55 protein-coding genes and 3 pseudogenes (1 of these 58 running past the window's edge) are annotated in these 57,671 nt (G+C 55.4%); 30 read left to right on the top strand and 28 right to left on the bottom strand.

What is annotated here, in order from left to right; genetic code table 11:
* Both BN1115_RS18845 and BN1115_RS18840 read left to right on the top strand, forming a co-directional pair.
* Positions 1-888: the 3' portion of a YqaJ viral recombinase family nuclease gene (locus BN1115_RS18845; protein ID WP_042658369.1), read on the top strand. 102 nt of this gene lie to the left of the window's left edge; 888 of the gene's 990 nt are visible here — the last part of the coding sequence; its start codon lies beyond the left edge, outside the window; its stop codon occupies positions 886-888.
* Complete coding sequence (locus tag BN1115_RS18840) at positions 885-1,877, top strand: recombination directionality factor (RefSeq protein ID WP_042658368.1); 993 nt, start codon at positions 885-887, stop codon at positions 1,875-1,877. Before BN1115_RS18845 ends, BN1115_RS18840 begins: the two co-directional genes overlap by 4 nt.
* On the opposite strand, the gene BN1115_RS18835 is transcribed toward BN1115_RS18840, so the two are convergent.
* Positions 1,878-2,228, bottom strand: coding sequence for a helix-turn-helix domain-containing protein (locus BN1115_RS18835; protein ID WP_042658367.1), 351 nt, complete (start codon positions 2,226-2,228; stop codon positions 1,878-1,880).
* Between the two features lie 207 nt (positions 2,229-2,435).
* Here BN1115_RS18835 and BN1115_RS18830 point away from each other — a divergent pair, with 207 nt between their 5' ends.
* From BN1115_RS18830 to BN1115_RS18770, 13 genes and pseudogenes are all read left to right on the top strand, one after another.
* Positions 2,436-2,771, top strand: a complete 336-nt coding sequence (locus BN1115_RS18830) for a hypothetical protein (RefSeq protein WP_042658366.1) — start codon at positions 2,436-2,438, stop codon at positions 2,769-2,771.
* 48 nt (positions 2,772-2,819) lie between these two features.
* Positions 2,820-3,269: a hypothetical protein gene (locus BN1115_RS18825; protein ID WP_042658365.1), complete on the top strand. Its 450-nt coding sequence runs from the start codon at positions 2,820-2,822 to the stop codon at positions 3,267-3,269.
* Between the two features lie 83 nt (positions 3,270-3,352).
* Entirely contained in the window at positions 3,353-3,700 is a 348-nt protein-coding gene (locus BN1115_RS18820; RefSeq protein ID WP_042658364.1) for a YkvA family protein, read from the top strand.
* A 19-nt stretch (positions 3,701-3,719) separates the two neighbouring features.
* The gene (locus BN1115_RS18815) at positions 3,720-4,145 is read left to right on the top strand and encodes a DUF2787 domain-containing protein (protein WP_042658363.1); all 426 of its coding nucleotides are present in this window, start codon (positions 3,720-3,722) and stop codon (positions 4,143-4,145) included.
* A gap of 10 nt (positions 4,146-4,155) precedes the next feature.
* Entirely contained in the window at positions 4,156-4,584 is a 429-nt protein-coding gene (locus BN1115_RS18810; RefSeq protein ID WP_042658362.1) for a hypothetical protein, read from the top strand.
* On the top strand, positions 4,559-4,867 hold the full coding sequence (locus tag BN1115_RS18805; protein WP_042658361.1) for a hypothetical protein: 309 nt from the start codon (positions 4,559-4,561) through the stop codon (positions 4,865-4,867). The genes BN1115_RS18810 and BN1115_RS18805 overlap by 26 nt, the downstream gene beginning before the upstream one ends.
* Positions 4,868-4,958: 91 nt before the next feature.
* A pseudogene (gene radC, locus BN1115_RS18800) lies at positions 4,959-5,455 on the top strand (RadC family protein).
* Complete coding sequence (locus BN1115_RS18795) at positions 5,452-5,643, top strand: hypothetical protein (protein WP_042658360.1); 192 nt, start codon at positions 5,452-5,454, stop codon at positions 5,641-5,643. The pseudogene radC and the gene BN1115_RS18795 overlap by 4 nt, the downstream one beginning before the upstream one ends.
* 24 nt (positions 5,644-5,667) lie before the next feature.
* On the top strand, positions 5,668-6,006 hold the full coding sequence (locus tag BN1115_RS21990; RefSeq protein WP_244152299.1) for a hypothetical protein: 339 nt from the start codon (positions 5,668-5,670) through the stop codon (positions 6,004-6,006).
* 116 nt (positions 6,007-6,122) lie between these two features.
* Positions 6,123-6,632 carry a hypothetical protein gene (locus BN1115_RS18785; RefSeq protein WP_042658358.1) on the top strand — a complete coding sequence of 170 codons (510 nt, stop codon included), beginning with the start codon at positions 6,123-6,125 and terminating at the stop codon, positions 6,630-6,632.
* A complete protein-coding gene (locus BN1115_RS18780) occupies positions 6,629-6,844 on the top strand; it encodes a hypothetical protein (protein WP_042658357.1) in 216 nt (71 codons plus the stop codon). The genes BN1115_RS18785 and BN1115_RS18780 overlap by 4 nt, the downstream gene beginning before the upstream one ends.
* Positions 6,841-7,203, top strand: a complete 363-nt coding sequence (locus BN1115_RS18775; RefSeq protein ID WP_042658356.1) for a hypothetical protein — start codon at positions 6,841-6,843, stop codon at positions 7,201-7,203. Before BN1115_RS18780 ends, BN1115_RS18775 begins: the two co-directional genes overlap by 4 nt.
* Before the next feature lie 113 nt (positions 7,204-7,316).
* On the top strand, positions 7,317-7,859 hold the full coding sequence (locus BN1115_RS18770) for a hypothetical protein (protein WP_042658355.1): 543 nt from the start codon (positions 7,317-7,319) through the stop codon (positions 7,857-7,859).
* A 280-nt stretch (positions 7,860-8,139) separates the two neighbouring features.
* Here the strand turns inward: BN1115_RS18770 and BN1115_RS18765 are convergent, their stop codons facing one another.
* Complete coding sequence (locus BN1115_RS18765; protein ID WP_042658354.1) at positions 8,140-9,198, bottom strand: ATP-binding protein; 1,059 nt, start codon at positions 9,196-9,198, stop codon at positions 8,140-8,142.
* Positions 9,195-9,923, bottom strand: a complete 729-nt coding sequence (locus tag BN1115_RS18760; protein WP_042658353.1) for a response regulator — start codon at positions 9,921-9,923, stop codon at positions 9,195-9,197. Before BN1115_RS18760 ends, BN1115_RS18765 begins: the two co-directional genes overlap by 4 nt.
* A 157-nt stretch (positions 9,924-10,080) precedes the next feature.
* On the opposite strand from BN1115_RS18760, the gene BN1115_RS18755 reads away from it, so the two are divergent.
* Positions 10,081-11,238 carry an efflux RND transporter periplasmic adaptor subunit gene (locus BN1115_RS18755; protein ID WP_042658352.1) on the top strand — a complete coding sequence of 386 codons (1,158 nt, stop codon included), beginning with the start codon at positions 10,081-10,083 and terminating at the stop codon, positions 11,236-11,238.
* 15 nt (positions 11,239-11,253) lie between these two features.
* Entirely contained in the window at positions 11,254-14,370 is a 3,117-nt protein-coding gene (locus BN1115_RS18750; RefSeq protein WP_042658351.1) for a multidrug efflux RND transporter permease subunit, read from the top strand.
* A gap of 664 nt (positions 14,371-15,034) precedes the next feature.
* Here BN1115_RS18750 and BN1115_RS22460 read toward each other — a convergent pair.
* Positions 15,035-15,376 (bottom strand): hypothetical protein, encoded by a 342-nt coding sequence (locus BN1115_RS22460; RefSeq protein WP_128821658.1) that lies wholly within the window; start codon positions 15,374-15,376, stop codon positions 15,035-15,037.
* Between BN1115_RS22460 and BN1115_RS18745 the strand changes: the two genes are divergently transcribed.
* The 4 genes from BN1115_RS18745 to BN1115_RS18730 all read left to right on the top strand — a co-directional run bounded on the left by BN1115_RS18745 (position 15,339) and on the right by BN1115_RS18730 (position 19,968).
* Positions 15,339-16,508: a putative glycoside hydrolase gene (locus tag BN1115_RS18745; protein WP_279615290.1), complete on the top strand. Its 1,170-nt coding sequence runs from the start codon at positions 15,339-15,341 to the stop codon at positions 16,506-16,508. The genes BN1115_RS22460 and BN1115_RS18745 overlap by 38 nt on opposite strands.
* Positions 16,509-16,569: 61 nt before the next feature.
* Positions 16,570-17,859, top strand: coding sequence for a carbohydrate porin (locus BN1115_RS18740; protein WP_042658349.1), 1,290 nt, complete (start codon positions 16,570-16,572; stop codon positions 17,857-17,859).
* 75 nt (positions 17,860-17,934) lie between these two features.
* Positions 17,935-18,804 carry a MalM family protein gene (locus BN1115_RS18735; protein WP_042658348.1) on the top strand — a complete coding sequence of 290 codons (870 nt, stop codon included), beginning with the start codon at positions 17,935-17,937 and terminating at the stop codon, positions 18,802-18,804.
* A gap of 141 nt (positions 18,805-18,945) precedes the next feature.
* Entirely contained in the window at positions 18,946-19,968 is a 1,023-nt protein-coding gene (locus BN1115_RS18730; RefSeq protein WP_042084009.1) for a LacI family DNA-binding transcriptional regulator, read from the top strand.
* A 318-nt stretch (positions 19,969-20,286) separates the two neighbouring features.
* On the opposite strand, the gene BN1115_RS18725 is transcribed toward BN1115_RS18730, so the two are convergent.
* The 3 genes from BN1115_RS18725 to BN1115_RS18715 all read right to left on the bottom strand — a co-directional run bounded on the left by BN1115_RS18725 (position 20,287) and on the right by BN1115_RS18715 (position 26,413).
* Positions 20,287-21,615 (bottom strand): ABC transporter substrate-binding protein, encoded by a 1,329-nt coding sequence (locus tag BN1115_RS18725; protein WP_042658347.1) that lies wholly within the window; start codon positions 21,613-21,615, stop codon positions 20,287-20,289.
* A 10-nt stretch (positions 21,616-21,625) separates the two neighbouring features.
* Complete coding sequence (locus tag BN1115_RS18720) at positions 21,626-23,599, bottom strand: methyl-accepting chemotaxis protein (protein WP_167335570.1); 1,974 nt, start codon at positions 23,597-23,599, stop codon at positions 21,626-21,628.
* A gap of 93 nt (positions 23,600-23,692) precedes the next feature.
* Entirely contained in the window at positions 23,693-26,413 is a 2,721-nt protein-coding gene (locus BN1115_RS18715) for a glycoside hydrolase family 3 protein (protein WP_042658345.1), read from the bottom strand.
* A gap of 667 nt (positions 26,414-27,080) precedes the next feature.
* Between BN1115_RS18715 and BN1115_RS18705 the strand changes: the two genes are divergently transcribed.
* The 6 genes from BN1115_RS18705 to BN1115_RS21290 all read left to right on the top strand — a co-directional run bounded on the left by BN1115_RS18705 (position 27,081) and on the right by BN1115_RS21290 (position 34,719).
* On the top strand, positions 27,081-29,432 hold the full coding sequence (locus BN1115_RS18705; protein ID WP_244152298.1) for a glycoside hydrolase family 9 protein: 2,352 nt from the start codon (positions 27,081-27,083) through the stop codon (positions 29,430-29,432).
* Positions 29,433-30,340: 908 nt separating this feature from the next.
* A complete protein-coding gene (locus BN1115_RS18700) occupies positions 30,341-30,646 on the top strand; it encodes a PTS sugar transporter subunit IIB (RefSeq protein ID WP_042658343.1) in 306 nt (101 codons plus the stop codon).
* A gap of 27 nt (positions 30,647-30,673) precedes the next feature.
* Entirely contained in the window at positions 30,674-32,026 is a 1,353-nt protein-coding gene (locus BN1115_RS18695) for a PTS sugar transporter subunit IIC (RefSeq protein WP_042658342.1), read from the top strand.
* A gap of 57 nt (positions 32,027-32,083) precedes the next feature.
* Entirely contained in the window at positions 32,084-33,463 is a 1,380-nt protein-coding gene (locus BN1115_RS18690; RefSeq protein WP_042658341.1) for a glycoside hydrolase family 1 protein, read from the top strand.
* 10 nt (positions 33,464-33,473) lie between these two features.
* Positions 33,474-33,785 (top strand): PTS lactose/cellobiose transporter subunit IIA, encoded by a 312-nt coding sequence (locus BN1115_RS18685; protein WP_010673336.1) that lies wholly within the window; start codon positions 33,474-33,476, stop codon positions 33,783-33,785.
* A gap of 238 nt (positions 33,786-34,023) precedes the next feature.
* Positions 34,024-34,719 carry a family 16 glycosylhydrolase gene (locus tag BN1115_RS21290; protein WP_082034897.1) on the top strand — a complete coding sequence of 232 codons (696 nt, stop codon included), beginning with the start codon at positions 34,024-34,026 and terminating at the stop codon, positions 34,717-34,719.
* Between the two features lie 342 nt (positions 34,720-35,061).
* Here the strand turns inward: BN1115_RS21290 and BN1115_RS18675 are convergent, their stop codons facing one another.
* The 3 genes from BN1115_RS18675 to BN1115_RS18665 form a co-directional block, all read right to left on the bottom strand.
* Positions 35,062-36,006 (bottom strand): IS1595 family transposase, encoded by a 945-nt coding sequence (locus BN1115_RS18675; RefSeq protein ID WP_042658340.1) that lies wholly within the window; start codon positions 36,004-36,006, stop codon positions 35,062-35,064.
* Between the two features lie 672 nt (positions 36,007-36,678).
* Positions 36,679-37,362 carry an inovirus Gp2 family protein gene (locus BN1115_RS18670; RefSeq protein ID WP_042658339.1) on the bottom strand — a complete coding sequence of 228 codons (684 nt, stop codon included), beginning with the start codon at positions 37,360-37,362 and terminating at the stop codon, positions 36,679-36,681.
* A gap of 476 nt (positions 37,363-37,838) precedes the next feature.
* A complete protein-coding gene (locus BN1115_RS18665; RefSeq protein ID WP_025202136.1) occupies positions 37,839-38,015 on the bottom strand; it encodes a helix-turn-helix transcriptional regulator in 177 nt (58 codons plus the stop codon).
* Positions 38,016-38,313: 298 nt separating this feature from the next.
* On the opposite strand from BN1115_RS18665, the gene BN1115_RS22455 reads away from it, so the two are divergent.
* Positions 38,314-39,282: a ribbon-helix-helix domain-containing protein gene (locus BN1115_RS22455; RefSeq protein WP_128821656.1), complete on the top strand. Its 969-nt coding sequence runs from the start codon at positions 38,314-38,316 to the stop codon at positions 39,280-39,282.
* Positions 39,283-39,340: 58 nt separating this feature from the next.
* Here BN1115_RS22455 and BN1115_RS18655 read toward each other — a convergent pair whose 3' ends face one another.
* Positions 39,341-40,666, bottom strand: coding sequence for a tyrosine-type recombinase/integrase (locus BN1115_RS18655; RefSeq protein ID WP_050070534.1), 1,326 nt, complete (start codon positions 40,664-40,666; stop codon positions 39,341-39,343).
* Between the two features lie 391 nt (positions 40,667-41,057).
* On the opposite strand from BN1115_RS18655, the pseudogene BN1115_RS21980 reads away from it, so the two are divergent.
* A pseudogene (locus BN1115_RS21980) lies at positions 41,058-42,219 on the top strand (IS3 family transposase).
* An 8-nt stretch (positions 42,220-42,227) separates the two neighbouring features.
* Here BN1115_RS21980 and BN1115_RS21975 read toward each other — a convergent pair.
* The 17 genes and pseudogenes from BN1115_RS21975 to BN1115_RS18565 all read right to left on the bottom strand — a co-directional run.
* Positions 42,228-42,437 (bottom strand): annotated as a pseudogene (locus BN1115_RS21975) (IS4 family transposase); the annotation flags it as partial.
* Positions 42,438-42,787: 350 nt separating this feature from the next.
* Positions 42,788-43,117: a DMT family transporter gene (locus BN1115_RS18640; protein WP_042658334.1), complete on the bottom strand. Its 330-nt coding sequence runs from the start codon at positions 43,115-43,117 to the stop codon at positions 42,788-42,790.
* 17 nt (positions 43,118-43,134) lie between these two features.
* On the bottom strand, positions 43,135-43,545 hold the full coding sequence (locus tag BN1115_RS18635) for a DMT family transporter (RefSeq protein ID WP_042658333.1): 411 nt from the start codon (positions 43,543-43,545) through the stop codon (positions 43,135-43,137).
* 36 nt (positions 43,546-43,581) lie between these two features.
* Positions 43,582-44,271, bottom strand: a complete 690-nt coding sequence (locus tag BN1115_RS18630; protein WP_042658332.1) for a hypothetical protein — start codon at positions 44,269-44,271, stop codon at positions 43,582-43,584.
* A gap of 12 nt (positions 44,272-44,283) precedes the next feature.
* Positions 44,284-44,904, bottom strand: a complete 621-nt coding sequence (locus BN1115_RS18625; RefSeq protein ID WP_042658331.1) for a phosphate propanoyltransferase — start codon at positions 44,902-44,904, stop codon at positions 44,284-44,286.
* Complete coding sequence (locus BN1115_RS18620) at positions 44,901-45,359, bottom strand: BMC domain-containing protein (protein ID WP_042658330.1); 459 nt, start codon at positions 45,357-45,359, stop codon at positions 44,901-44,903. The genes BN1115_RS18625 and BN1115_RS18620 overlap by 4 nt, the downstream gene beginning before the upstream one ends.
* 12 nt (positions 45,360-45,371) lie before the next feature.
* Entirely contained in the window at positions 45,372-46,319 is a 948-nt protein-coding gene (gene cutD, locus BN1115_RS18615; RefSeq protein WP_042658416.1) for a choline TMA-lyase-activating enzyme, read from the bottom strand.
* Positions 46,320-46,431: 112 nt separating this feature from the next.
* Positions 46,432-49,821, bottom strand: a complete 3,390-nt coding sequence (gene cutC / locus BN1115_RS18610; RefSeq protein WP_042658329.1) for a choline trimethylamine-lyase — start codon at positions 49,819-49,821, stop codon at positions 46,432-46,434.
* Positions 49,822-49,842: 21 nt separating this feature from the next.
* Positions 49,843-50,997 carry a 1-propanol dehydrogenase PduQ gene (locus tag BN1115_RS18605; RefSeq protein WP_042658328.1) on the bottom strand — a complete coding sequence of 385 codons (1,155 nt, stop codon included), beginning with the start codon at positions 50,995-50,997 and terminating at the stop codon, positions 49,843-49,845.
* A gap of 15 nt (positions 50,998-51,012) precedes the next feature.
* Positions 51,013-51,270 (bottom strand): EutN/CcmL family microcompartment protein, encoded by a 258-nt coding sequence (locus BN1115_RS18600; RefSeq protein ID WP_042658327.1) that lies wholly within the window; start codon positions 51,268-51,270, stop codon positions 51,013-51,015.
* Positions 51,271-51,296: 26 nt separating this feature from the next.
* A complete protein-coding gene (locus tag BN1115_RS18595; RefSeq protein WP_050070533.1) occupies positions 51,297-52,880 on the bottom strand; it encodes an acetaldehyde dehydrogenase (acetylating) in 1,584 nt (527 codons plus the stop codon).
* Positions 52,881-52,933: 53 nt separating this feature from the next.
* Positions 52,934-53,215, bottom strand: coding sequence for a BMC domain-containing protein (locus BN1115_RS18590; RefSeq protein ID WP_429086761.1), 282 nt, complete (start codon positions 53,213-53,215; stop codon positions 52,934-52,936).
* 11 nt (positions 53,216-53,226) lie between these two features.
* Complete coding sequence (locus BN1115_RS18585; protein WP_011705244.1) at positions 53,227-53,511, bottom strand: BMC domain-containing protein; 285 nt, start codon at positions 53,509-53,511, stop codon at positions 53,227-53,229.
* Positions 53,512-53,527: 16 nt separating this feature from the next.
* Entirely contained in the window at positions 53,528-53,806 is a 279-nt protein-coding gene (locus tag BN1115_RS18580) for a BMC domain-containing protein (protein ID WP_010634659.1), read from the bottom strand.
* Positions 53,807-54,509: 703 nt separating this feature from the next.
* Complete coding sequence (locus BN1115_RS18575; protein ID WP_042658326.1) at positions 54,510-55,025, bottom strand: FidL-like protein; 516 nt, start codon at positions 55,023-55,025, stop codon at positions 54,510-54,512.
* Positions 55,025-55,834: a transcriptional regulator gene (locus BN1115_RS18570; RefSeq protein WP_042658325.1), complete on the bottom strand. Its 810-nt coding sequence runs from the start codon at positions 55,832-55,834 to the stop codon at positions 55,025-55,027. The genes BN1115_RS18575 and BN1115_RS18570 overlap by 1 nt, the downstream gene beginning before the upstream one ends.
* Positions 55,835-55,855: 21 nt before the next feature.
* Positions 55,856-56,428 (bottom strand): TetR/AcrR family transcriptional regulator, encoded by a 573-nt coding sequence (locus BN1115_RS18565; protein ID WP_042658324.1) that lies wholly within the window; start codon positions 56,426-56,428, stop codon positions 55,856-55,858.
* A gap of 314 nt (positions 56,429-56,742) precedes the next feature.
* On the opposite strand from BN1115_RS18565, the gene BN1115_RS18560 reads away from it, so the two are divergent.
* On the top strand, positions 56,743-57,627 hold the full coding sequence (locus BN1115_RS18560; RefSeq protein WP_042658323.1) for a DMT family transporter: 885 nt from the start codon (positions 56,743-56,745) through the stop codon (positions 57,625-57,627).
* The last annotated feature ends 44 nt before the right edge of the window (positions 57,628-57,671 follow it).

The following is a 57,671-nucleotide window of genomic DNA, read 5'->3' as shown; positions in this document are numbered from 1 at the left end:
TCCGATGCCGCCGTGGCAGTGGGGCTCTCCCCCTACAAATGTCCGCTCAGCCTGTGGCTGGAAAAGACCGGTCGCAAGGAGCCGGAAGATATCTCCCACAAGGAAGCGGTGCTGTGGGGCATCGAGCTGGAACCGGTCTTGGCGCAGGTCTATGCCAAACGCACTGGCTTTCGTGTTCGCCGGGTCAATGCAGTGCTGCAACACCCCGAGCAACCCTTCATGCTCGCCAACCTCGACCGGGAGGTAGTAGGCCATCCTGATGGACCGGGCATTCTGGAGATCAAGACCGCCAGCTATCACAGCGCCCCCCTGTGGGAGGAAGGAGTGCCGGTGGCTTACCAGTGTCAGGTGCTGCATCAGCTGGCCGTCACTGGCCATGCCTGGGCTGAGGTGGCAGTGCTCATCGGCGGCCAGGATTTTCGGATTTACCGCATCGAGCGCGATGAGGAGAAGATCCAAGATCTCACCGAGCGGGAAGCGCAGTTCTGGCAGATGGTGCAACAAGACCAGCAGCCAGAGCCTGATGGCTCCAGTGATGCCGCCAATGCCCTGAGCTGGCTGTTTCCGCATGACGATGGCCAGACGGTGGATCTCTCCGATTCCCCCGAGTTCAACCAGCTGTTTGGCGAGCTGCTGCGATTGCGCGAGCAAAAGGACGCCGTCGAGCTGCAGGAGTCGCAGCTCAAGCAGCGGTTGCAAGCCACTTTGGGTGACGCGACAGCCGGGTTGTTTGCCGATGGCAAGATCACCTGGAAGCGCAGTAAAGACCGGCTGGCACCGGATCTGGATAAGCTCGGTCAGGATCATCCCGACCTGCTCACCCGCTACGTCAAACCGGTGCCCGGCGTGCGCCGTTTCACCATTCAACCCTTGAGGCAAACACCATGATCAAAGGACTGGCGATTACGCCGCCCGTGATCGGGCGGATCTGCATCGGCAAGCTGGTGCAAAAACAGGATAAGTGGGTACCGGAGAAGGACGACAGCTTCACCCTCACCACCCAGGTACAACAAAAGGGGGGATGGTTGATCCATCCCTTGCACCAACACTACTCATCGCAGAAAAGTGGCCAAGGGCAGGAGCAGACCAAGATCCGCGCTATTCCGGTGCGAGTGCTGTTCAACGACAGCGACTTGAATCTGCGGGCGGAATATAGCGCGTTTGACCGGCAAACCGGCAGGCAGCTGTGTGTCGGCAATGGGGAGGTGGCAAGACGTGTGGGGGCGCAAGGCATGGAGGAGGTCAGCTGCTCTGGACCAGAGCGCTGTGCCTTTGCCGGGCAACAGGACTGCAAGCTGTACGGGCGACTGAACCTTTTTGTGGAGGGGCAAGGGGATGAGCTGGGCAGCTTTATCTTCCGCACCACCGGCTACAACTCGGTGCGCACCCTGGCAGCGCGGCTCAAGTACCTGGAGGCAGTGAGTGGGGGCCATACCCGCTATCTGCCGCTCACCCTGCGGCTGCGGGCCAAGAGCACTACCCAGTCCTACCGCACACCGGTCTACTACGTAGATTTGACCTTGCGGGAAGAGACCAATCTGACAGAGGCGGTCAGGCTGGCGCAGGAGGCCGCCCAGCGTGACCAAGAGGCAGGCTTGGCCATCGACCGGATGGAGCAGGCCGCTCGTGAGTTGCTGCGTAACGGCCAGTTTGAGGATATCGATGAAGAGGTGCCGATGCTGTTGGAGGAGTTCTATCCCGAAGCCAACTGCGACGAGACGGCGAATGGTAACGCTGGTGTAGAGGCGACAACCTCGCATGCCGCACCGCAGAGCCAAGCAACCAGAACACCACAGAGGCCACAACCAAGAAGGAGTCCGCTCACCAACAAATTGGGGAAAGGGAGCCCATCCCCTTCCCCAGTGAATGGCGGATGATCAGCGGGGACGCGCCAACCGCTCCACCAACCGTTCTACCGTTTCCAGCAACAGGGTTCGGTCTGCATCATCGAGCCGAGCCAGTTGCTGGCTCAGCACAATGCCCTGCTCGGTCGGGCGGTTACTGGTCTCACGCAGAAAGTCGGCCAGCTCACAACCAAACAGTTGAGCGAGCTCCGCCAGCCGCACCACGGTCGGCACCACAATTCCTCGCTCCATTCGAGAGATGGCTTCCATCCCGATATTGAGGTGTTCAGCCACATGCTCTTGCGTGAATCCGGCTTGAGTACGCTTGTGGCTAATCGCCTTGCCAACGCTCTTGGCTAACAGCTCAAGGTTGATATCTGTCATGGGTCCTCCAGTCAACCTCTATGGTTGACCATGGACCCATTGACGATAAGGACTCAAAAGGTAGACTAAAGACTTAATGAGTCCACAAACGGCAATTGATGCTGATTTGACACAGATGCGAGGCCCTCAACCAATACACCATCGTGACCAACTCGCAACAGGTGGGCTCCATAAGACACTTTTACTACACGACCAAGGAAACAAAACATGGAAAGACTGACTTATGAAGATCTAGGTACTGACAAGCTGGCCTCACTGATCCGTGCACGAAAATCTTTCGAAGTCGTGGGGCTATCGGGGCGAATGAGCGCCGCTGTGACAAAACTTGAAAACAGCATCGAACCAGCCGGACTGAAATGCCGGGTCTATACCAAGGGCCGGATCGCCGCAGCAGGGGCCAGCGTCTTTGGCGGTATTACCGGTCTAGCCGGGATCGCATCTGCCGTCACCATCGCGGCACATAATCTCGCCACTTACAATCCAGACTATGAAATCGTCAAGCACTTGGTGGATAACTCACTCAGCGTGCTTTACAAAAAATAACCACGTTAATGGCTCATCTAAATCCTTTAGCCTTTAGGAGTCACAGGGATGAACAAACTCATCATTACCTCAACAGCACTGCTACTGTGCAACAACGCCCTGGCCTATGGCGAGGCCGGACGCTGGAGCAGCGGCTGGGGTCAGGGTACCAGTGAATATACGGCGGTGGTCAACGAACAGAACCATCTCTATATCGCCTGTAATGACACCCGCAAGGTCAGCATGACGGCTACCGTGCAAGGCAAGGAGTACGGCTCTTATGCTGGGCAAGCTTTCACCATCATCGTCGATGGCAGCCAATACGATGCGCCCTATGAGACCGAGTCTCGTGTCGGTGAGAACAATTTCTTCGACATGTGGGGCAAGCTGCGCAAGGCCAAGTCGATCAGCATTTTAACGGCTGACGGCAAGCAACTCGCACTGCCAACCAAAGAGGTCGCATCTGTACTGCCCGCCACTAATACCCCTGAGTTTGACTGCTTGATGTGGGACGAATAGCTCACATCCATTCCCATCCAAGAGGAGGCATTTGCCTCCTCTTTTTATTTCTGCAATTCACCCACCCGTAAAGGAGACGCACTATGCCCCCCTGTATTCCCCCTGAATGCGAGCCGTTTGATCACCCAGGTTTTTGGCACAAACTTTGGGCCTTCGCCAAACGGGCCGGTCGGCCCTTTATCGAGACCTGCCTGTTGCTCTACTACACCAGCCAGAAGGATGACCTGCCGCTTTGGGCTAAACTGCTGATCTACAGTGCGCTGGCTTACTTTATCTCACCGATCGATGCGATCCCGGACATGTTACCGATGGGGCTCACCGATGACATCGCGGTACTCAGTGCGGCGCTCGCCAGCATTACCGTCTTTATTGACGCCCAGATCCGTGCCCGTGCAGCCAGAAAAATGCGCGAGCTGTTCGGCCAAGATTAAACCCCACAAGGAGTACACCATGACCATTCCCTTTTTTCGGGATGGCTTTGCCCTGCCCGTTGCCCAAGCGTTGCTGGTTCTGCTCAACCAGGAAGTCGCTAAAACCGAGCTCAATCTAGAGCGCTTAACCCAACTGACTTTCAACTTCCGCAACCCCGGCTACAGTGTCGAACAAGGAGGTGTGCATCCGGTCGAGATCCGCTTGATCCGTGGGCTCGATGGCTGGCTATTCGATTACGTCACCGACTTCAGCTACCAGGGGCTTGGCCAGGATGCTGAGCTCTGCAAAGAGCTCGACTTCAACCTCTCCTGCGACGAACACTATCTGCTGGGCTGGGGACCACTGCCCGGCGTGGAAGCTCGCGAACTGTTCACCCTGTGGCAGAGCAATTTCATTATCTACGCCCAGTTGGGGTATTTCACCGTCACGGTCAGTGGGGAGTAGGAGGTGTGTGATGACTAACGAACTGCCGCTCTCCCATTACTCACATCAGTGGCTGGGATTGGTCGCGGCCAAGGCTAAGCTAACCCCCACCCTCAGTGGTCAGTGCTGGTTGCTGCACCTGACTCCTGGTAGCCCAAACGCCCGCATCGTCACGCTGCATCTGCGCTGGTCTGGGGTGCAGTGGCAGCTGCTCTCCCTCACCAATGCCGAGGACTGGCACGCCATGAGCCAGCCCGTGGATGAAATCTGTGTGGACCCAAAACGTCGCTGTTTCTGGCGCTGTCAGGCTGGACCGGTGCCACTCACTGAGCAGCCCCGTGTGCTGGGGAGCTTTCTGAGTGACCTGCAGCGTACCTGCATCCACCACGGCTACCGTGTGAAGAGTGACCCCTTACCTCAAGAGGAGGCGAAAGATGCCAAAACAACCGATAGCCGTTGAGCTTGAAGCGATTAATCGAGATGGCGAGACGCAGGTGGTGAGTGACAGTGGCCTGACCGTACACGGCTACAGTGTCTACCTGCGAGCGATGGAGGCAAGCGAGCTGGCCCTGGCTACCTGGGTAGCTGACTACGACACCATAGGATCGGCCTACCAACTGGCAGAACGGCTGAGTGTGGCACTCGCTATCCCGCTCAACGTACTGGTCCCCGGACCGCTGATGCCGGTGAAGCGTGCCCCTTCAGCCGGAGCAGGAGCAGAAGCCGCCACCAAAGCCAACTGAACTACCCTCAAAGTGAACCAACAACCGCTCCACCTTTAACCCCGACATGCTTCATGCGTGCCGGGGTTTTGTTTATTTGGAGAATTCCACTATGCGTTACCACAAGCTGAAAGCCGGGGAATGCCGCGGCACTTATGTCGTCACCGAACCAGTGACCGAACAAGACCTGCTGCGTATTGCCAACCAAATTGCCCGCAAACGCTTGGCTAAAGGCACCGCCATCACCAGCACCGCGGAGGCCGCTGAGCGGCTGCAAACCCTGCTGCAGGACCGGGAGCATGAAGTGTTTGGCGCACTGTTCTCGACTCACAGCATCGCGTGTTAGCCTTTGAGGAGCTGTTTCGTGGCACCTTGGACAGCGCCAGTATCTACCCACGGGAAGTGGTCAAACAGGCCTTGTTACTCAACTGTGGGGCCATCATCGCGGTGCATAATCACCCCAGCGGTGACCCTGAACCCAGCCACTCTGACCGGGTCTTTACCCAAGCCCTCAAAGAGGCCTTGGCGCTGGTCGATGTGCGATTGCTTGACCATCTGGTGGTCGGTGCCGAGGGCGTAGTCTCGCTGGCCGAGCGAGGCCTGCTATGAACATTCCCCCTGGCAAATCACACCTCACCGTCATCGATATCCTCATCGAGTGGCGTTGCTGGCTTGCAGACAACGTCCAGATGCAGGCAGCGCCCGCTATCGTGGCTCACCTGCCGAGCGGCCACCAACTCACCCAGGCCGACTGTGTCGAAGCTATTGATGCGCTGCTGCATCAGCTACGCCATTAGCCAAGCCAAGAAGGGGCAAACATAGTGCGATTACCTAACCCCTATTCCCTTGAGGAAACGCTGGGCAAGTTGCGCGATGGCCTGGCTGTTACCTGCAATGAGGGAGCGCTGGCATTGTTGGAGAAGGCCCTCGCCAAGGACTGTGATGACCGGCGTTATGCCAAGCAGCTTGAAGAGACCTTGCTGCAAGGATCCACCATCGAGATCCGTGAATGCCTCAGTTGCTTTGGCGACTACTTCGAGTGCTCCAGAGACGCGCCGCCCTATTACCCGTACCACGATGCCGTCAACGGCATTGATTGTGCGCTCTACGCCACCCTGTTTGATGCTGCTCACCCAGACGCAGAGCAGGCGCACGAATAATGCCAGCATCCCCAAACCCGGATCATCCGCACCAATACCATGATCTGGATATTCCGACACAACCCCCAGGGCCACCTCACCAAAGGTGGCCTTTTGCATTTCAAGGAGTTATTCCCATGTCTGCCTTCATGATCGATCGCCAGGACTACCTGGCCTTTGCCGTGCAGTTGCACCGCTTTTGCAATGCCCCGATGCCACCGCACTACACCCTTGAGTTGCTGCGTACCCTCTGGTGGAACCCGCCAGCAGACACGACCAGTACCTGGACGTGGCGGGTAGACCGGCTGGTACGGTTGATGATGCTCGCCAACCGGCGGGCGGTCTGGCATCGCTATCAGCTGGGGCGTCAGCAGGACCACAAGGAACCACGCCAGCACCGCTCTACCAAACTGAGTCCATTTAAACCTGCCCATCGTTACCATCAGGCACCACTCACCGATGCCGAACTGGTGGCGCTGTACAAATTCACCTGCTGCGCCCTGTACCAGTCGAGCGAATGGACCGGGAGCCCTGAGCAGGCCCCACGGCTAGTGAAGGTGATACAGCAGTTTCAGCAAGCGCTGGCGCAAGACGTGCTGACCCGGTTGTCACTGTGGGAGCAAGCCCCTTGGGGAGAGATGCGATGAATATCTCCATCACCCTGACGATGACGGGGTCACCACCGAGCTCCACGGCCCACCTGCCCCAACGCATCTCTGATGACATGGCACACCTGCATCATCGTCTAGGGGATGGGGTCAGTTATGAACTGGGCATCAGCATCAGTTACCTGGTCAAGCAGTTTGCGCTGTTGGCAGCGGCCTACCGTCCACCAGCTGAAAGGGAGAAACACCCATGATCGAGTTCAACGATAGCTTTAGCCAAGCCGCCGTGGCAGAGGCCATGTGTGCCCATCCAGGGCTCACCAAACTCATCAGTCAACAATTGATGCTGCCGGGCTTTGCCTATGCCCACGATGTGGAGGGGCGGCGTATTGGCAGTCCGCTGATAGCCCCTAACCCGTTGCTGCACAAGACCACGCTCTTTGTCAGTCCTCGTGATATGCGTGAACACCTGCCACGTGAGATTAACTTCGCCCGCTTTCGCTGTGCTTGTAATGCTGCGGGTCAGCCGATCGGTGAGTGGCAACGGGTGATTGTCGGAGCCTACGTCAACCATGGCAGCAACGACGCGCCGGATTGGAGCAGCCATACATGACAACGCCCCCAGCACCACTAATAGCGCCTAGACAGGCTCCCCGCGACTGCACACCACAACCCTATACAGCCCCTCACACCGAGGGGCTGTTTGCATTTGAAGGACGCCCAACCATGCATGACGTGCGTGATTACAACTCTCTGTACGCTCGGCAGATAACCGCTGCTATCGGTCAGCTCAACCACAACACTGCGCCGAAGATAATGACCCACCTTACATTACGGGCTAGGCAACCCCATCCGCTCGGTAATGGCCGCAGCAGAGCCAAGGCCCTCAAGCTGCTGCGTCGGGTCAAGAAGACCCACAAGGCGGGGCGTATCCCGCTTGAGCTCACGGTGACAGGCTGCCGTATCGACCGAGGCAGCCATCAGGCTGACCGCTACTACTACGACCGCACGCTGCTAGCCCAAGGCTGGCAGCAGTACGACACCGAGGAAGATGCATGGTATTTCGGCATCTGGATTCACGCAGAGATGCTCGAGACCTTTACCTATGCTGATGGAGACACTAACCATGTGACTGCACCGAACATCGAAGCGTTTCGCTCTGAATTGGCGCGACTTTACAAGTACCACCCGCAAGCCCCGGCATTTATCAGCATCGACCAAGATGCTGGCGTTGTGACTCATCATTTTGAAGCCAAACCGAAGGTGTGACACGGTGAGGAACACCAACATCAAGGTACCTAGCAAACACCACAGGCCAATGAGTCTCTTCAGACTATCACCACAAAATGCTCTAATGCCGCCTTTCTATTCCTTTATCGAATGTGAGTTGAATAAATAATGTCGGCCATCCTGCACCCAGCCAGTTGACAACGATGTTTTAACCCATAAGTACACTCACTAAGCTGTGGGATATGTCGCGAACTTAGTCCACGTGACTATCTTGGCCGTTTAAACAACAAGATATATTTCAGGACAACTGAGATTTGAGCTACACAGGCCAGGAGAGCACGAATCGGCTGCCTCCACGCCCGGTAGGTTGGCAAACCGCACTGCCACCGTGCGCCTCGGCAATGGCCTTGACCACGGCGAGCCCAAGTCCGGTGCCGCCACTCTTGCGCGAGCGTGAGGGATCTCCCCGACGAAACGCATCGAAGATACAGGCGGCGACCTCCTCGCTGATGCCAGGTCCCTCATCTTCCACACTCAGGACGCACACACTCTCCGAGCGATGCAGCCGCACGGTCAGCAGGCCAGGCAGCGCGTGCTTCTGGGCATTTTCCAACAGCGCCATCAGAGCCTGACGGATGCGAAACAGATCGCAGCAGACATGAAGTTCGCTATCGAGCTCCCGCTGCAACACAAATCCACTCGCCGCCAAAGGGCTGGCAAACGCCTCAAGCACCACGGCAAGCTCGTCGGCCAGCCTGACCTCGGTCTGCTGCAACTCCAGATGACCGCTGTCGTTGAGGCTCAATACCCGCAAATCCTCAATCAGGTGATTGAGCCCCTCCACCTGACGCAGCAACCCCTCGAAGAGTTCGCTGCTGGGAGGAAATACCCCTTCGGCCAGCCCCTGCAAGCGGCCACGCAAAATGGTGACGGGAGTGCGCAACTCGTGGGCGATGGCAGCATTCCAGAACTCCCGCTCGCGGGTCATGTTCTGCAGCCGCTCAGCCATGGTATTGAAGTCGCGCACCAGTTGCGCCGTCTCCCCGATCGCCTGCTCATCCTCCGGCACGCGGGCATCGAGTTTGCCCTCGGCCACCTCGCGCAGGCTGGTTGCCACCGAGTTGAGCGGAGTCAGGATGCGGCGAGAGAGGCGAACCGCCACGTACAGCGCCATCCCCAATGCAATGAGAATGGTGGAGCCGATCCATAACATCTCGACTCTGGAGGGCACCCATGTTTCGGAGATGCTGCCCGGTACAAACGACACGGCGATGCCATAAAACACATAGGTGCCGATCACCGCGAGGGAGATGATGCCAAGCGTCATCAGACCCAGAGAGCGGATGATCTGCTTGCGAAGGCCTGGCGCCGATCTCATGCATCGCCCCCGAAGCGATAGCCAACGCCCCAGACACTGGCGGGGACTCCCTGAATGCCGTGTGTCTCCAGTTTTTTGCGCAACTTGCTGATGTGACTATCTACCGTACGCTCTTGGGTATCCCCCTCCGGCAAGCAGTGAGTCAGCAGTTCGGCGCGACTGAACACCCGTTTAGGCGCCCGCATCAAAGAGGCGAGCAACTTGAACTCGGTCAAGGTCAGCTCCAGCACCTGCTGCTTGTCATCGCGGAAAATGCTGGCCTCGTGGCTCTCCAGATCGATCTGAAACTGGCCGACCCGCAGCACGTTCGCCGTGGCAGGCTTTACGGCCCGGGTGCGCCTGAGCACGGCCTGCACTCGCGCCACCACTTCGGCCGGATTGAAGGGTTTGACCACATAGTCATCCGCCCCCATGCGCAGCCCCATCAGCTTGTCGAGATCCTGATCGAGGGCGGTCAACATGATCACCGGCGTATCGCCGCGCGCCCGGATCTCGCTGAGCACCTGCCAACCATCCAGTTGCGGCATCTGCACATCCAGCAGCAGGAGATCGGGTTTGAATGCCTTATGAATGGCCAGCGCTTCACGGCCATCGGCGGCATGAAGGGTACGCAAGCCGTGGCGTTGCAGGTAAGCGGTGAGGATGTCGGCAATCTCGGCTTCATCCTCTGCAATCAGTACCAGTGACTGGCCCGCCGGGCTGGCGGAAGCATTGATATGGGACATAGTCGGACTCGAAAAAAGGTGGCGTTGAACTTTATCATCGCCTCCATGGATTCTCCACAAAGCCTCGAATCATTCGCAATAGCCCCTCGCCATAATGGCCGCTCGATGCACTCTACGGTCACATCACACCGGAGAGACGGTTTAACGAGGTGAGTGGATGATGTTTGTAAAACAGCGGTATGCGGGCGCCCTGCTCGCCGTCATTGCCGCATTCGGGTTGGCGGGGTGCGATGCCGCGCCGCAAGAGCAGGAGGCACCCGCCCCTCCTCAGGTGTCGGTGCTGACTCTGACTGGTCGGGAGCTGGTCATCAGCGAGGATCTGCCCGCCCGAGTGGCGGCACTGCGCAGCGCCGACATTCGCGCCCAGATCAGCGGCATCGTACAGCGCCGCCTGTTCGAGCAGGGTGCCGAGATCAGCGCAGGTACTGTGCTGTTCCAGATAAACCCGGCCCCCTTCAAGGCCGATGTCGACAGCGCTGCCGCCGCATTGCAACGGGCCGAGGCCGTGCTGGCCCGCACCCGCATCCAGATTGACCGCCTGAAGCCACTGCTGCGCACCGACGCCATCAGCCGCCAGACCTATGACGATGCGGTCTCCCAGCGGGATCAGGCGGCCGCCGATGTAGCCCAGGCCAAGGCGACCCTGGCCCGGCACCAGCTGAACCTGCAATTTGCCAGCGTGGAGGCCCCCATCGCCGGGCGCATCGATCAGGCGCTGGTGAGTGAAGGGGCCCTGGTGTCCCCCACCGATGCCACCCCCATGGCCCGGATCCAGCAGATCGATCAGGTCTACGTCGATGTGCGTCAACCGGCCTCGGTGCTGGAATCCCTGCGCCAGCAGGCTGGCTCAACGGCACCGGAACTGGCGGTGGAGATCCTCGGCAGCAATGGCACGCCGCTGGGGATGCAGGGGCGCATCCTCTTCTCCGGCATCGAGGTCGATGCCGGGACCGGCGACGTGCTGCTACGGGTGCTGGTGGACAATCCCGAGAGGCGGCTGTTGCCCGGCCTCTATGTGCAGGCGCGCATCCCCCGGGCCCGCTATGCCAAAGCCCTGACCGTGCCCCAGCAGGCGGTAGTTCGCACATCGGGTCAGACCAGCGTGTGGGTGGTGGATGGCCAGGGGCAGGCACAGCTGGTTTCGGTCAACACCGCTGAACTGGTGAATAGCCAGTACCGCATCGCATCCGGACTCAGTGCCGGGCAACAGGTGGTGATCGAAGGGATCGACCGTCTGACCCCGGGAGTTCAGGTCATTGCCTCCCCCTGGCAACCACCCGCTGTCAGCCAACCGGCTGACGGTGGCATTCGCTGAATCGGAGAGTTATCCATGCCGCAGTTTTTTATCCATCGCCCGGTGTTTGCCTGGGTGATCGCCCTGTTCATCGTGCTGGCAGGGGTCATCGCCATCCCAAAGCTCCCCATCTCCCGCTATCCCTCGGTGGCGCCGGTGTCGGTGACCCTCTATGCCACCTATCCGGGCGCCACGCCGCAGACCCTGAACGATGCGGTGGTGAGCCTTATCGAGCGCGAGCTGTCGGGAGTGAAGAACCTGCTCTACTTCGAGTCGTCGGTGGACGCCTCGGGTAGCGCGCAGATCACGGCCACCTTCAAGCCGGGCTCCGATCCGGAGCTTGCGCAGATGGATGTGCAAAACCGCATCAAGGCGGTCGAACCTCGCTTGCCACAAGCGGTGCGGCAAACCGGCCTGCAGGTGGAGTCCGCCTCATCCGGCTTTCTGATGATGGTCGGCATGACCTCACCGGATGGCCGCTTCGATGAGGTTGCCCTCAACGACTACATGGCACGCAATATTGTGCAGGAGCTGCGCCGCATCGACGGGGTGGGACGAGTGCAGCTGTTTGGCGCCGAGCAGGCCATGCGCATCTGGGTAGACCCGGCCAAACTCGCCGCATTCGGGCTGACCATCGGCGAGGTGGCGCAGGCCATCGAGCAGCAGAACATCCAGATTGCCCCGGGGCGCCTCGGTGACGAGCCCTCCCTGCCGGGGCAGCGCCTGACGATTCCCCTCACGGTTCAAGGGCAGCTGACAACCCCCGAGGCATTCGCCGCCATCGTGCTGCGAGCCGGTGGTGATGGCGCCAAGCTGGTGCTGGGTGATGTCGCCCGGGTCGAGCTGGGGGCGCAATCCTACGCCTTTTCCAACCGGGAGAACGGCGTGGCTGCCACCAGCGCCGCCATCCAGCTCTCCCCCGGCGCCAACGCCGTGCGTACCGCCGATGCGGTGCGCACTCGTCTCGCCCAGCTAGCCCCCACCCTGCCGGCGGGCATGGCCTATTCGATCCCCTTTGACTCGGCCCCCTTCGTCAAGGTCTCCATCGAAAAGGTGATCCATACCTTGCTGGAAGCCATGGTGCTAGTGTTTCTGGTGATGTTTCTCTTCCTGCAGAACCTGCGCTACACCCTGATCCCGGCCATCGTCGCCCCCATCGCTCTGCTTGGCACCTTCGCGGTGATGCTGCTGGCCGGTTTTTCGATCAACTCCCTCACCATGTTCGGCATGGTGCTGGCCATCGGCATCATTGTCGACGACGCCATCGTGGTGGTGGAGAACGTCGAGCGCCTGATGGCCACCCGGGGGCTGTCGCCCAGGGAGGCGACGTCGCAGGCCATGAAAGAGATCACCGGGGCGGTGATCGGCATCACCCTGGTACTCACGGCGGTGTTCCTCCCTATGGCGTTTGGCAGCGGCTCGGTGGGGGTCATCTACCAGCAGTTCACCCTGTCGATGGCGGTCTCGATCCTCATTTCGGCCTTCCTCGCCCTGACCCTGACGCCTGCGCTCTGCGCCACCTTGCTGCGTCCGGTCAGTCCGGATCATCATGAGAAGCACGGCTTTTTCGGTGCCTTCAACCGGGGTTTCGAGCGGTTCACGGCAGGCTACGGTGCGCGGGTAACCCGGCTGGTCGGGCGCAGCGGACGGATGATGGCAACCTTTGCCGCCCTCTGCGTCGTGCTGGCCATCACCGCCGCCCAGCTGCCCTCCTCTTTCCTGCCGGACGAGGATCAAGGTTACTTCATGACCTCCATCCAGCTACCGACCGGCGCCACCAGCGAGCGTACTCTTGAGGTGGTCAAGGCCTTCGAGGCTCACGTCGCCTCTCGCGAGGCGCTGGACACCAACCTGGTGGTGCAGGGCTTCAGCTTCTCCGGCGCAGGCCCCAATGCCGCCATGGCCTTCACCATGCTCAAAGATTGGGATCAGCGTCATGGCGCCACGGCAGCCGAAGAGGCAGAGCTGGCACAAGCGGCTATGGCAAACATTCCTGAAGGCACGGTAATGAGCCTGCTGCCGCCCGCCATCGACGAGCTGGGCACCGCCTCCGGCTTCACCCTGTTCCTGCAAGACAGAGCCAACCGGGGAGATGCCGCGCTGCTGGCCGCTCAGGCACAACTGCTGGAACTGGCCGCCAAAAGCCAGGTAGTCAGTGATGTGTATCCCGACAATCTGCCTCCCGGCGAGAGCATTCACCTCGAGATCAACCGACAGAAGGCCGAAGCCATGGGACTCTCGTTCGCCAGCGTAAGCAGTACCCTGTCGGCCGCAATGGGGTCGCTCTACGTCAACGACTTCCCCAACGGCGGGCACATGCAGCAGGTCATTCTGCAGGCCGACGCGTCGGCGCGCATGCAGCTCGATGACGTGCTCGGCCTGCGGGTGCGCAATGCCAGCGGCGGCATGGTGCCCCTGCGGGAGGTGGTGACACCGGAATGGCGCGAATCGCCGCAACAGATGATGCGCTTCGATGGCTTCCCTGCCGTGCGTATTGCCGGGGGAGCAGCGCCCGGCATCTCCAGCGGAGTGGCGATGGCAGAGATGGAGCGCCTGGTGGCGCAATTGCCGCCAGGCTTCGCATTGGCCTGGACGGGACAGTCGTTGCAAGAGCGCCAGTCGGCCGAGCAGGCCCCCCTGCTGATGCTGTTGTCGGCGCTGGTGGTCTTCCTGGTGCTGGCAGCACTCTATGAAAGCTGGTCGATCCCGCTCTCGGTGATGCTGGTGGTGCCGCTGGGCCTGCTCGGTGCCGTCGCGGCCGTAATGCTGCGCGGTATGCCCAACGACGTCTTCTTTAAAGTAGGCATGATCACCATCATCGGTCTGTCGGCCAAGAACGCCATCCTCATCGTGGAGTTTGCGCGCCAGTTGCACAGTGAAGGACGCTCGCTGCTTGATGCGGCTGTTACTGCTGCCCGCCTGCGCCTGCGCCCCATTCTGATGACCTCGCTGGCCTTCACCCTCGGAGTGGTGCCCTTGATGCTCGCCAGTGGCGCCAGCGCGGAGACCCAGCACGCCATCGGCACCGGCGTGTTTGGCGGCATGATCAGCGGCACCCTGCTGGCCATCTTCTTCGTACCGGTCTTTTTTGTCTTCGTCATCGGCACCCAGGCGCGCATTCAGACCTGGCGAGCACAGCACCGATCATGCTGACCGATGCGCAGGTTTGCTGGCCTTGGGGGGGCGATGATCATGCAGTGCATACCTGGCACCATTCTGCGTTCCTTCGAAGATGATAAGCGCGCCATGGTGCCGGGCCCGTGGTTCATGGCCGGTGCTGCGGGGCGACCCTATCGCGGGTTACCTCTCCGGGGTTTGTAACCAGCCCTCCATCGCCGGTTCATCCTTGGTCTTCTCCAAGATTGCGATCTGATATCTGGCACAGGGGAATTGCACCATCCCGGGTCAGTGCTGACCCAGCAGGAACCCGGCCTCAGCATCGCTCTGACGGCCGACTCCCTTGGCATCATCGACTGCATGCTGTCTGCCATCACCAGTCAAGGCTGGACACTCCTGGTGCTTGAACCGCTGGAGAGGCCCCCGCAAGGTTGATGACAACCAGGCTCTCATTCAGCACGCCATGAAATCGAAATCAATTTAAATGTTACTCAGAAATCGACACATCGCAATCACCTCAGACACATTGCAGATCTACTCTAATACTTTCTCTCTGATATTCAGCCTCAAGAGAAAATAAAATAAATCATAAAAAACAATGCCATGAACTCTTTTAGTTTAAAGGTAACTCTTTCTTTCGCATCCCATCCGCTGGTCATAAGGACACATTTTCTGTGATTTGAAACACAAACTTTGATCATCACAGGGGATAATCATTGCATTGGAAATCGATTTCAAGAAAATGAAGCCAGCATGATTTGTCTTGGCATCGATTGCATAACGTCAGTTTGAGTCTTGACGGTTCATCGCGGTGGATATTTTTCCCATTGATTGGAGTGGTCAGTATGAATGCAACAAAAAAAGGACTTTTAGCAACGTTGATCGCCGCAGCCTTGCTCGGCGGATGTGGCGGTGAAGAGAACATTTCTTCTAGCAACGGCAGTGAAACCCATCCGGGTGAAACGCCTCCTGGTGAAACACCTCCAGGCGGTGAAGATGGCGCATTGTTGCTGTTTGGTGTTGGAGCGAACGCAAAAGTCACCCCCAATATTCAGTCGGAGAAGGATAACTGGAACCTTCAACCAGTCACGGCTACTCCTGTCGCCATGACCAGCATCAGTGCGGTGCTCATCAACAATGCTGGTACCGATGACACCGCCGATGTGCAGGTAGCCGGTGACGGAGATGGCACCTTCATGCTCAAATCCGCCACCCCTCTGAACCTGAGCAAATACGCCTCCGGTTTCATCGAGTTCCAGCTGCGGACCAAGAGCAAGGTGCCGGAAGTGCTCAATGCCTCCATCGACAACGAGTATCCCAACCGCAGCAGTCTGCCCATTGCCAGCGCCCTGACCGGTTCCGGCGACTGGGAAACGCTCACGCTGCCCATCAACTGCATGAAGCCCTTCCCCGGTGCCACGGCCATCAACCTCGCCACTGTGGGCACACCGTTCCACCTGGCCACCAAGGAAGCCTTCAACTACGAAATCACCAACATCAAGTACCTGCTCACCACCTCGGCCAAGCCCGTTGTCGACCCGGTCACCTGTGAAGCGCCTGGCGGCGCTACCGACCCTGGTACAGACCCAGGCACCGATCCCGGTACCAATCCCGACACAGGCTCCGGCGTCAACAATGTCCCCGCGCTGGTGGCCACCGATGCCGCACTCTACTACTCCGGTGACAAGAGCCAGGCCCAAGACCGCAGCGCTGATTACCCGGCAGCCAGCTTCGGCGGCACCCTGACCGATGAAAACCAGGTCATCACCATGGACCTGCCAGGCAATGGCGCAGCTTTCCTCGGGACAGACAGCGCCAATGGGGATCTCTCCGCCTATCAGGACGGCGCCATGCTGCTCGACCTGAAAGTCTCCAGCTACGGTGACTCCCCCAACATCCAGATCCGCATGGACGGTACCGCAGGCCCGGACTTTGGCACCTTCTTCACCATGGACAGCAACATCGTGCCCGATGACGACACCTGGTACCGCTGCATCCTTCCCGTCGCTTCTCTCATTCCGGCAGCCAACACAGACTCGGTGCAAAAGGCGCTTTACCTGAGCGGGGCCTGGGACTCCATGGCCGGTCTGCGCTTCGCCTTCACCAACGTGGCCCTGAAAACAGCCATCCCGGCAGACTTTGACAGCAATCAGCCCTGCCAGCAGATCAAGTGATAACGCATTGAATCTTCGAGAAATCGATTGAAAATAATTTTCTACGGATTGGAGCAATAAGATGAAATTGAAGTCACTCGCCTTGTTTGTCGGGGCATGTTGCGGGCTGGCAGTGCCCGCAGTATCGAATGCCGCCGAGAGTTTTGGTTTCCACGGTTATATTCGTGCCGGCTCAATGTTTGACGCCAAGGACAACTTCGCCAAGGCGGGGTACGAATATGAGATGGACAAGACCATGGGGCGCCTGGGCTCAGAGCTGGACAACAGCTGGGAAGCGGGCCTGAACAAGTTGTGGGATCTGGGCGGCAACAAGTCGGTCAACATCCACTTCAAGGTGGAGTCCGATGCCGATGGCCTGCAAACCCGTGCAGCGCCTCGCGAAAGTGGTGTGTCAGAAACCTATGTGGAACTGGGTGGCATCACCCCGACCGGGACCATGTGGGGGGGCCTGCGCTATTACGACCGCGAGAACTACATCTGGACCACCGACTATTTCTACACGGACTACTCGGGGACCGGCGTCGGCATCAACGCCATGGAGATGGCGGGTGGCAAGTGGGACTTTGCCTATATCAACAGCAACGATACCAGCCACTCCGACCGCGCAAATGGCACTGAAGCCACCATGCACACCCTCCACACCGGCGCCCTCTACGGTGCCTGGGATATGGAGATCGCACTCAAGCAGATGCCCAGCAACGAGTTCACCGGCGACAACAAGCAATATGCGACCAAGGGGGCAGAAGGGACCGTCATCTATTCCCGCGACGACTTCTTCTTCATGCCGGGTGGCTTCTCCAAGTTTATCGCCCAAGCGGGGCGTGGACTGGGTTCCGGCGACTTGCTGGGGGCCAACTTGACCAATACTGCCATGTATCGCAAGGGCTCCCTGTATCAAAAGACCCTGCAGGACAAGGCTGATGGCTACAAACCCTACCAGTCCAAGGTGATGGAAGGAGATCAATCCTCCCGCCTCTTCCTCTGGGGTGGCTGGTATGGCGCCAATATTCATCTGCTGCCGACCCTCTCCTACCAGTACAACGACTACGAGCTGGGTGGCCATGACTCCTGGTATGCCGCATCTCTGCGCCCGGTATTCCCGATCAATGAGTTTTTCTCTATCCAAACCGAAATCGGTTATGTGAAAAACAATTTAACCATCGATAGCATCGATCGTGGAAGTACTTCGCACAAGGTCAGTATAGTGCCGACATTTACTGTCAATACAGGCATGGGGCCGTCACCAGAGATCCGAATTTTGACTACCTATGTTGATCACAATAACGAGACTCCTTGGCAAGAAGATCGGGAAGATTTGCTCGTCGGTGTACAAGCGGACATGTGGTGGTAAGTTAGGGCGGAAAACTGACTTGCATTATAATCTCGGGTCCCCTAGAGGGACCCTCATTGCACACGAGGAAACACGATGAAGGGAACCAAGCAGTATCTGCCTTTCCTGGTCAGTCTGCTGATGGCCGGGTGCGCCAGTACAGGCCCGGAGCATCCGCCAAGATCGGCAGCCTCCGACTTGCAGCAGCAGCTTCAACATGACCGAGAACAATTGTCGGGCAAAATGGCGATCGAGGCATTCAAGGATCTTCGCTTCCAGCCCTTCGGGCAGGAAAGCCGTTGGGTAAATGTGGGCACTGACAGCCCAGTTTATGCATTCGATTCGGGCAAAAGCTATGTGATGGCATTCTCATTGCCCGCTTTCCCCCAGGCTGCCCGCGTCAAAGTAACAATCCCGATCGACTATACCATTTTTCTGCCCAGCATCCTGTTACTGGACGAGAATCACAACGCCGTTCAAACCATTCCCAGCTCCACTTTCAGTTATAACGGCCGTTCATTAATTTCAGGACAGAACATCCAGGGAGAATTTACAATTCCGGCCCCCATCGGCAGCGTCCGAGCTGCCTATATGGTGATCTATTCTACTACGCTGGATATGCAAGGCAGCACCAGGCTCAATCCAGACGATCTCCAGCGCGCAATGCAATATGATCGCGCCACGGATGTTGCCCGCCTCATCAATGTGGAAGTGCCCCATTCGGCCACCGGACGATTATATTTGGCACTGGACGCAGAGGCTGCTGTAAATGCGACACCGAACGCAAAAACCATATCGCCCGTGATGATCACAGCAGATAAAGCGCTAGGTGAACTGGATTATTATCAACATATTCGCACTGCGGTTGTGAGCAAAAACTACGAGCAGGCTCTCGCCTGGGTCAAGGCCGCCGAACAGGCCGGTTTTACCAAAGCAAGGGAGGTTTTTTTTGCCGCCCAGCAGTAGTGGGCCCCTCAATCTGAGGCGAAGCATCATTGCTTGTCACCACCAAGGGAAAGGGTTATTCTAAGCCTCTGATTTATTGAGAATATATTCTTGTAATATTGGTTATAGCCAAGGGTTTTCACAGTCGAGTACGGAGGGCGGATGTCGAAGTCAGCTCAGGAGAAAAAAGCCACTGTCTATGATATCGCCAGACGAGCCGGTGTCTCGGCAAGCACTGTATCCCGGATATTAAACGGCTCGGCCAAAGTGGCCGCAGATAAACGCCAAGCGGTTGAAGATGCAATTCAGGAATTGAATTTTCGTCCCAACCTTATGGCACAATATCTGAAAACGGGTCAATCCATGACCCTTGGGGTATTGACTCAACATGTAGAGAGTCCATTTTCCAACGAAATGTTGCGTGGTGTTGAACATACCCTTCAGGGCATGGAGTATGTGCCGCTGATTGTCAGCGGTCACTGGAATGCGGAAGAAGAAGTCGAAAGGTTGCGCCTGCTGGTAGCTCGTCGGGTCGATGGTCTTATTATTTTGACCGGCCACGTAAATCAACAAACGCTGCTCGAGTTTTCACAGCAAATACCCATTGTTGCCACTGGCCACAATATCATGACCGAGCGGGTACATTCCTTCAGCATCAATAATCGGCTGGGTGGCTACATGGCAACTCGCTATTTATTGGATCTGGGTCATCATGACATCGCCCACATTGTCGGCTTACCGGATCAAAACGATGCCATCGAACGTCATCATGGTTATCGCCAGGCCTTAGTCAGCGCGGGAATCGAATATGATCCATCCTTGGTCATCCAAGGGGATTTCGCCGAGGCTGGTGGCCTCAATGCAGTGAAGAAACTGGTGCAGAGTGGCCGGAAATTCTCAGCCATATTCTGCGCCAACGATCAGACCTGCTACGGGGCTATTTTGGGGCTCAAGCAGTGCGGCTTAAGGGTACCAGAGGATGTTTCACTCATTGGTTTTGATGACCTGCCATTCTCTACCTATTCCAACCCGCCATTGACCACGGTACGCCAGCCCATCTACGAGATGGGGGTCAAAATGGTCAAGACTCTGTTGGGTTTGATCGAGGGCACGGAACCAAACTCAGATGAACTGCCCGAATTGAGCATTGTGGTGCGTGATACTACACTGCCGTACAAAGGGTGAATGTCGACTGGGGGTTGTTCCCTGCGCAACATCCGCTCAAAGCGGCCTTCGGGCCGTTTTTCTTTTGTCAGCCGCCTGTCCAGCGAGCGACTTGTCCTTGTCGCATCTTCCACCTTGTCTCTCTGACGTAGCACAGACACCACGTACCTCTTCTACCGACCCCTCAATCCGGCTGGCTCCATAAAACCAGCCAGAGCCTGGCAATGACAACCCGATGACATCTGCCTACAAACCGGCCCTGATGGAAAAAGGCGCCTGAAGGCGCCTTGGAGAGTCTGCTGATCGCAGCGGGGGATTGCCCTGTGGGCGTGGCCACCGTCAAGGCGCAGCGAAGGGAGACTCCGTCCCGATAGCTGTGCTGGTTGCCAGCGTGGGAAGATGCTCGTCCGCCTCACAGAGACGGGCTCTTTTTGCCGTCTTCTGGGGAAGATACCAGCTTGCCAACCCCTGCTGGATGCGCGCGGCGGCCGCTTCCGGCGTCATGGTGCCAAGCACCACGGATTGCGATACCTCTGCGAGTTCGGTAGTGAACGATGGCTCCCCCCTAGTGAGGAACTGAGCCCCCAGACGCAGGGTAGAGTCACAGGTATCACGCCAGCCCATCATGGTGCTCGCCACCGGATCCTTGAGCTCGAAGAAGTGATTGGAAAGGGAAAAGAAACCCGGTACCGAGTTGGAGAAGCTCTCGGCAAAGTCCGCACTCGCCATCCACTCCACCAGTTTCAGGGCAGCCTCCTTGTTGGGGCTGGCTGCATTGATGCCGATCCCCATGTCAGTGTGATCGGTGAAGTAGCAGGTGTCACCCTCCTGCGCGACGGGGGGCGGGAAGGCGCCAAAATTGACCTTGCCGGTAAACTGGGCCAAGGACCAGGAGCCCGCCACTATCATGGCGGCCTTACCGGACGCAAAGGCATCCACCGCCTGAGCCTCGGTTGTATCGGCCGGATGGTCCCCTATGTAAGGCCGCCAGCTAGCCAGCTCACGAAACGTCGCCATATAAGGGGCATCGGTCACTCGCGCCTGGCCGTTGATCAACGCTAGGCGTCCATCTTCCCCATGCCAGTTGTTGGGGCCGATATTCTGGTAGCCAAGCTCGGAGACCACCCAACTGTCGTGGGCCGCCAGCGCAAGCGGCAGATAGCGGCCATCCTGCTTAACCTTCTCCAGCACGGCGAAGAAGTCAGCACGGGTTCGGGGTGGCGTCAGCCCCAGGGTTTTAAAGATGTCGACATTGAAGTAGAACCCCTGAATCACGGAGGCGATGGGCAGGCAGAAGGTCTGGGCCCCAGAGTCGGTCTGCCAAGCGGCCTTGGCAAAGCTCGGAAAGTTCTCCATCCCGGGCAAGTCCGTCAGATCCAGCAAATACCCCTGCTGGAACAGTCGCAGGGACTGATCGTAGGGACGGCAAGTGATGAGATCCCCCGCCTTTCCCGCCACCAGCCGCTCGGCAAGTCCCTGATCGTAATCGGCCGAACGCTGCGGTTGCAGCTTAAGGGTGATCTCGGGATGGAGCGCCTGAAAACGGGGCAGAAAATGCTCCTTCCACAGCTGCTCGTCATCCACGCGCCAGGTTTCCAGCACCAGCTCTTGGGACACCGCCGCCGCACTCAACCCCCAGACCAGCAGGGCACTCACTGATTTCCACATCACCTCTCTCCTACACCTTGAAACGGGCCACCAGACTCTGTTGCTGGCTGGCCAGCCCCGACAACACCTCACCACTGCTCGCCGATACCCGGGAGGCCTGCTCGGTCTCGTGAGCCACGTCGGCGATGGCCGCCACGTGCTGGGCCACTCCCTGACTCACCGAAATCTGCTCGGCAGCGGCATAAGCCATGTGATCCGCAATCTCCTTGATTGCCTCCATACGCGAGGCAATCCGCGTGAGGGCACTCTCAACATCCCGAGTCTGCTGCACACTCAGCTCAGTCTGCTCATGGCTCTGGGCCATCACGTTCGCCACATCGCGGGCGCATCCCTGCAGGTTATCGATCATCACTTGGATCTCCTGAGTCGCCCCTTGTGAATGGGTAGCCAGCGCCCGCACCTCCTCGGCCACCACGGCAAAACCCCGCCCGGCCTCCCCGGCACGGGCCGCTTCGATGGCCGCATTGAGGGCCAACAGGTTGGTCTGTTCAGCCATGCCACGGATCACCTCAAGAATATTGCCAATGTTGTTGCTGTAGCCTTCGAGCTTGCGGGTGATAGCCATGGCCCCAGCGATGCCGGTCGCCAGCTGTTCGATGCCATCCCGGTTGGCCTGCATCAGATCGCGTCCGCGCCGGCTCTCGTCATTGGCTTCACCCACCTCCCGACGAACATGATCGCTCGAGCGAGCTACTTCGGTGGCACTGGTTTCCAACTCGAAGATGGCGGCCGCCACCTGATCGGTCTGGGCCTTCTGCTCCTGCACCTGCGACATCACCTGCTCGCCGATCTCCGCGGTTTTACGCGTCTCGTTCACCAGGTGCTCAGACCCGGTCTGGACCTCCATCAAGAGCACCTTAGTGTGGTGGGCCAGCTGGTCGATGGAGTTCGCCACCTCACCAAGCTCGTTCCTGGCTGGGTAGCGAACTCGCAGCGTCATGTCCCCTTGTGCCATCAGACCGAGGACCCGATTGATCCGCACCAGCGGCACCTGGATGCTGCGGGCCGTACTCCAGGCAACAATGAGGGCGATGAGCACGGAACACAGGACCACCATCACGATCCAAGTGCGGGCGCTGTCAACCGCGACGTCGGCACTCAGCCTGTCCTCCTGCATGCTCTGGTTACTGATGGCGATAAGCCTGTCCAGGACCTCCCCCAGTTGCTGGCTCTGCGCCTCCTGCTGTTCACGCAAGCCATGGAGTTGCTGACTGATTTGCTGGTGGCGCACCAGGGTGGCGATCAGCCCCTTGTCGCCAAATACCAGCTGGGGGATGCTCGCTACATGTCGGGTGAACCTGGCCTTGACGTCGTCGGGGACAACAATCCGCTCCAGACGCTGGTTAGCAATGTCGATGTCTTTGGCCAGCACCACCTGCAGCGCCACCAGATCCGTGTTGCCGTCGGCACGCAGGATCAGCTTGAGATCCCGTGCCATACCGCTGGTGATGAGCTCCGCCTTGTTCTGCAAAGAGCGCCGCCCCGCCGTGTAACGCACCAGCAGCTCCGCCGCCGAACGGTAGTTGTCATCCAGGTGCAGCAGCTCGCTCCGCATCCGTGAGAGCACCCGCTCCAGCTCGACCGACTCTTCGTGCAGGCTCATCAACTGCTCAGAGATGGTAAACAGCCGGGGGGCCTGGTCGGTGACCCGGGCGAGTTGCCGCTCACTCTCGGTATCGAGTGTCAAGGCCGCGAATGCCTTGATGTGCTGCTCATAGCGGACCTTGTCATGGGCAACACGTTGACGGGACTCGGGGAACGTCGACATCTCCCGGATGGCGAGATGCGCCAGGCTGTCCCTGTCAGCCATCAGCAACGCGGCGCGCAGCAGGCTTGCGGTCAGGGCCTGAGGCGTCGCCTCCTCGGTCACCTGCTGGAAACGACCGTGAATGGAGGTCGTCTTCAGGTAACTGATGGCCCCGAGCAATAGCAACAGGACCAGCAGCAGCGTAAAGCCCAATCTGATCCGCTGTACGATCGACATCCTTTTCTCCCACCTCTCCCTCCGCATCGGTGCGGAGCCGGTTATCAAGGCACCAGGAGCCCGACAGGCATCCTGGTGCATCTGGCTGACGGCTTATCGACTCAACCTGCCCTGGCAATCGAGCCTGACAACTTCCCCTAAGGCCCCCAGCAGAGAAGCCGGTACCCAGCGTACGGTCGCCATGTCGATGCGCGCCTGTCCACTGGTGCCCAGGATGAAGGGGGTATTGACCTTCGCGAAGTCCATGCCCTCTTCGAGGCAGCGCAGGGGCAGACTCAGGGTCACCCACTTCTGCGGGGGCAACTGGCGCAAGGCCGGAGCAATCTCGATGGACTTGCCGCAGGGCCAGCCACACTGCAGCCCCAGCGTCATGTCCCCCGCTGGTGCCTGCTGCACCCGCAGCGTCACCTGCAGCTCGCTTTCGCCCTTCAGGTAGGTGCGACGATCCGCACCCTTGACCTGGGTGGTCTGCAACTGGATCGTGGCCCCGGAGTCGACACCCGGCTTGTCCGCCCCGAGGAAGGTGACCGCTCGCGCATCCTGCTGGCGCAGGTAGTCGATGGGCTGAACCTTGATGAAGGTCATCTCGGTCACGCTGTTGCCGGAGACTTCAGTCCCCGTCCAGTTGCTGGCATCCCCCATGCGCAGACGGTGTTCTTCACCCGCCTTTGGCCCGAACAGCTCGAGCACCTTGTCAGCGGCGCTCAGTTTGGCGGGGTCGCTCTCGTTGCAGCCGAAGGTTCGTTTATCCAGGGTCAGGGTATTGAGGTTGCTGACCCGGGCCGCCACAGGGGAAGGCTTGCCGTAGCTGAGCCCGTAGCCATAGGGGAAGAGCGGTGCGTACTCACCCGCTGGATCCTGCTCGAAGGTTGGGCGCTGCCAGCCCGGGATATGGGTGGGCGTGCGATTGATGGTGGTGGCGCACTTGCTGAAGGGCCACGAGAAGGAGAGGCGTCCCTGGAAGTCATGGGCCACCTTGCCCTTAGCATCCTTGAACAGCAGATCGGTGATCCCCTCCCCCTCGGTGCCCGGCAACCAAGCGGCGACAAAGGCGGAAGAGAGATTGATCTCCTCATTGACGTAGAGCGGACGTCCGGAGAAAAGCACGGTCACCACGGGGATGCCGGCCGCCTTCAGTCGCTTGAGGGTCAACAGATCCTCGTGATAGCTGCTCTTGAGATCCCCATAGGCAAGGGTCTTGTTGTCAGGAATATCGCCGAACCACTCGGCATAGGGATCTTCCCCCATGACCAGGATGGCGACATCGGGCTTGGCTCCCGCAAGCTCACCGGATCCCGTGCTCACCTGCACATGATCCGCACCGACGGTGGCGGTCACCGCATCCAGTACGCTCTGGGCACCGGGGAAATCACTGCGCCCGTTCTCGCTGCCTTGCCAGGTCAGGCTCCAGCCCCCCACCTGCTTGCCCAGATCGTTGGCGGCGCTCCCAGCCACCAGCACCCGGCTCTGCCGGCTCAGGGGCAGGATCCTGTCCTCGTTCTTGAGCAGCACCAGCGACTTGCGTACCGCCTCCCGGGCCAGCGCCTTGTGCGTCACGGCACCAAGTTCACCCTGTTTGCCCGCCAGCTCACGGGCCGACGGCATGGGTTTCTCCCACAGCCCGGCCCGCATCTTGACCCGCAGGATACGCGTCACGGCATCGTCGATCCGGCTTATCGGGATCTGCCGGCTCGCCACGCCATCGAGCAGGCTCTGGCGAAACTCCATCCAGTCCTTGCGCGCCGTGACCATGAAGATGTCGACCCCGGCCAGCACCGCAGGCAGGCAGCTCCCCATAGTGCAACCGGCGATCTCGCTGTGACCGTTCCAATCAGAGACGACAAGGCCATCAAAGCCCATCTTGCCCTTGAGCACGTCGGTCAGCAGATAGCGGCTGCCGTGCAGCTTGCCGTTGTACTCCACCCCGTCTTCTGGCAGCACGTCGCGGTTGAGCTCGTTGTGCCAGCTGTTGAACGAAGCCATGACCACTTGGGCACCGGCATCCAGCCCCGAGAAGTAGCCCACCGCGTGCAGGTTGCGCAGGTCCTCTTCCGAATAGAAGTTCTGACCCCGGTCGACCCCGTTCAGGGTACCGCCGTCCCCCACGAAGTGTTTCACGTTCGAGATGACATGGCGCTGGCCGCGCAGATCCGTCGCGGAACCTTGCAGGCCACGCACCATCTCGCCAGCATAGTGATAGACGATGGCGGGATCTTCGGAATAGCCCTCATAGGTCCGGCCCCAGCGATCATCTCTGGGCACCGCCACCGTCGGGGCGAAGATCCAGTCCAGCCCGGTGGCGGCCACTTCCCGCGCCGTCACCTGGCCGATACGGTAGATGAGCCCCGGATCCCGCGCCGCCCCAAGGCCGATGTTGTGCGGGAACAGGGTCGCCGCGAAGACGTTGTTGTGGCCGTGCACCGCATCGGTCGCCCACATGAAGGGAATGCGATAGCCCCTGCCCTCAAAGCCCGCTTCCGCCGCTTGCCAGTAAGTGTCGGCCTGGCGTGCCCAGTCCGCTGCTGAGGCGTGTTTGTTGTTGCCTGGCCAACCGCCGCCCCCGTTGAGGACGGAACCAATCTTGTAGCGAGTAACCTCCTCTGGGGTCACTTCACGAAAGTCGGGCTGGATCATCTGGCCGACCTTCTCCTCCAGGGTCATCCGGGAGAGCAGGGACTGGATCTGGCGCTCCATCCCATCGTCCTTGGCAATGGCGCTGTGGGTCTGCGGCCAAGTGGCAAAATAGGGCATGGTCGACAGCTCATCCGCCATCCCGGCACTCCAGATGCCGCACCCCACGAATAGGCAGGTCATAGACCTGGTGAGACCTGTAGTTTTACGCATTTTCCTTATGACTCTCCGGATATTCTCATTCATCGCCTGGCGCATCGATCATGGGGATCCGCCTTGAAAAACAGCTTAGACATGAAATCGATTGCAGAAATATTTAATGGTAAACAGAAATCTCTTCACCATTCCAGCAGTATCTTTGCCCTGCCACGGTAAAAATCCCACCGAGAGAGTAAATAGTGATGTAGCTCACAAAGATCAGACTGTTTCGCGCCAGCAAAATATCCAGGAGGGGATGGAGCACACGGAAAAGCACTCGGAGATAAAAAACAATAAAATCATAAAGATAAAATATACTCATCATCTCATGCCACTGCATATTTTACCGAGAACGGCACCCGTTTTGTTAAACTGGCGGGAAATAAAGAGAGGATGATAAGGATTCAATAGAATTCAAATCACGTAGATCTACATATCAATAAACGAAAATTTGTAGCCCACATCACAGTTCATAAAGGCAAACTTGATTTGCCACAAACTTTACTATTACCTAATTCATGAAATCGATTTCCACTCAAGGATTGTATGTAAGTCTTGACAGTGAAATGCGGGTAGCAGGATGACTCGGTCATTTTCAGCGCGAGTGCGAAAATCGACGCCATTATTTCCGTCTGTGATCAAAGGGGTAACAATGAAAATATCTCGGCTTAGTGCCCTGACGCTTGCCATGTCTTGCGTCATTGGCTTGCATGGCTGTTCCCTGCCCAGCGCAGGGGCATCAGGCTCCGGTGCCTCCTCGGCATCTGCCGGACCAGTGGGTGAATTGCTAACCAACGGGGGCTTCCAGGGAACCGATGGCTGGTGGACGGCTGGGGGCACCCTGAACGCCGAGAACCAGATGGGCTGTATCACCTTCACCGAGTCGGGATCCAATCCCTGGGATGTCATCCTGGGCCAGTCCAACCTCGGCCTGGTTCAGGGGCAAACCTACAAGCTCCATTTCACTGCCATGGCCAAGAGCGACATCAACGTCAAGGCCCTGATCCAGCATGATGGCGCCCCCTACACCAACCATATGGTGCAGGACCTCGCCCTCAGCAGCACACCCAAACCTTTCGACATCCAGTTCACGCCCTCCTCCACGGACGAGAAGACCCAGTTTCAACTCCAGATGGGCACCCAGACACCGACCACCGTCTGCATCGGTGAAGCAACGCTCTCGGGTCCATCCCTGGTCAAGAAATCTGATCTGGCCAGCGTGCGCGTCAACCAAGTCGGCTACCTGAGCAAGGCATTGAAACGTGCGACCATCGCCACCGACAGTAAGGACTCGCTCCCCTGGACCCTGCGCAATGCCCAGGGTGAGGCCATCGCCGAAGGCAAGACCACACCCTTTGGCCTGAATGCCGCATCCGGCGAGAACGTACAGATTGCCGACTTCAGTCAGGTCACCACCCCGGGCACCGGCCTGGTACTGGAGGTCGCCGGCCAGAAGAGTCATCCATTCAGCATCGGCGATGACATCTATCACACCATGAAATTCGATGCCCTCTCCTTCTTCTATCAGCAGCGTAGCGGCATCGACATCGAGGCCAAATATGTCCAGCGCCCCGATCTCGCTCGCCCGGCAGGACACAAGCCCGAGAAAGTGACCTGCTTCAACAAACAGGATGCCAAGGGCAACCAGTGGCCAGGTTGTGACTTCACGCTGGATGTGACCGGCGGCTGGTACGACGCTGGCGATCAGGGCAAGTACGTGGTCAACGGCGGCATCTCGGTATGGACCTTGATGAACCTCTATGAGCGAGAGCAACTGGCGCAAGAGGGTGACAAGAGCGCCTTTGCCGACGGCAAGGCTAAAATCCCGGAACAGCACAACGGCCACAACGATCTGCTGGACGAATCCCGCTGGATGATGGAGTTCTTCCTCGCCATGCAGGTACCCGAAGGCAAGAAGGCCTGGGTACCGGTAGGAGATCAGTCCAAGCAGCTCGACAGTCTAAAACTGACCGAGATCGATGCCTCAGGCATGGTCTTCCACAAGGTCGCCGATGAAGCCTGGACCGGGATGCCGCTCCCGCCCCACAAGGATCCACAGCCCCGTTTCCTGAGCCACCCCAGCACGGCTGCGACCCTGAACCTGGCTGCCACCGCCGCCCAGTCTGCTCGCGTATGGAAAGATCTGGATCCGGCCTTCGCACAGCGCAGCCTGCAGGCAGCCGAACGAGCCTGGAAGGCGGCCAACCGCCATCCGGACATCTATGCCTATGACAACTTTGTGGGATCCGGTCCCTATGATGACACCAACCTGAAGGACGAATTCTACTGGGCTGCCGCCGAGCTATTTGCCACCACCGGCAAAGCCGAGTACAAGCAGGCCGTCCAGCAGTCCCCTCTCTATCTGGCCGCCCCCAAGGGGGATCGCAGCGCAAGCGGTGATCTCTACTGGCAGGATCTCAGCAGCGCAGGGACCATCACGCTGGCCATGGTGCCTAACAAACTGGGCAAACAGGAAGTGGAGAAGGCGCGCGCCGCTATCATCGCCGCAGCTGACGGCTACCAAAAGAGCGTGGCGACAGAGGGTTACCTTATCCCCTATCAGGCTACCGAATACCCCTGGGGCTCCAACTCCAACCTGATGAACCGCAGCATCTTCCTCGGGTTGGCCCATGACTTCACGGGGGAGCGCAAATACCTGCAGGCCATGTCCGATGCCATGGACTATGTGCTGGGCCGCAACCCCCTCGACCAGTCCTATGTCTCCGGCTACGGCAGTCGCCCTCTGAAAAATCCGCATCACCGGTTCTGGGCACATCCAGTCGATCCCGCGTCTCCCCTGGTTCCCCCTGGAGTGATGTCTGGAGGCCCCAACTCCATTAATTTCAGTGATCCAGTTGCCTCTACCATGAAAGGGAAGTGCACCGGCCAAACCTGCTGGAAAGACGAGATTGGCGCATGGACCCTGAACGAAGTCACTGTCAACTGGAATGCCCCCTTCTTCTGGGCCGTCAGCGTGCTGGATGAAGGCGGATTAACCCGTTAAGTGCGCTCCCGATGCTCCGTCACCATGGCGGAGCATTTTCCCCTCCCGACCTTGTCCCTATGCAGATATCGGGCCTGTGTCTATCTTTTTCCCAATTTCCCATCAATGCAAACGCCACAGGGCGAATAGATAAGTGGCCCCACAAACTCTTGCGTCCCGCCCTTATCCACAGCCTTTACGACAAAGTTATGCCTCCTGAGTGTTTCTCATCCACCTTTGGGCGCTGCTGATTTTCTACCGTTATACCGTGCCATTAGGCCTGCTGACGCAATACGGCAGCCGCTCAGAGCAATCTCTCCTGCGGTGCAATACAGCGCTACATGCATGTAGATGAGCCCGTGCCAGTACCTGAAGTCGATACTGTCATCATCCCTTCTGGCTTACGGCAAGGTTAGGTCAACGCCTCCATCGGAGCAGGGTTTTGCCCTGGGTCTGTGAGCTTCTGCAATGAAATCTTGCAACCATCCCACATCTGAACAACATGCTCCAGAAAAGGCCCCTAGGCCATGACGGGACCTGCCATCAGGGCGGAGTAACAATCAGCAGAGCGCGGTAAAGCACAGGACATCATGGAGGCGGGTATCTGTTGGGGCTTTCAACATCAATGCACCGCGGGAAGAGTACGCTCTGCATCTTGTGGGGCCTGCCCAGCAGGTGTTGGGTTGGCATAAAAAACCAACAGGCATGAAATCGATATTTCAAAAGAAAAGCCCAATAACAACTAGATTCAACCAATCAGCATAAAAACAAAAACACTTTATTTTCAAAGCATTTAACGTCATTTGCGCGCACAAACACAACCCAGCAAGTGATCGGCATCACAATTACAAAAGCTCAAGCATGAAATCGATTTCCCAAATTATTAGGTCGATCTATAGTGAGTTCAATTTAATAACTGAGGAATGATCATGAAAAAAATCATGCTGTGCTGCTCTGCCGGGATGTCCACCAGCCTGCTGGTGAAAAAAATGCTGGTAGAAGCCGAAAAACGGGGCCTGGCTGCCGAGATCAAGGCTTTTGGCGCATCAGAGTTCGATGATCAGATGCCGCTCTACCAGGTGGTCTTGCTAGGGCCACAGATCAAGTACATGCAACCTGAATTACAAGCCAAGGCAGCCGTTCATGGTGTCAAGGTACAACCCATCGACATGATGGATTACGGCATGCAGCGCGGTGACAAGGTGTTGGATTACGCCCTGTCCCTGATTGGTTAAGCGTGCTCACAAGGAAGGACACACACAATGAGTTCACTCTATGGGATGCTGGTCAAGTTGATCGAACAACGGATCGGCCCATTGGCAGGAAAACTGGGCCAGCAACGCTATGTTCTGGCCATCCGTGACGGCTTCATTGCCGCGCTGCCGTTCATGATCGTCGGCAGCTTTATGCTAGTCTTCATCTTCCCCCCCATCTCCAGCGAAACCACCTGGGGCTTTGCCAGAGCTTGGCTAGATTTTTCCAACACCTATCGTGCCGAACTCATGTTGCCCTTCAACATGAGCATGGGACTGATGACGGTCTTCATCTCGGTGGGCGTCGCATCCAGCCTGGCCAAGCAATACTCCCTGGACCCCATCACCACGGGCCTGCTCTCCCTGATGTCGTTCATGCTGGTGGCGGCGCAATATAAAGACGGCACCATCTCCACCCAGTATTTCTCCGGTCAGGGCATCTTTACCGCTCTCATTTGTGCCATCTATTCGACCGAGGTCTACGCCTGGCTCAAGCGCAACAACATCACCATCCGTCTGCCCGAGCAGGTCCCGATGGGGGTGGCGCGCTCCTTCGAGGTACTGATCCCGGTCCTGGCGATCATCCTGACCTTACACCCCTTCAACATGCTGCTGCAGGAAACCACAGGCATGATCCTGCCCGAGGCGATCATGGCCATGCTCAAACCGCTAGTGGCGGCTTCAGACAGCCTGCCTGCCGTCTTGCTGGCGGTGCTGTTGTGCCAGATCCTATGGTTTGCCGGCATCCACGGCACCATGATCGTCACCGGCATCATGAACCCCTTCTGGATGGCAAACCTGGCCAGCAACCAGGCCGCACTAGCCGCAGGTCAGGCCATTCCTCACACCTTCCTGCCCGGTTTCTGGGATCACTTCCTGTTCATCGGCGGCGTGGGATCCACCTTGCCACTGGCATTCCTGCTGATGCGCAGCCGTGCCGTGCACCTGCGCACCATAGGACGAATGGGCGTGGTCCCCGGGTTCTTTAACATCAACGAACCGATCCTGTTTGGTGCCCCCATCATCATGAACCCGGTCTTCTTCCTGCCCTTCATCCTGGTGCCGGTGATCAACGCCATCCTGGCCTGGTTTGCCGTGGATCTGGGTCTGGTTGAGAAGGTCGTGATGCTGACCGCATGGACCACGCCGGCCCCCATCGGCGCCTCCTGGGCGACCAACTGGGCCTTCAGTCCGGTCATCATGTGCTTCATCTGCATGGGGATCTCCGCCCTGATGTATTACCCCTTCGTGCGGGCTTACGAACGTACCCTGCTCAAGCAGGAAGCCGAGACGGCTGAAGCGGAAGAAGCCGCCAGATCAGAAAAAGCAGACACAATCACACCGATTCAGAGTCAGGCGTAAGCACCCGGCGTGCGGGCGCCACGCCGCCTGCACGCCGGTCATCAAGAGGAAACTGCAATGCAATATACATTCCCCGAAGGCTTCTGGTGGGGTAGCGCCTCGTCGGCCGCACAATCGGAAGGGGCTGCCAACGTGGGCGGCAAGGCACCGACCATCTGGGATCACTGGTTCGAGACGGAGCCACATCGTTTCCACGGTCAGGTAGGCCCAGCCAACACCTCCACCTTCTACGATCGTTATCGTGAAGACATCGCATTGATGGAAGAGATTGGCCACAACAGCTTCCGCACATCCATCTCCTGGGCCCGGTTGCTGCCGGATGGCCACACCGTCAACCAGGAGGCCGCCGACTTCTACAACAAGGTTATCGATGAGCTGCTGGCCAAGGGGATCAAACCCTTCATCGGCCTGTTCCACTTCGACATGCCGATGTACTGGCAGGAGCAGGGGGGCTGGGAGAGCCGCGAAACCGTGGCGGCTTATGCCGAGTACGCAGAGCTCTGCTTCAAACTGTTCGGTGATCGCGTAGCCTGCTGGATGACCTTCAATGAACCAGTGGTGGTGGTGGAAGGTGGTTATCTGTATGACTTCCATTACCCGAACCAGATGGACTTCAGACGGGCAGCCCAGGTGGCTTATCACATGATGCTGGCCCACAGCCTGGCGGTGAAGCGTTATCGAACACTATCCCTGCCCGGCCAGATCGGCATTGTCCTGAACCTGACCCCCTCATATCCGCGCTCTTCAAACCCGGCGGACTTGAAGGCCTCGTTCATTGCTGACCTGTTCTTCAACCGCGCCTTCCTCGATCCTGCGGTGAAGGGAGTTTATCCCCAGGAGCTGATCGATATCCTGCGCGAACACGATCAGATGCCCGTGGTGCAAAGCGGCGACTGCGAACTGCTGGCCGCCGGCAAGATCGATTTGCTCGGCATCAACTATTACCAGCCGCGGCGAGTGAAGGCACGCATGACGGCCATCAACCCGGACTCCCCTTTCCTGCCTGACTGGTTCTTCGAGAATTACGAGATGCCAGGCCGCAAAATGAACCCTTATCGTGGCTGGGAAATATATGAGCGCGGTATTTATGACATATTGATCAACCTACGCGACAACTATGGAAATATTCCAAGCTATATCTCCGAAAATGGCATGGGTGTCGAAGGGGAACACAGATTCATTGGTGAAGATGGTCAGGTAAAAGACGACTATCGTATCGACTTCATTCGTGGCCACCTCCAGTGGATTCATACCGCCATTGCTGAAGGAAGTAATTGCCGTGGTTATCACCTGTGGACCTTTATTGACAACTGGTCCTGGATGAATGCCTACAAGAACCGCTATGGATTCATCAGCCTTGATTTGGAAAGCCAGCAGCGCACCGTCAAGAAAAGTGGTGAATGGTTCGCCAACGTCTCTCGTAATAATGGATTTTAAGGAGTCATAAATGATGGATCTTGAAGAAGCAGTCATGGGCATCATCGTCAATGCCGGTCAATCTCGCAGTCTCTGTTTCGAAGCCCTGCGTCAGGCTCGTGCTGGCCAGTTCAGCGAAGCGGATGCCTTGCTGCTCCAGGCCACCGACGCAGGGAAGGCTGCCCATGCCGTACAAACCAAACTGATTGAAGCCGATGAGGGCGAAGGCAAGACCAAGATGACACTGGTCATGGTACATGCTCAGGATCACCTGATGACCTCCATTCTGTGCCGCGAACTGGCCACCGAACTGGTCGAGATCTATCGCCGCCAAGCAAGCTGATTTTAACTCATCGGATCGGGAGTCCGTGCTTTTGCCACCGTTATATACGGTGGCTTTTTTATTCTGGTTATACCAACCAGCCGTCATGTATTTCATACCTTTTCAGGCAATTTCAAAAATATGAAACTGTCATGACGCGATACCAGTATAAGTTTCAATATATGTTTATGGCTATTCTTATGCTGCTTGTAGTCATCAATAAAACACTCATTAATAAACACACAGGAATGTGGATAATATGCGTAAACTTGGACTGATGTCAGTATTGCTGATGGCGGGAGGATTATATTCCACTCAGGCATCGGCATGGTGGTGGAGCAATCAGGATTGGCAGGTCTCTGATGGTTGGCGTAATGGAGGGTCAGAATTCGACTGCACCTGGCGCGCCGCCAACGTCTGGATGGAGTCCGGCATGGCCATCCTCCATGCGAAATCCGACAAAGGAAACAAGAGCTGCGCTGAGCTGCGAACCTACAACTACACCCGCAAGGGTCGTTATGAGGTGCAGATGCAGGCAGGATCGGTGCCCGGCACCATCAGCTCCTTCTTTACCTATACCGGAGATGCAGGCACCAGCTCTCACTATGAAGTCGACATCGAGCTGATGGGGGGCACCAACCTGCTCCATACCAACGTCTGGATCCAGGGGAGTCAGTATCCTCAAGACATCGATTTAGGCAAGTACGGCATGTCAATCTGGAATATGGAGCGCTACGCCTTTAATATCGATGCAGCGGGTGTCACTTGGCAGGTGTTCAGCCGCACCCAGAACAAATGGGTGAGCGTGCGCCGAGAGAGCCGCCCCGTCACCAGTTGGATGCAGGTTTTTGTGAACAACTGGATCAGCGCCAATCCCAGCTTCCCACCAAGTACCTACAACAGCCAACCTGTCTACGCCAAATACAAGTACGTCAACGTAACTCCATGGGAATGATAGTAGGCTATGTAATGATCAACTAAATTCGGACACTTGGTAAGGTCAGTATTCGGCTTTTTCTGGCGACATCACAAGATTGTAACGATGTGGATGCCGCCAGTTGTAGTAATCCATCAGGTAATAACTGATATCCCGCTTTGTGTATATATATGATTATCAACTGACACCGACTTAAGGTCGGTGTTTTTTGTTGTTTTAGTACGAAATTCCTTCAGTATCAATTTAGCACTTTTCTTGAACATAGCGTTGTTGCCCAAATCAGCCAGCAAATCATGACTTCCCCAGCCCCAAGCGACCGTTACACTCGGGCCTTTCTGACGGCTATGTCCCAATTACGTGTTACATGGGGTGCCCCAGCGCCTCATGCAGACGCGCTTTGATATTCACGCCCCTCCCGTAACGCTCCAGCATCCTGCGCCAACCCAGATAATTCCTCAGATAATGAGTTGCCACGCCATGAAAGCGCACCATCCATTCTTTCAACCGATGGTGATATCCGTTTACATGTTGGATGTGGAATGCCCCTACCACCCTCTCACCCTGACGATTGCGCACTACTTGATGAGTCACTCCCTGCACTTTACTGAAACTGGCATACACGCCCGCACCATCGCTACACAGCACCGCATCCGGTGACACCAGCGGCTTCAACACCGCGATGACTGTCTCGGCATCCATTTTCTCCAACTGAAAATCCGCATGATGGCCCGCACGGTCTTGTACTACCATCACCGGGATGTAATCTGACCCGGTTCCACGAGTTCTACCCTTACCACCGCGATGACGTGGCAGGCTCGGCAGTCCCCGTTGCCCCTTGAACGATTCAAGGAAGAAGGTCTCATCAACCTCAACGATGCCTTCTTCCCTAGTGGCTTGATGACCTGCCATGGCACGCAAGAAGCGGTGACGCCAGAGGAAGGCGGTATTTTTGCTGACTCCGCAACGCCGCGCTGCCTGGCGGACGGTCAGTCCTTCGATGAGGGCTTGCGAGTAGTCTTCCCAGCACTGGGCTTTGCGCAACCGCGCCAGAGGCGTCTTGGTCAGCACGGAGCTGGTGCGTAGGCACACTTTGCAACGGTAGCGGCGCAGTCCCCGACTCCATCCCCAAGGGGCCAGCTGATTGGCATCGGCCTGACAATGGGGGCAACCGCTGCATGCTGGTAATTGGGTATTGAGCGAGGTAATGGCGTGTGGCGCAGTGAGCTCCTGCTGGGCAACGCGGCGCTGGCGCAGGGTAAGCAGTGGAAAGAGAGACAAGAGGTGTTGAAAGGCTGGGGTATCCATGATGGTAGACCTCAAGGTGATGGCCTACTTCAAGCTTAGCCTTTCAACACGTAATTGGGACAGCGCCTTTCTGACAGGTAGGCCAATGGTCGCCCCGGTTTGCCAAGCCCTCAATCCATGAAAGTGAGTCAGGTGGAGATTGCAGCCATAGATCCGGATTTTGATCGAGGCTACTGCCTCTATCCCTGATGGAATTCGCTGGCTGGCTCCGCTATCAACGCCACGCACTTGGAAGTACTTTGTTTCCCTCGGGTTTTGCCAGTCACGGTCTGACCTGTCTCGCCATCACGTCACATCCCTGTTTATCGCCATGCAGGAAAAGCTGCGTCGCCACTACCGACGAGCCAAAACCATCACGCTGATCCTCGATAACTACATCATTCACTAGAGCCAAGGAGGCATGGATGGTGCGGATCCGGTTCTCTCGACGCAACATAAGAACCTGAGAGCTCTGAGCAAACAGCTACAGCCCCAGCAACTCAGCGATATCCGCCACTCGACTCAACATGGCATGGGTCATGGGTGAAGGAAGGGGAATAGGCTGCCATGGGTTACTCCAACTGATGCGATAACAAATGAGGAATTAGCTTAACAGATCCGGGAGTAGAAACTCCCAAATTGAATTTGAATGGCCAAGCATCCCCGCTAGAGCCCATGAATTAAGTGTGAAAATTACCTTATCAGTTGACTACGCCCAAAATTACGGCTGTTTCGTACTTTCGTGCGTAATTTAAATAAATACGCAGTCCTCTCCAAGAAGTTATAAAATCTCTCATTGTGTAGATCAGAATCTCGGCGATCAAATCGATACTCTGCGTCATCAGGGAAATGTACCAAAGACGCATAATCAGGGTATGCGAGCCTCAATGCACTACACCAAGCTTTACGGATGCGTGTAGCCATGTTATCCGCATCAAAATTAGAGTAATCACCAAGATGACCGTAGTCATCTCGGTTAAACAGTAGCACCACGTGGTAATGAGGATGTTGGCTTGTTACTTGCTCCTTCACCCAGATATAACCCAAAAAGAATGGTTTACCAGTCTTCCCCTTACGGTGACGTGCGGCTTTTATCTGGCTTTTTAGTGAAGCAATAAAGCGCGTAATAACCTTTTCCTCTTCTACCTCAGGTGGAAAGCCTGTCGGCATGTCCGGATTATCCATAACTGGTATATGAGGGAAACGCAGATCAACACGTACAGCAAACACTCGCGGATGTTTATTCAAAAAGTTAGCGATCACCTCCACGGATGTTTTCAACTGCTCAAAGGATATTTCACCATACTTGGCTTCAGCCACAACTCGCAAGTTTTCTTGCTCGTTGCCTATTAAACAACACCCAAGTTTTGATTTCATATACGGTCCTATTGTTCGAATGGAATATCCACGCCTGCTGGTGAGATGCACTTGTCGTCATTAATGAGAGGTGCTACGTAAAGCTTTACAGTCAACTGATACCCTGCTCTCTTATCAAACCAGTAGGTTGATATACCAACCTGCATTTAGCACTCTGTGCTTTGCATATGCTGCACTATGCCGATGTATACGGCTAATGGCTTGTATCTGACGTACAAGCCTGATGTATATCTGATTGGTATACACTTCGTGTATATATCACATGTTCTCGTTGGTATACTCTGTGATACACTCTGACGGTGTATCACTCTCTCCCTCGATATATCTCCTACACCCTCTACCTTGGTGTATATATTACTATTACCGAACTTAGCGACCTCCTAAATCACCGGGGAACACGTGATTATTTTAAATAAACCTCCAGTAATACTGGTTGTTCAGGCAAGAGAGTTACTCTGAACTTAGCTTACCCTCTCCTATCTAGCGGATGCCTTCGAATCAATCCATTTTATTACTTCACTCTGCATCCAAGCGACCGCTCTAGGCCCTAAACGAACGACACCAGGGAACTCCCCTTTGCTCATCAAACGATAAATTGTCGCTTTGGATAGCGTCGTCATTTCCGTGACTTCTTTGAGTTTGATCAGTTTCATTTTTTGGATCCGGCTATTTCTCCATAGCTGGACCAACAATGTTAATATTTACGTTTATCGCTTCTCACATCGCCCCCCCCTAAGCCGATTAGCTACGCAGAAGAAACAATCACTAGTTCACCCAGAGTGCTTCAATGCCACTAAGTAGGTTAGATTACAGAGCATGAGCCATGCATTTACAGGTCCGCCCGCCAACATAAGCAACAACAAAAGCTTGAAAAACACCATGAAAAAACACACACTAAATGCAACCAAAAAACAACAAAAAACACTACGATGTAGATTAAGGAAGTTTATTGTGGCAATTCATGATGATGGTGTGAAGGTGCAATTCACTAAGAAATTAGATAATCCTTTTTTTGTAGATTATCTTTGGTATTGCACATGTAAAATTAATGGTGGCTCAGCAACTGATATACCACCTATTTCATTATTAATAAAACATCTAGAAAATTCATGCACCACGCCTAACGCTCTCGCACTTATGCGCAAATATAGCCCTAGAGATCAAAGAGATTTTGGGCTTGAAAGGTGGATAGACACTTTGGCTGGCGAGTTTGATGCAAAATGCCTTACAGATAAAAGCTTCGACTGGCTAGATAATAAAAATACGAGAATACATCACTTCATATGGAGGCTAATGAGTCATCTAGGTGTACAAATAGATGGCAGTGACCAATTGCTAGCTAAAACTATAAACATAACTCTTTGCTCATCATTTGTTAATGATAATATAAAAACACATGCCAATACGAATAAAAAATTGAAAAGCAACATAAGCACCCTTGATATTGCTTCAACTATAAACAGACTACCTTGCAATAAGACTGAAAAAGAAAATCTAGTCCTTTATATATCTGAGTTTTCTGAGTCAATAATGAATAACGCTGAAATTACAACATGGATTAATAAACAAAAAACGGAGAAGGTTACATGGCTACACAAATATCTTGAACATCAAAACATAGATTATGTGCCATTGGTTTTAAATGGTTCATCAGCTCAAAAAGATGATCTTATTTCCTTTTTTGATGTATTAATTATCACTAATATTGATAGGTATAAATTTTTAGTTTCCAACGTCAAGAAGGCATGGAGCCAAAAAGTATATCGTGATAAAAATATAGAAAAGAAACAATACAGCATTAACATGAGTAAAGATATAGGTAATATTCTTGACGAACTAAGCCAAATGGAACAGAGAAATAAAAACGCCATCATAGAAGAGTTGATTAGAGAGGCATACGCAAAACGGTGCGCAATATAAAAAATGGACTGAATGATTAAATCATTCAGTCCATCACTAAAAATCATCATAGCCACATTTACTTTCTATTAAAGCTCACCTTCACAACGTTATTAACTGCTGCTTCAGTAACAGGATCTTGCATCACCTCATCAGCTACCAGTCTCCCCCAATTAATCCAGACAAGTCGGGTTTTCTCGGTATGACGTGAACGGTGATAAGTTCTAATAAGTTTGTTAATGGGGGTGTGATTCAAGCAAAGCTCAATAACTCTTTCCTCAACATCTAGCCTTTCAGCCCAGTTAGTAGCCGCACTACGCCGCAAATCATGGACAGTAAATGGGTCCATATCAGGTAAACATCGTGCGATGAATCGCCTTAGAGCCCGAGTAATGGAATCAACTAAAATTGGCTCGATTTCATCTGTTTTTGGACGATCAGATTCGAATACTAAATCACCATTGGCATACTGCGCCTGCTCTTCAATGACCGATTTCGCCTGAGGGGAAATAAAGACAGTATGAGCTCTACCATTTTTGGTTTCAGGTATAGTCCATATATCATCTTTTATCTGTGAAAAACGCATATTAGCGACTTCACCTCTACGACATCCGGTCAGTATTAATAACTTAATCGCATTCGCAGCAGGTATAGAAATCGTTGCATGGCGAGAAACACCACGCCCTCCGGCCGCCAAGCTACCACCACTCCCAAGATCCTCATCTATCGCCTTCCATAACCTGCGCAATTCGGGGACGGTCAACCATCGCTCTCTTGGCGAGCCAGCACTGGCACCAAAATCTTTTGGGCGCAACAGTCTCGCAGGGTTGGCCTCAAGCAGACAGTGAACCACTGCATAATCTAACATCTGGTTCAGCGTTCCCAACCCTTTACGGGTTTCGTCTTTTGTTGCACGCCTGGTTATCTCTAACGCTTGTGCCAAGTGGGCACGAGTCAGATCGATTAAGCGAATGTTGCCTAGGGTCTTCTTGAGATGACGATTCCAACGATCCTGATGGCATTGGAGGGTTTTGGGTTTGACGACCTGAGCAACACGCTGTGCATCGAGCCATCGTCCAAGCAACTCATCCATCGTCAGGGCCGTTTCATTTTTAGCCTTTTCTTGAGCCGCAAACTTGGTGGGATCAATGCCCCGCTTCACAAGCAGCACCGCTTTCCCATGCTCCTCTCTGGCTTTAGCCAGAGTCAGGGCAGGATAACTCCCCAGCAACAATTCGCCTTCACTACCACCAATCTTGAAGCGATATACAAAACGCTTGAGGCCACTTTCACGGATTTCTATTTTGAGTCCACCACCATGCTTCGATTGAGTCGCATAGCGTTTCACTTTAACCCCTTCGACTGGCTTGAGTGACGAGATCTCCAAGTCTTTACTTATCGCCATCCGTACCCCTCCCCGTACCCCTCCAGCGCAGTGCATTGGAGTGAGACTTTATGAAACCACTTGGTACAGATATATTATGTAAACAACTGTTTTTAATCAAAAAAACATTTCATATAAAACCAACTGATTCTATATGAAACTAATAATTTCTGGACTCCTAAGGGACAGGCCACTGGTTCGACTCCAGTCGGGAGCGCCATACAAAACAAGGGGTTAGCATCTTCATGGTGCTAACCCCTTGGTCGTTTTTGGATTGGAATACAGGCAGATACATCCCATGTAATCACCTTTCCCATAAATGCTGACCTGTAAAGAGGAGAGGGTGTAGTGGTCTAATCATCCCGGACACCATTTTAGGTGGTACAGTCGCCACCATGACCTGAGGTGTTCAATGACAAGATTACGTCGCTCATTTACTGCCGAATTCAAACTCGAAGCCGCATCCCTGGTGCTCGACCAAGGATATTCTGTCCCCGAAGCAAGCCGTTCACTGGATGTCGGTGAAACCGTACTTCGCCGCTGGGTTCAGCAACTGCAATCCGAACGAACCGGCACCACGCCTATCAGCAAAGCGCTTACTCCGGAACAGCAGAAAATCCAGGAGCTGGAAGCCCGCATCCATCGGCTCGAGCGCGAAAAGGACATTCTAAAAAAGGCTACGGCTCTCTTGATGACGGACGAGTTCACACGTACGCGCTGATAGACCAGTTAAGAGAGCAAGCCCCCATCACCCTGGTCTGCTGCGCTTTCGATGTTCCCACTTCCTGTTTTACGACTATCTGGCTCGCAAGCGGATGATTAACCGTGAGCGCATGCAGCAACGCAGCGAGTTGCGCCGGTTGTTTAAAGAGAGCCGGGACTCGGCAGGCAGCCGCGCCTTGATGTCGATGATGCGAGAGTTGGGGTATCAGATTGGCCGATCCAAAGTACGTAACCTGATGAAGGAAGCCGGGCTGGCATCCAGGCAGCCGGGTGCACACCGTTATAAGGTGGCACAGTCTGAACGGCCGGATATTCCCAATCTGCTGGCCCGCGAATTTGATGTTCCGCAACCTAACCATGTGTGGTGTGGCGATATCACCTACGTCTGGGCCGGTGGTCGTTGGCATTACCTGGCCGCAGTGCTCGACCTGCATACCCGGCGGGTCGTGGGCTGGGCGATGTCTGACAAACCAGATGCAGAATTGGCAATAAAAGCGCTGGAGATGGCCTATCAGCAACGGGGTTGCCCATCTGGCGTGCTGTTTCACTCTGACCAAGGCAGCCAATATGGCAGCCGGGCATTTCGGCAACGACTGTGGCGTTATCGCATGACCCAGAGCATGAGTCGGCGTGGTAATTGCTGGGATAACGCACCGATGGAGCGATTGTTCAGAAGCCTGAAGTCAGAGTGGCTCCCGGCAACGGGGTACATGGGTCTGCGGGAAGCAAAGCGGGATATCAGTTATTACCTGATGGATTACTACAACTGGCGGCGTCCACATCAACACAATGACGGGATACCGCCAGCAAAAGCCGAGGTTCGGCCTAACCAAGTGTCCGGATTTAGTTGACCACTACACAGCGCCACGGCACGACAGCTTCGCCGTCTAGCCTCTTTCAGTGACAGTCTCACGAGTTTTGGCACTTCCCTTCCATCACCGTTCCAGGCTTGGATTATCTTGGTTTTCAAGCTTTGAGCTCCTCGCACCAGATAAAATCCGCCGGCGTTGTTCACTTTTTCAAACCGAGCCCTGTCAATGTAACCCGCGTCAGCCAGTAGCAGGCAGTGGGCCCGTCCTTTGGATGTGGCTTGTTTTGTTTGGCGAATAATGAGATCACACAAACTGGACTAAGCTACTTTCCTCCGGTGATCTACTATTCGGAACAACTATTTAGATACGTTATTACCTGATGGATGACTATATTTAGCAAGATCGATATCAACACAATGATAATGTTCCACCGGAAAGATCACTAACTAAACATCCAGCTTTCGCTGCCTGCAGAAAGTCGGATAAGGGTTGGAGCAGAGAAATTTTTTATATGCATTTTCTTCTCCTAACTATCAAGACTGCAGAGAATGCATCCTGTATAAATAAAAAAGCACCTTCGAATACATAGGGAAGGCGCTCACAATATTTACATCGATGAAAATACGTTCATTATTATTCCGCCGGTGATAATCAGAACCATGGCGAGGATTGCAGGAAAATCTGGTTTTTGCTTATACAAAATCATCGAGCAAATGGTAACTCCAACAATGCCAAACCCGCACCACAACGAGTAAGCGACACCAACCGGAATCGTACTCATTGCGCGCGTTAGTGCGAAGTAACACAGACTGTAGGCACAGACTACCAGGACCGATGGAGCCAGTTTGCTAAATCCATTGGTTTTTTTGATCATTGATGTACCAGTGATTTCAGACCCAATAGAAAGCGCCAACCATAAAAATCCAAGATTAAACATAAATCACTCCCATTATATTAATTTGCGGCTGTTTCATTTAATGATTTAGACGATTCACCTGAAGCACTTTCGTCTTCTTCGCTACCCATTTTTGAAAAAAGGTTCATTATAACAATGCCACTTGCAATAATTGCCATACCGATAATGGCCGCTGTATCTGGATGCTGTCCGTAAAATGCCATGCCCAAGGTAGACACAACCAAAATACCGGTGCCGGACCAAGTAGCATAAGCAAGCCCAACCGGGATATCCTTCACCGCTCGAGATAACGAGTAGTAACAGGTGCAATACAACAACACGAGCAGACCGAGCAGCAACATTTTGGTCGTACCTTCACTGCTACCAAACATTTTCAAGGTCGAGGTTGCTGATGTTTCTGAAATAATAACCAACAGCATCCATAACCAGCATTTTGTTTTTGAAGACATAAGTTAAAACTCCAAGTTTTTTATTTAAGGTAAGATTCAGTTCTTTTGTTTTCTTTTACTTTTCAAAAACTCGAACGCTGCATCGGTCAGCTGCGCTTCGGGAACATTGGCAAGTTGCGGATTCATCTCTACATCGCTGACAGTGAGATAACGCCGGACGGTGCTCGTGGTGCTGGCCGGCACTGGAGCTGAATCATCACCCGATGCCAGCTTTTCCAGCAGCTCATTTATGTTGCACAAAGTGACACCAATCTCACTCAGGCGGGTCAGTTCTGCATGCATATGGCCTGCGTAAGCTGAATTTGGTTGTGCCCCCAGCAGCTGGTTCAGTTCGCTAGCCGGATCGCAGTGATAGCGCAGCGCTAACACCGGTAATCCAGTCAACAAGGCATCATGCAAACGCTGGGCAACAGGGCTGCGGAACGTGCCGTTTAGAAGGTCCATCGCCAGCGGATAATCGAGAAATGGCAGCACCAGTGCACGATACGGTGTTTGCGGAAGGGCCTGTTGCCAAACGCTGGTCGCCACAGCTTCACCCAGTGGTTTCCACTGCATTGCATCCTCGATGCCTTCCTCTAGCGCAATATGCAGGCGATGCCCGCATCCAGCCAGGCGGCTTCGAATTGCCTCCCGATAACCCTTAGTGGCTGTAACCATCACCAGCAGCGGCGGCTGCAGGCGCTGGATCATATGTTCGACCAAGCGTTCAATCTGTTCGTCGGTCATGGTAGTTCTCCGTTAACCGATCAGCGTGACCTGCGCGCCGTTTTTCAATCCAGCGGCGTTAGCTTCTTCGGTATCGATATGAAATTCCAAGGCGAAATCGTCACGTACCCGCACCAGCACCTCATTGAAAGTCAGCTGGCGCTCGCCGTTGTTGCGCACGCTCACTTTCTGGCCGTTGGTCACATTCAGCTGACGGGCATCTTGCGGCGACATGTGGATATGTCGCCAGGCGCAAATCACCTGGGAGCGCAATTCAACGTGGCCTGCAGGACCGATGAGCAGCGCACTGCCCGCATTTTCCAATTGACCAGATTCACGAACCGGAGCCTTGATGCCAAGGGTGAAGCAATCGGCATGAGAGATTTCCAATTGCGAAGCCGGACGAGTTGGGCCGAGTACGCGAACGCGGGTCAGGGAGCCTTTGGGACCGACCACAGTGACACACTCCTCTGCAGCAAACTGACCCGGCTGGCGTAGCTGTTTTAGCGGCGTCAGTGCGTAACCCCGACCGAATAACGCTTCGACATCCTGCTGGGCCAGATGCACGTGCCGGTTCGAGATCCCGACCGGTATCGCTGGCGTGACCTGACTCAGCCGGGTGGCAATTTTTTGATGTAGCTGGAGGTCGATCATGCCTTCTTCCCTCTCCTTATCGCGGCACTCTTATCTTCAACCTGAGCCGGCGAAGACTCTGCTTGCACGATTGGTTGAGCATCACCACTGGTTACGACACTGTTTTCCGAGGATTTGTCCGAAAGCGCTTCGGCTTCGACCGTCACGTCTGCGCCAGCGTTTGCTTTTGTGCACACCGGGTGGCCTTTTAGGTTGCTGAGCGATGCCACAACGCTTTTCTCCGGACGCGCAATCACCAGTGAACGGACCTGCTTGTCGATGGCCGCAGCGACACTGAGTCCGCGTTCGATAGCTGTGTGAATGGCGCTGATTTCGCCTTCAAAGCAGACACTCACCAACCCAGCCCCCACCTTGCGATAGCCAATGAAGTCGACACTTGCAGATTTGCAGGCCGCATCCACGGCCTGAATGGCGGCGGCGAATCCTCGCATTTCAATTACGCCTAAACTTTTCATTTTCGGCTCCTGTTAATGACGGACCAAGCGAATATCAAAATCAAATTTCTTAAAGAACGTCTCCAATCGGTCTAATTCATCCGGTGTGTAAGACGGATCCTGAGTAATCGGGTAAGGCATATCCAGACGCTCATATTTTTTACGCCCAAGCTGGTGGTATGGCAGCATGTCAATGCGAAGGATATTTCCCCGCTTCGCTAGCTTTTGTACGTATTCTATTGCGCCAGTGATGGCATCCCACGAGTCATTATATCCACGAATCAGCGGCATCCGGATAATAACCTTGGCACCGTAATCAACCAACCATTCCAGATTGCGACGAATACCTTCATTACCGATACCCAGCATCGATTTATGGTGTTCGCTGTTGATCTGCTTGATGTCGAATAAAAAAGTATCAGTAACAGAGGCCAGCTTTTGATAATTTTCTAGGGTAGTGGTGCCTTGAGTTTCAATGGCCGTATTAATCATCATCTTTTTGCATTCGCCAAATAAGGCGACGGCAAAATCCGTTTGCAGACTCATTTCACCGCCACCGATGGTGACACCACCGCCAGAAGAAATGTAAAAGTCATAGTCTTGCATGATGATCTCCATCAGCTCGCTAACAGTGACATCTTTACCCATTATATCCAGTGCGTTCTGCGTACAGACCTCTTCGCATTTTCGACAACCGATACAATCTTTATTTCGGTCGATAAAATGTTTAATGACCCCATTCTCTTCGACCCGGTAATGAACCCCGACCGGGCAAACGTTAACGCAATCACCGCAGTTAATACACTTGTCGTGTGAGAACATCACCTGAAATTGACTGTTAAGTCCCTCAGGATTAGCGCACCAAGGACAGCGAAGATTACACCCCTTGAAGAAAATTAGCGTGCGAATACCATCTCCATCATATATTGAGTATTTCTGGATATTGAATATACGCCCGGTCAATTCAGTATTTGTAATCACGCTTGCCTCCATCTCCGGATATGGCAGGCCGCAGTCTCATTTTCTGAGACCTGCCATCACGGAGCACTTCTGATTTATTCTTCAATACGGAGAATTGTTCTCAACCAATCGACTAGAACTTCTCTATCACGGTGCGGCTGATGATCTCGTCCTGCACCTCTTTACACAGCTCGACAAAATAGGCGCTGTAACCTGCGACACGCACTATCAGGTCGCGGTATTTTTCCGGGTCCTGCTGCGCTTTTTTCAGCACTTCATTGTCGACATAGCTGAACTGCATCTGGCCGTTACCAAGAATCGAGGCAGTACGCAACAAAGTGATCAGACCGTGACGTCCCTCTTGTGTATCCAGCAACCCCTTGAGGAACTTGAAGTTGTGCACCATGCCGATGTTCATGGTCTCCACATTCATCTTGCTCACAGACTTGATGACAGCCGTAGGACCTTGCTTATCCGCCCCCTGGGTCGGGCTGATGCCGTCAGAGAGCGGCATCCATGCCAAGCGACCGTTCGGCGTGGCGTTGGTCAACTGACCAATAGGCGTGTTATTGGAGATAGACAAGGTGCCGTGGCTCATAACCGAGTAAAGCATCTTGTACTTGCCGCACTCTTTCTCCGTCCACTCGGTGATATCCAGCGCATACTGGTCAACATAGTCGTCATCATTACCGTATTTCGGTGCATTCAAGCAGTCGCGGCGCAGCGCTTCATGCCCTTCGAAATTGGCCAGCAGTCCATCGCGGACCTGCTCAAGCGTGTACTTTTTGTCTTCAAACACCAGCCTGCGGATCGCGGCCATAGAGTCGACATAGGTTGCAAGGCCAGAGAAGATCAGTCCAGGCCCATAGTTGAGCATCGCGCCACCAGCGGAGACATCTTTTCCGCTCTCCATGCAACCTTCCACCATCAGAGACATAAGCGGTTTCGGGGCAACATCGCGATGTACCCGCTGGCTGATCACAGTCCCGATTGCCGAGAGGCGCACGATGTGTGCAATCTGCTTTTTCACCGCCGCATCGAACTCCTCAAAGGTACGAAAATCACGCAAGTCACCGGTATCCAGCCCCTGGTAGCTGTCAAACAGCACCATGCGGCCACGGTTGAGCACGAACTCGATGGCGATAGGCCATTGGGTGTATCCGGTGGAGGTCCACTGATAGATACGCCCCGACTTTTGCGGCTCGACGCACCCCATCAGGCAGTAATCGCGCGCGTCTTCAAAATCAAAGCCCTTGCGCAGCATCATCTTGATGTGGGAGTCATCGAAGTGGCAGGCAGGGAAACCCATCCCCGCTTTCACGACGTCGACGATTTTCTCCATGTATTTCTGCGGCGACTGGTTATGAATACGGCAACCCAGTGACGGCTGATAGACCTTCACAAAGCGTACGGCATCCATGATGAGGTAGGTCAGGTCGTTACAAGCATCGCCACCACTGCGCTTCTGGCCACCCACGGTCAGGTTGATGAACGGCTGATAACCGGCGAAGTATTTCGCCCCCAGCTCGCTCGACATCCACATCAGTTCGGCACATTTGATGATGAACGCCTGCATCATTTCCAACGCACTATCGTGAGTCAGGCGTCCCTCACGAATATCGGCTTCGAACATCGGGTAGCAGTACTGGTCAAGGCGACCGAGTGACAGTCCGGTCTGGTTCTCTTCAATCTCGAACAGCGACTCTACAGTCCAGATACTCTGCAATGCTTCTTGCAGGGTTTTTGGCGGATTGGCCGGTACATTCTCGTTCACGTCAGCAATGGTCAGCAGCTCGGCGCGACGCAAGGCATTTTGCTCTTTCGCAGCCAGATCACGAGCATGGGCTGCGATGCGCCGAGCGTAGTTGACCACCCCGTCGCAAGTTTCGATCGCAGCTTTGTAGTAGTAAATACGGTCGATATCTTCCGGGTTCTCCATGCTCAGCTGGTCGAGATGAGCCTGAGCATCAGCTTTGATACCGTTCATCCCTTTGGTGAACAGCAGCACGTCGTAGCCAGGGCAGGTATCACCGCCACCATTAATCTGGTGATAGGAGAGATCGCTAACGAAGGTCTCACCGCTGAATTCCCAGATACCGGCTTCACGATATTGTGCTTCGCAAACCTCATCCAGCGAGCGTCCTTCCCAGAACGGAACTATCTCTTCACGGATGGTCTTTTTATCCGCTTCACTGATTTCAAAAGGGTCTTGCGGACGAGTGCTCATGGTATCTAGTTCATCGTGAACCCAGCGCCAGGCGATATCCGGTGAGAATGCGCCCGCTCGTGGCTTGCCACATGGATGGCCAACGATCAGCTCATCGTCCTGGATCAGGATCGGGGCTGTTTCGCAGGCGTGACGGAAGGCTTTGGCACGCAACAAAATGGTCGGCATACCCGGGTTGGCTTTGACGACTTCGGTAAAGGCGAGCGCGCGATAGATAGAGACGCTGGGGCGCACGGTCAGATAGCGATTACGCAGGCGTTGCAGACGCGGCGTTAAGCCCTCCATCACCGCAGGATCTTCTGCACAGGCGGCGAACGGTAGCGTCGAGACCTGCTGCACTCCGCTAAATAGACGCACTGGCAAATGGAGCGCACTGAGGTTTTGCTGCGCACTCATGAACATGTCGGAGAGTTCGTTAATTCGCGCGTTCTCGAGGCTGGCGCCATGGAGCAAAGCATCAAACATCGGGTAACCGTCGATGGCGCAGGTGGCGCGTACTTCACTCAGCTCTGCCAGCTTGAACCACAGGCTCTCGACAATTTCGTACGCCTGTTGTTCGGTCAGCGCACCGTTGGCGATATCGCGCTGGAAGTAGGGCAGCAGCGCCTTGTCGGCACCTTCCGGGTTGACCGCGTAGCTGCCGTTATCGAGTTGAAGCGCCAGCTGGAACAGATAGAACGCTTGGCATGCCTCTTTAAAGTTACGTGCAGGGTGGGCCGGGACGTGATGTAAAATGGCGGTACTTTCACGCAGTTCAGCCTGACGGAACGGGTTGGTTTCGGCGGCGGCCAGGGTTTCGGCGCTGTTGGCCAGGTTTTGTGCTAATGCCATCAGGGCATCGCAGGCGTAGATGGCGGCTCGGCAGCCGTTCACCTCGTCCATGCCGCTGCGGCTGACGGCGCTGCCCAGGGCGCGGGTTTTCTCTTCCAGCTGCTGCTTGATGGCCAGCACGCCCTTCTCCACCACCAGTTTGTAGTCGGGGGAGTCGATATCGCTATTCAGATTCAGGAACTGGAATGTAGACGGGCGATGCATGGTATTTTCATCGTGGAAGATCGCACCGTGCTGTTTACGGGTTTGGTTACCAACAATCAGCTCGTCAGTGCTGATGGCAAGAGGTAACTGGCGCATCAGTTCATAGAAACGGCGCGCCGGTTTTACGGCAGCGGGCATACCCGCGATATCGCTGTCCAGCCTGCTCAGAATCGTTGCGTGTTCTGAACACAGGGTGCTGGTATGCGCCAGTAAACGTTCAGCCAGCACTTTGACGCGCGGCGTTAAGCTGTTGTGTGCCATGAGGTTCTCCAGTTCTTGTTCTTAGCAATCCAGAGCAGCGCTGCCGCTCCATGCGTGGCGATAGAGTTCGGTTAATGCCTGTGCATCCGGTGTGCGTGGGTTGGTCGCGCTACAGTTGTCGCGCAGCGCTTGGTTGACCATCTCTGCCAGACGCAGGTCAAAGTCGACCGCGACGACATCGGTGTCACCAATCCCGGTCGGCATGTTCATTTCATCTTTCAGTGCTTGAATGGCTACCAGCAGGCTGGTAACGCCTTCGCGCGGAGTGTGGGCGGGCAAGTCCAGCAGGTGAGCCAGACGGGCATATTTATGAGCAGCCTGGGTATCGCACTGCCCCTGATAATCAGCGTTCCATGCCACTACCTGCGCCATGAGGAGTGCGTTGGCGCGGCCGTGTGGTACGCGGAACACACCGCCTAGGGCGTGGGCCAGACTGTGGGTAATACCGAGTGATGCGTTGGTAAATGCCATGCCCGCCATGCATGAGGCGTTGTGCATCTTTTCCCGTGCTAGCAAATCGTGACCGTTTCGCCAGCAGGTGGGCAGGTAGCGAAACACCTGCTGCACGACCTTCTCGGCCAACGCATCGGAAAAGTCGCTGGCCGCACGAGAAACATAAGCCTCAAGCGCATGGCACAACACGTCCATCCCGGTGTCTGCTGTGATGGCAGGCGGCACCGATGCCACCAGCGAAGGATCGAGAATGGCGATATCCGGCAGCAGCGATGGGTCTACCAACACCAGCTTCTCGGCGTGGGCTTTAACCACGGAGAAACTGGTGACTTCGGACCCGGTTCCGCTGGTAGTCGGGATTGCTACGAAACAGGGACGCTCGCGACTCAGGTCCGGACGAGTTTGCGCCAGGGCGAAAATAACCGCTTTGGCCGCATCAATCACCGAACCGCCGCCCAGCGCGATCACCAAGTCCGGATAGCTGCTGTCCATGAGCTTCATACCGCGTACCACGGTAGCGATATCCGGATCGGCGACTACATCATCCCAAGTCTGGAAGGCAAGGCCGCGTTGGCGCAGGATCTGCGTCACCCGGTCAGCAAGGCCAAACTTCACCATCATCTTGTCAGTGACCAGCAGTACGTTGCTGGCGGGCAACTCTGTCAGCACAGCGAGCGCATCCTGACCAAAGCGGATCCGGGGTTTCAGCAAAAATTCACTCATTGGGTTATCCACTCCTTAAGCATCCCGAAACACGTTCTCGACGATGGCAACCACTGACATTGCTTTGTAGCGGTCTCTGTTGAGTGCGAGATACTCCTCGGCCAGTACGATGTCGTGCATGCCTGCACCTACGCTATCAATCGCAACCCAGGAATGGTCCTTCATCGGCTTTTGCTCGTCGTCCAGCTGGGTTATCAACAGCAGGTTGCTACCGCGCAGCTCATCGCATTTCTGCGTGGCAACGACATGTCCTGTTACCTTTGCGAGAATCATTGTTTTTATCGCCTTATCTCAATGCGTCACTTGCCAAGGCGCTCAAGCACCTGACGGATGACGCGCTCCACGTTCTGCTCACTGATATCCCCTTCAACGCCTGCTGCAACGCAGGCAAAGCGGTCATCGGCAGCCGTATTTGCCTGTACAGGAGCAGTGAAACGGGCGTCATCAAGGATGCTGCAGCGCTGGCCCGCTGTCGGATTGGAAACCGGCTGCGGATCAACCTTGTGATCCGGTGCGCATAGTTCATCAATAGAGCGCACGCCATAACCCACCTTGCGGATGTTAAGCAGATTCATTGGCCCGACGTTGTCGGAGCTGGAGCCACCACCAATGGCACCACAACCAAGCGTCAGCGCCGGTGTAATATTGGTGGTTGCACCGATACCACCGAGGGCGGCGGGGGTGTTGATCAGAATGCGGTTAACCGGTTTTTCAAGGCTAAACTGACGGATCACATCCTGGTTGCGGGTATGGATCACCAGGGTGTGCCCTAGGCCTTCGTTGGTCAGCAGCTCGACCACGCGATGACAGGCTGCACGCCAGTCCTCTTCTACGTACAGGCCGAGTACTGGGCACAGTTTTTCACGGGAATAGGGGTTTTTATGGGAGACGGTGGTCTGCTCGGCGACCAGCACGCGGGTGCTGGAGGGAACGCTAAAACCTGCCAGTTGGCTGAGATAGATCGCCGTTTTGCCCACAACTTTAGGGTTGATGGTGCCGTTTGGCCGCAGCAGCAGGGCGGCCATTTTGGCAGCCTCGTTTTCGTTCATGAAGTAGGCGCCCTGAGCGTCCAGCTCACGATGAACGTCGTTATAAATACAGCGTTCGACGATGATCGACTGTTCGGATGCACAGATCACACCATTGTCGAAGGTTTTACTGGTGATGATGTCTTTCACCGCCTGATGAATGTCGGCGCTGCGCTCGATGAAGGCTGGACCGTTCCCCGGACCGCCGCTGATAGTCGGAGTGCCAGAAGCATAGGCCGCACGTACCATACCTTCACCGCCGGTTGCCAGGATCAGTGATACATCTTTGCTGTGCATCAGCTCGGACGTAGCCTCCAGAGTCAGCTCAGTGATCCCGTCAACAATCCCCACCGGGGCTCCAGCGGCTTCCGCTGCACGTTTAACGATTTCAATCGCCTTCCAACTACACTGACGAGCACCAGGATGCGGTGAGAAGATGATGGCGTTGCCTGCTTTCAACGCGATCAGTGTTTTGTAAATCACCGTAGACGTCGGGTTAGTCGATGGCACCAGTGCGCAGATCACGCCGAGTGGCACACCCACGTCCATCACTTTCTTCTCCTGATCGTCATGAATGATACCGACGGTCTTCGTATCTTTGATGGCATCGTAAACGCGCAGCGAAGCAAAACGGTTCTTCAGAACCTTATCTTGCCAGTTGCCAAAACCGGTCTCTTCTGCAGCCATCTTTGCCAGAACTTCGGCGTGACGCGCAGCTTCTTCGGCCACGTTCTTCACGATGGCGTCGATTTTCTGCTGCGAAAAGGTGGCCATAATCACCTGCGCCTTTTTGGCATTGCGCACCAGTTCTCTCGCGTTCTGGCGGGAGAGCAAATCGGTATCGAGTTCAATCATGAAACTATCCTTCATCAGACGTATAAAGTGCGAACGGGGCGTGCCCTGTCAGGTCATGCTTTGTGCTGTGCCGCGATTTTTTCGATGTCGTTGTGCGGACGAGCGATGACGCGAGAGGTAACAACTTCGCCAATGCGCTTTGCAGCCTCCACACCGGACTCAACTGCCGCATTGACTGCCCCGACGTCACCTTTCACCATCGCAGTGACCAGACCAGAACCGACGTTCTCATAACCAATCAGTTCAACGTTGGCGGCTTTGCACATGGCATCAGCCGCTTCAATACAGGCCACCAGACCTTTGGTCTCAATGAGACCCAGTGCTTCTTTCATCATGCTATCTCCCGTTACTCGGCAATTTTGTAGTGAGCGACAATCTTGCTGATGTCGTTGTGTGGACGAGCAATGACCAGCGAGGTCACGACTTCACCAATGCGCTGAGCAGACTCCACACCGGAATCCACCGCAGCTTTCACAGCTCCGACATCACCTTTCACCATGGCGGTGACCAGGCCCGAGCCGACGTTCTCATAACCGATCAGTTCGACGTTGGCGGCTTTGCACATGGCATCAGCCGCTTCAATACAGGCCACCAAGCCCTTTGTTTCAATCAAACCCAATGCATCACCCATTTGAACTCTCCCAGCCTTAAGCCTTGTGTTTAATGACGATTTTGTTGATGTCATTGTGTGGACGAGCGATAACCAGCGAGGTCACTACTTCACCGATGCGCTGTGCCGACTCCACGCCAGAATCCACCGCCGCCTTCACTGCGCCGACATCCCCCTTCACCATGACAGTGACCAGGCCGGAGCCAATGTTTTCATAGCTGATCAGCTCCACGTTGGCGGATTTGCACATGGCATCCGCAGCTTCAATGCAGGCCACCAGACCTTTAGTTTCGATAAGCCCCAATGCATCACCCATGGTGATCTCCTCAGAACAGGTTGTGTTGTGTGGTTAAGGAACACCGTCCGTATCACGACATTGAGCCACGGTTGCGGCGTTCAATTGCCACTATAGGCATTGGCGGCACTCATGGAATTTGAATCTAAAAAATTTCAGAATTTAGTTTTTTATTCTAAATTTATGATTTTTATACGCAGTATTTATGTATTCATGCTGCAGTCGTGAGGAGGTTTTCACCTTGCATAAGGCCTGATTCAGGCTCAGGAAAATATCGTCGGCATATGCTAATGGATTGTTAATAAATGGAGACCAAGAGGTAATTTGGCCGGTCGCCAACTGTGGCAGAGCTCATGTTTTGCCAGTGACGCTAAATGTGGAAAATGAGTGGGATGTGGTAGGAAGGAGTGATAAGGCGGTGACTGCGGGCCAGAAAAGGGAGGTAGGAATTGAGAGCGGGGCGCGAGAGCATATGGGGCTGGTTGGAACAGCGGCAGGATCCAACCCTGTTGCGCGATACGCAAGAAGCGCCTGTCGGTATGGGGGTAAAGGAAGAAAGAGCCGGGCAGCAATCACCACGGGGCTGCCTTTAAGGAAAAAGGGCTAGCACGCCGCATAAGGGTAGAGCCATCAAGGGTATTTGAGCGCGCCAAATTGTCGGAGCGGGGCTATAGGTGCTGGCGTCATCGACGCTTGGGTCGGAGCATCCGCCGTATTGACGGGACTAGTTCACTTTGCTGCCGGATTTGAGGGTGCAGATCCAGAGCGGCGAGTTGATGGAGCTCAGCAGTATGGCCTGCTGATTGAGCCGCTGTGCACTCAGAAACAACCCATCGTGACTGTCGGACATCTCGCGCATGAAGTAGTCGAAGACCACATCCGGTGACTGGTCGATGGAGGAGGCACTCGCTTCCCATTTGTTGATGCGGTACTGACGCTCGTTGGTAGAGACGCGGCTGCTGCTGTAGGTGAACGTGACATAGCGCTGGAGGTAGAGCCAGCCTGCGGCCGAGTCGGTATAGCCTTCAACCACCATGGAGCCCTTCCCCTGACGGCCGAAATTGAAGTGAATATTGCCGTTGACGTTCTCTTTGTTCATGTCTTCAAAACGCATGATGCCTTTGGTGGCGCAGCTCATGACGCCATCATTTTCGGTGGGCAGCTGATAACAGGCATAGACTGCCGCAGCGAGGAACACGGAGCAGGACAAAAGAAAGAAGGGACGCGGCGCAAGTCTCATCACGGCTTCCAGGAGTAGTAGAAATAGTTATCGCAATAGCTGAACGAGTTGTCTTCGTGCATGGCGCAATGGGCAAGAAATACCCTGCCCAAGCCGTTGGTCTCCAGTCTATCTCCGTAGAAGAACAGAAAACGTTCGCCAGGTTTACAGCTGATGTTCAAACGCTGCCGCACCTGGTCGAAATGCTCACCGTAGGCAGTGGCGCTGACCGATCGCAGCATCTCGTCGCTGGCCAGCAATTCGCACTGGTTATTGGGGATCTGTGTCATTGTAAGGGGGCGGGGCTCACGGTCATTCAACAGACCGAATGCCACCAGTAGTAGGGCAAAAACGAGCATGCAGCCACCAGCGATATACCAGCATATTCCTCGTGAGTGTGGAGTGAGGGGAAGTTGCCACTCTGCAGGCTCAAGAAGCGGTTCGTAGGTTGCCACCGTGGATGGTGGGGGAGCTATTTCAATGGGCGATGCGGGAACATTATCAATAGGCTCAATGATGACGTCCGGATTCAGCTGCAAATAACCGCGCGACACCGTGATGATGATATTGTCGATATCGTAGTGGCGAAAAGCCTTGCGCAATATGCTCAGGTATTGGTTGAGATTGCTGTTCGATGAAGTTAATCCGTTATCATCCCAGACTTTTTTAAGCACCTCGTCTCGGCTCACGATCCCTGTATTTCGCAAGAAAAAATAAAAAAGCGCATTGGCGGTAATGGATAATTGACTGTCCGGCTCAACACTTTTCCGCTGAGTCAAGGAACCATCTGTCGCATCATAAATGAAGCGGGCATTGATGAAGTAGCGCATCTCGGCCTCAATCCATGTGCTTTATGTGGGGAGCGTCATATTATGCAAAGTTTCAACCAGCGCCTGACGGTGCTCTGCAATCATTGTGCGCCCTTCAGTTAACTCCGATAGCCAAATACCGTCCGCGGCATAACGTACCAGCGTACCAGTATGGCTATTGTCCAACTCATCTCCTTGCTCTAGATGTGCCTGCATCCAGTCACGCCAACATTTTCGCAACACTGGTTCATCCGGCATGGCCAATGAAAGTACCATTAACTGGCGACTCTCCTGGGTGTCCGTTAATTCAGGGGCAGAAAGATAGTGCAGGTAAGCACGAGTAAAACGGCCATATTCAGTCTTGTCAGCAGCCATCAGTGCTGAGATAGCCTCTTCCATAATTGCCAGTAGACGAGCAAAGAGAGCAAAGATCAGTGATTGCTTATTAGGGAAATGGTGTAGTAATCCACCTTTGCTTACACCGGCTTCCGTGGCTACGGCATTCAAAGACAGAGCTGCGATGCCGTCTCGAGCAGCGATTGTGGCTGCTGACTCCAGCAGTTGTTCCTGCAAACGGACAGGATCCTTTTTACGGTGTGCTGTTTCCATGTTCATTACAGAATCATACCGGCCAGACGGTATGATTGTTTTTGATCGCTATCAACTGGTGCGAGTTGTGCCGATGCGGGATACCATTATTGTGTAGTGGGTCACAGTTACTCATTTAAATCATTATGGAATCAGGTTGTGAGCTTGTTCATTTAGGAACGGCCAAGAGATCGGCAACGGTAGATCCAGCCAACCGCCCAACCAGCCGTGATGACCCTCTCCTTTCTGCATTCAGAGCATGCACGCTCTCTGATAGACTGACTCTCTTTGGCCGGGCCCAGCGCCCAAGCCATCAGCTTCATCTTGCAAAGGAGTGTTGGATGTCCGGTTGTTCCTGGTGGGATAGATCCACCGGTTTTGCACTGCTGACCATTGTTTTGTGGGCCTCGTTGGCGGCGCTGACGTCACGGGTCTCCAGCGTGTCACCGCTGGTGCTGGTTGGGCTGGTGCTGTTTTTCTGCGGGGTCGGGGCCTTGCCGTTCTGGCGCCAGTGGCGTGCTCGCCCCATTACCTGGCTGGTGACGGTTACGGCCTTGCTGCTCTACCATCTGCTGCTCTTTATGAGCTTTCGCCATGCCCCGGTGCTGGAGGCAAACCTCATCAACTACCTCTGGCCGCTTTGCATCATTCTGTTCACCCCGCTGTTACTGCCCGGCCATCCACTCCATGCCCGTCACCTGCTAGCTGGCGCCTTTGGTCTGGCGGGATCCATGCTGGTGATGGTCAACGGCGAGCTGCAACTGCAGCAGGCCTATCTGCCGGGATACCTGCTGGCACTGGGCGCGGCTGTCGTCTGGGGAGCCTATTCGGTGCTGTCACGCCGTCTGCCACCAGCACCCGCCGTGGTCACTGCAGCAGCCTGCCTGCCCGCAGGTTTGTTGGCGCTGCTGCTCGCTCGTCTGCTCGAAGGGCCTCTGCCGCTCGCGCAGATACCCACCAGTGACTGGTGGCTGATCATCGGGCTGGCGCTGGGCCCGATGGGGGCCGCCTTTGTCACCTGGTATCTGGCGCTGCGGGATGGGGACCCACGGCGGATTGGGGCGCTGGCCTACCTGACACCGCTGCTGAGCACCTTGCTGCTGGTGTTGCTCAATGGAGAAGCGCTGACCACGCGCCATCTGCTGGCCGGCGCCCTGATCATGGGGGGCGCCCTGCTCGGTATGCTGGGCCCACGCAACAGCGCGCAGGCTTCCCCAGCCAGTTAACTCGGCAAAATGGGGCCACCTGACCCTAATGCCAGTCAGTTAAG

Source organism: Aeromonas allosaccharophila (assembly GCF_000819685.1).
Lineage (GTDB): Bacteria > Pseudomonadota > Gammaproteobacteria > Enterobacterales > Aeromonadaceae > Aeromonas > Aeromonas allosaccharophila.
The sequence above is the reverse complement of the archived record's forward strand: the minus strand, read 5'-3'. Positions and strand labels throughout refer to the sequence as shown.

Bases quoted from the DNA above. Each gene is read 5' to 3' on its own strand.
- BN1115_RS18605 (WP_042658328.1), bottom strand. From the start codon at position 50,997: ATGAGTGAATTTTTGCTGAAACCCCGGATCCGCTTTGGTCAGGATGCG.
- BN1115_RS18825 (WP_042658365.1), top strand. From the start codon at position 2,820: ATGAACAAACTCATCATTACCTCAACAGCACTGCTACTGTGCAACAAC.
- BN1115_RS18740 (WP_042658349.1), top strand. From the start codon at position 16,570: ATGAAATTGAAGTCACTCGCCTTGTTTGTCGGGGCATGTTGCGGGCTG.
- BN1115_RS18670 (WP_042658339.1), bottom strand. From the start codon at position 37,362: ATGAAATCAAAACTTGGGTGTTGTTTAATAGGCAACGAGCAAGAAAAC.
- BN1115_RS18815 (WP_042658363.1), top strand. From the start codon at position 3,720: ATGACCATTCCCTTTTTTCGGGATGGCTTTGCCCTGCCCGTTGCCCAA.
- BN1115_RS18695 (WP_042658342.1), top strand. From the start codon at position 30,674: ATGAGTTCACTCTATGGGATGCTGGTCAAGTTGATCGAACAACGGATC.
- BN1115_RS18820 (WP_042658364.1), top strand. From the start codon at position 3,353: ATGCCCCCCTGTATTCCCCCTGAATGCGAGCCGTTTGATCACCCAGGT.
- BN1115_RS18585 (WP_011705244.1), bottom strand. From the start codon at position 53,511: ATGGGTGATGCATTGGGTTTGATTGAAACAAAGGGCTTGGTGGCCTGT.
- BN1115_RS18835 (WP_042658367.1), bottom strand. From the start codon at position 2,228: ATGACAGATATCAACCTTGAGCTGTTAGCCAAGAGCGTTGGCAAGGCG.
- BN1115_RS18795 (WP_042658360.1), top strand. From the start codon at position 5,452: ATGAACATTCCCCCTGGCAAATCACACCTCACCGTCATCGATATCCTC.
- BN1115_RS18705 (WP_244152298.1), top strand. From the start codon at position 27,081: ATGAAAATATCTCGGCTTAGTGCCCTGACGCTTGCCATGTCTTGCGTC.
- BN1115_RS18625 (WP_042658331.1), bottom strand. From the start codon at position 44,904: ATGATCGACCTCCAGCTACATCAAAAAATTGCCACCCGGCTGAGTCAG.
- BN1115_RS18620 (WP_042658330.1), bottom strand. From the start codon at position 45,359: ATGAAAAGTTTAGGCGTAATTGAAATGCGAGGATTCGCCGCCGCCATT.
- BN1115_RS18580 (WP_010634659.1), bottom strand. From the start codon at position 53,806: ATGGGTGATGCATTGGGGCTTATCGAAACTAAAGGTCTGGTGGCCTGC.
- BN1115_RS18770 (WP_042658355.1), top strand. From the start codon at position 7,317: ATGCATGACGTGCGTGATTACAACTCTCTGTACGCTCGGCAGATAACC.
- BN1115_RS18655 (WP_050070534.1), bottom strand. From the start codon at position 40,666: ATGGCGATAAGTAAAGACTTGGAGATCTCGTCACTCAAGCCAGTCGAA.
- BN1115_RS18565 (WP_042658324.1), bottom strand. From the start codon at position 56,428: ATGAACATGGAAACAGCACACCGTAAAAAGGATCCTGTCCGTTTGCAG.
- BN1115_RS18665 (WP_025202136.1), bottom strand. From the start codon at position 38,015: ATGAAACTGATCAAACTCAAAGAAGTCACGGAAATGACGACGCTATCC.
- BN1115_RS18785 (WP_042658358.1), top strand. From the start codon at position 6,123: ATGTCTGCCTTCATGATCGATCGCCAGGACTACCTGGCCTTTGCCGTG.
- BN1115_RS18685 (WP_010673336.1), top strand. From the start codon at position 33,474: ATGATGGATCTTGAAGAAGCAGTCATGGGCATCATCGTCAATGCCGGT.
- BN1115_RS18595 (WP_050070533.1), bottom strand. From the start codon at position 52,880: ATGATTGAACTCGATACCGATTTGCTCTCCCGCCAGAACGCGAGAGAA.
- cutC (WP_042658329.1), bottom strand. From the start codon at position 49,821: ATGGCACACAACAGCTTAACGCCGCGCGTCAAAGTGCTGGCTGAACGT.
- BN1115_RS18570 (WP_042658325.1), bottom strand. From the start codon at position 55,834: ATGCGCTACTTCATCAATGCCCGCTTCATTTATGATGCGACAGATGGT.
- BN1115_RS18840 (WP_042658368.1), top strand. From the start codon at position 885: ATGATCAAAGGACTGGCGATTACGCCGCCCGTGATCGGGCGGATCTGC.
- BN1115_RS18560 (WP_042658323.1), top strand. From the start codon at position 56,743: ATGTCCGGTTGTTCCTGGTGGGATAGATCCACCGGTTTTGCACTGCTG.
- BN1115_RS18775 (WP_042658356.1), top strand. From the start codon at position 6,841: ATGATCGAGTTCAACGATAGCTTTAGCCAAGCCGCCGTGGCAGAGGCC.
- BN1115_RS18780 (WP_042658357.1), top strand. From the start codon at position 6,629: ATGAATATCTCCATCACCCTGACGATGACGGGGTCACCACCGAGCTCC.
- BN1115_RS18630 (WP_042658332.1), bottom strand. From the start codon at position 44,271: ATGACCGACGAACAGATTGAACGCTTGGTCGAACATATGATCCAGCGC.
- BN1115_RS18675 (WP_042658340.1), bottom strand. From the start codon at position 36,006: ATGGATACCCCAGCCTTTCAACACCTCTTGTCTCTCTTTCCACTGCTT.
- BN1115_RS18765 (WP_042658354.1), bottom strand. From the start codon at position 9,198: ATGAGATCGGCGCCAGGCCTTCGCAAGCAGATCATCCGCTCTCTGGGT.
- BN1115_RS21290 (WP_082034897.1), top strand. From the start codon at position 34,024: ATGCGTAAACTTGGACTGATGTCAGTATTGCTGATGGCGGGAGGATTA.
- BN1115_RS18640 (WP_042658334.1), bottom strand. From the start codon at position 43,117: ATGTTTAATCTTGGATTTTTATGGTTGGCGCTTTCTATTGGGTCTGAA.
- BN1115_RS18760 (WP_042658353.1), bottom strand. From the start codon at position 9,923: ATGTCCCATATCAATGCTTCCGCCAGCCCGGCGGGCCAGTCACTGGTA.
- BN1115_RS18805 (WP_042658361.1), top strand. From the start codon at position 4,559: ATGCCAAAACAACCGATAGCCGTTGAGCTTGAAGCGATTAATCGAGAT.
- BN1115_RS18755 (WP_042658352.1), top strand. From the start codon at position 10,081: ATGATGTTTGTAAAACAGCGGTATGCGGGCGCCCTGCTCGCCGTCATT.
- BN1115_RS18750 (WP_042658351.1), top strand. From the start codon at position 11,254: ATGCCGCAGTTTTTTATCCATCGCCCGGTGTTTGCCTGGGTGATCGCC.
- BN1115_RS18725 (WP_042658347.1), bottom strand. From the start codon at position 21,615: ATGTGGAAATCAGTGAGTGCCCTGCTGGTCTGGGGGTTGAGTGCGGCG.
- BN1115_RS18730 (WP_042084009.1), top strand. From the start codon at position 18,946: ATGTCGAAGTCAGCTCAGGAGAAAAAAGCCACTGTCTATGATATCGCC.
- BN1115_RS18690 (WP_042658341.1), top strand. From the start codon at position 32,084: ATGCAATATACATTCCCCGAAGGCTTCTGGTGGGGTAGCGCCTCGTCG.
- BN1115_RS18590 (WP_429086761.1), bottom strand. From the start codon at position 53,215: ATGATGAAAGAAGCACTGGGTCTCATTGAGACCAAAGGTCTGGTGGCC.
- BN1115_RS18715 (WP_042658345.1), bottom strand. From the start codon at position 26,413: ATGACCTGCCTATTCGTGGGGTGCGGCATCTGGAGTGCCGGGATGGCG.
- BN1115_RS18810 (WP_042658362.1), top strand. From the start codon at position 4,156: ATGACTAACGAACTGCCGCTCTCCCATTACTCACATCAGTGGCTGGGA.
- BN1115_RS18635 (WP_042658333.1), bottom strand. From the start codon at position 43,545: ATGTCTTCAAAAACAAAATGCTGGTTATGGATGCTGTTGGTTATTATT.
- BN1115_RS18735 (WP_042658348.1), top strand. From the start codon at position 17,935: ATGAAGGGAACCAAGCAGTATCTGCCTTTCCTGGTCAGTCTGCTGATG.
- BN1115_RS18600 (WP_042658327.1), bottom strand. From the start codon at position 51,270: ATGATTCTCGCAAAGGTAACAGGACATGTCGTTGCCACGCAGAAATGC.
- BN1115_RS18830 (WP_042658366.1), top strand. From the start codon at position 2,436: ATGGAAAGACTGACTTATGAAGATCTAGGTACTGACAAGCTGGCCTCA.
- BN1115_RS18720 (WP_167335570.1), bottom strand. From the start codon at position 23,599: ATGTCGATCGTACAGCGGATCAGATTGGGCTTTACGCTGCTGCTGGTC.
- BN1115_RS18700 (WP_042658343.1), top strand. From the start codon at position 30,341: ATGAAAAAAATCATGCTGTGCTGCTCTGCCGGGATGTCCACCAGCCTG.
- BN1115_RS18575 (WP_042658326.1), bottom strand. From the start codon at position 55,025: ATGAGACTTGCGCCGCGTCCCTTCTTTCTTTTGTCCTGCTCCGTGTTC.